The 56,449-nt window shown below is 64.3% G+C and carries 52 protein-coding genes and 8 pseudogenes (2 of these 60 only partly in view); 23 read left to right on the forward strand and 37 right to left on the reverse strand.

Annotated features, from left to right (window positions below):
- Positions 1–1,225, reverse strand: the 5' portion of a protein-coding gene (locus HK436_RS06310) for an extracellular solute-binding protein (RefSeq protein ID WP_173188171.1). 113 nt of this gene lie to the left of the window's left edge; 1,225 of the gene's 1,338 nt are visible here — the first part of the coding sequence; the start codon lies at positions 1,223–1,225; its stop codon lies off the left edge, out of view.
- A gap of 122 nt (positions 1,226–1,347) precedes the next feature.
- On the reverse strand, positions 1,348–1,710 hold the full coding sequence (locus HK436_RS06315) for a hypothetical protein (protein WP_173188173.1): 363 nt from the start codon (positions 1,708–1,710) through the stop codon (positions 1,348–1,350).
- 230 nt (positions 1,711–1,940) lie between these two features.
- Here HK436_RS06315 and HK436_RS06320 point away from each other — a divergent pair, with 230 nt between their 5' ends.
- Positions 1,941–2,870: a sugar phosphate isomerase/epimerase family protein gene (locus HK436_RS06320; protein WP_173188175.1), complete on the forward strand. Its 930-nt coding sequence runs from the start codon at positions 1,941–1,943 to the stop codon at positions 2,868–2,870.
- Here HK436_RS06320 and phnF read toward each other — a convergent pair.
- Positions 2,867–3,631, reverse strand: a complete 765-nt coding sequence (gene phnF / locus HK436_RS06325) for a phosphonate metabolism transcriptional regulator PhnF (protein ID WP_173188176.1) — start codon at positions 3,629–3,631, stop codon at positions 2,867–2,869. The two genes, HK436_RS06320 and phnF, sit on opposite strands and share 4 nt — an antisense overlap.
- Positions 3,632–3,714: 83 nt before the next feature.
- Between phnF and phnG the strand changes: the two genes are divergently transcribed.
- The 14 genes and pseudogenes from phnG to phnN all read left to right on the forward strand — a co-directional run bounded on the left by phnG (position 3,715) and on the right by phnN (position 15,371).
- Positions 3,715–4,182, forward strand: coding sequence for a phosphonate C-P lyase system protein PhnG (phnG, locus tag HK436_RS06330; RefSeq protein ID WP_173188177.1), 468 nt, complete (start codon positions 3,715–3,717; stop codon positions 4,180–4,182).
- Positions 4,182–4,785: pseudogene (phnH, locus tag HK436_RS06335) on the forward strand (phosphonate C-P lyase system protein PhnH). Before phnG ends, phnH begins: the two are co-directional and overlap by 1 nt.
- Positions 4,786–4,789: 4 nt before the next feature.
- Positions 4,790–5,889: pseudogene (locus HK436_RS06340) on the forward strand (carbon-phosphorus lyase complex subunit).
- Positions 5,890–6,135: 246 nt separating this feature from the next.
- Positions 6,136–6,907 (forward strand): annotated as a pseudogene (locus tag HK436_RS06345) (alpha-D-ribose 1-methylphosphonate 5-phosphate C-P-lyase PhnJ).
- Positions 6,897–7,688, forward strand: a complete 792-nt coding sequence (gene phnK, locus HK436_RS06350) for a phosphonate C-P lyase system protein PhnK (protein WP_173188178.1) — start codon at positions 6,897–6,899, stop codon at positions 7,686–7,688. Before HK436_RS06345 ends, phnK begins: the two are co-directional and overlap by 11 nt.
- A gap of 2 nt (positions 7,689–7,690) precedes the next feature.
- Entirely contained in the window at positions 7,691–8,398 is a 708-nt protein-coding gene (gene phnL, locus HK436_RS06355; protein ID WP_173188179.1) for a phosphonate C-P lyase system protein PhnL, read from the forward strand.
- The gene (locus tag HK436_RS06360; RefSeq protein ID WP_173188180.1) at positions 8,395–9,009 is read left to right on the forward strand and encodes a DapH/DapD/GlmU-related protein; all 615 of its coding nucleotides are present in this window, start codon (positions 8,395–8,397) and stop codon (positions 9,007–9,009) included. The genes phnL and HK436_RS06360 overlap by 4 nt, the downstream gene beginning before the upstream one ends.
- Before the next feature lie 174 nt (positions 9,010–9,183).
- Positions 9,184–10,113 carry a phosphonate ABC transporter substrate-binding protein gene (phnD, locus tag HK436_RS06365; RefSeq protein WP_173188181.1) on the forward strand — a complete coding sequence of 310 codons (930 nt, stop codon included), beginning with the start codon at positions 9,184–9,186 and terminating at the stop codon, positions 10,111–10,113.
- A gap of 77 nt (positions 10,114–10,190) precedes the next feature.
- Positions 10,191–11,042 carry a phosphonate ABC transporter ATP-binding protein gene (phnC, locus tag HK436_RS06370; RefSeq protein WP_173188182.1) on the forward strand — a complete coding sequence of 284 codons (852 nt, stop codon included), beginning with the start codon at positions 10,191–10,193 and terminating at the stop codon, positions 11,040–11,042.
- A 210-nt stretch (positions 11,043–11,252) separates the two neighbouring features.
- The gene (gene phnE / locus HK436_RS06375; protein WP_173188184.1) at positions 11,253–11,957 is read left to right on the forward strand and encodes a phosphonate ABC transporter, permease protein PhnE; all 705 of its coding nucleotides are present in this window, start codon (positions 11,253–11,255) and stop codon (positions 11,955–11,957) included.
- Positions 11,954–12,811, forward strand: a complete 858-nt coding sequence (phnE, locus tag HK436_RS06380) for a phosphonate ABC transporter, permease protein PhnE (RefSeq protein ID WP_173188186.1) — start codon at positions 11,954–11,956, stop codon at positions 12,809–12,811. The genes phnE (HK436_RS06375) and phnE (HK436_RS06380) overlap by 4 nt, the downstream gene beginning before the upstream one ends.
- A 77-nt stretch (positions 12,812–12,888) precedes the next feature.
- On the forward strand, positions 12,889–13,608 hold the full coding sequence (locus HK436_RS06385; protein ID WP_173188188.1) for a DUF1045 domain-containing protein: 720 nt from the start codon (positions 12,889–12,891) through the stop codon (positions 13,606–13,608).
- A gap of 2 nt (positions 13,609–13,610) precedes the next feature.
- Positions 13,611–14,751 (forward strand): annotated as a pseudogene (locus HK436_RS06390) (alpha-D-ribose 1-methylphosphonate 5-triphosphate diphosphatase).
- Positions 14,748–15,371, forward strand: coding sequence for a phosphonate metabolism protein/1,5-bisphosphokinase (PRPP-forming) PhnN (gene phnN, locus HK436_RS06395; protein WP_173188190.1), 624 nt, complete (start codon positions 14,748–14,750; stop codon positions 15,369–15,371). Before HK436_RS06390 ends, phnN begins: the two are co-directional and overlap by 4 nt.
- Here the strand turns inward: phnN and HK436_RS06400 are convergent.
- From HK436_RS06400 to HK436_RS06415, 5 genes are all read right to left on the reverse strand, one after another.
- Positions 15,324–16,568, reverse strand: coding sequence for a sensor histidine kinase (locus HK436_RS06400; protein WP_173189987.1), 1,245 nt, complete (start codon positions 16,566–16,568; stop codon positions 15,324–15,326). The genes phnN and HK436_RS06400 overlap by 48 nt on opposite strands.
- 7 nt (positions 16,569–16,575) lie before the next feature.
- On the reverse strand, positions 16,576–16,665 hold the full coding sequence (locus HK436_RS34095) for a hypothetical protein (RefSeq protein WP_512770954.1): 90 nt from the start codon (positions 16,663–16,665) through the stop codon (positions 16,576–16,578).
- Complete coding sequence (locus tag HK436_RS06405; protein ID WP_512770953.1) at positions 16,629–17,273, reverse strand: response regulator transcription factor; 645 nt, start codon at positions 17,271–17,273, stop codon at positions 16,629–16,631. The genes HK436_RS34095 and HK436_RS06405 overlap by 37 nt, the downstream gene beginning before the upstream one ends.
- Before the next feature lie 38 nt (positions 17,274–17,311).
- Positions 17,312–17,842 carry a Spy/CpxP family protein refolding chaperone gene (locus HK436_RS06410; protein ID WP_173188192.1) on the reverse strand — a complete coding sequence of 177 codons (531 nt, stop codon included), beginning with the start codon at positions 17,840–17,842 and terminating at the stop codon, positions 17,312–17,314.
- A 133-nt stretch (positions 17,843–17,975) separates the two neighbouring features.
- The gene (locus HK436_RS06415; RefSeq protein ID WP_173188193.1) at positions 17,976–18,956 is read right to left on the reverse strand and encodes an NAD(P)-dependent oxidoreductase; all 981 of its coding nucleotides are present in this window, start codon (positions 18,954–18,956) and stop codon (positions 17,976–17,978) included.
- Between the two features lie 103 nt (positions 18,957–19,059).
- Between HK436_RS06415 and HK436_RS06420 the strand changes: the two genes are divergently transcribed.
- Both HK436_RS06420 and HK436_RS06425 read left to right on the forward strand, forming a co-directional pair.
- Positions 19,060–19,944 (forward strand): LysR substrate-binding domain-containing protein, encoded by an 885-nt coding sequence (locus HK436_RS06420; protein WP_173188195.1) that lies wholly within the window; start codon positions 19,060–19,062, stop codon positions 19,942–19,944.
- Between the two features lie 76 nt (positions 19,945–20,020).
- Positions 20,021–20,914, forward strand: a complete 894-nt coding sequence (locus HK436_RS06425) for an alpha/beta hydrolase family protein (protein WP_244648573.1) — start codon at positions 20,021–20,023, stop codon at positions 20,912–20,914.
- On the opposite strand, the gene HK436_RS06430 is transcribed toward HK436_RS06425, so the two are convergent.
- The 7 genes and pseudogenes from HK436_RS06430 to bglB form a co-directional block, all read right to left on the reverse strand.
- Positions 20,896–21,981, reverse strand: coding sequence for an ABC transporter ATP-binding protein (locus HK436_RS06430; RefSeq protein ID WP_173188197.1), 1,086 nt, complete (start codon positions 21,979–21,981; stop codon positions 20,896–20,898). The two genes, HK436_RS06425 and HK436_RS06430, sit on opposite strands and share 19 nt — an antisense overlap.
- Before the next feature lie 8 nt (positions 21,982–21,989).
- Complete coding sequence (locus tag HK436_RS06435; RefSeq protein WP_173188199.1) at positions 21,990–23,042, reverse strand: carbohydrate ABC transporter permease; 1,053 nt, start codon at positions 23,040–23,042, stop codon at positions 21,990–21,992.
- Positions 23,042–24,015: pseudogene (locus HK436_RS06440) on the reverse strand (carbohydrate ABC transporter permease). Before HK436_RS06440 ends, HK436_RS06435 begins: the two are co-directional and overlap by 1 nt.
- Before the next feature lie 62 nt (positions 24,016–24,077).
- Positions 24,078–25,343 carry an ABC transporter substrate-binding protein gene (locus tag HK436_RS06445; protein ID WP_173188203.1) on the reverse strand — a complete coding sequence of 422 codons (1,266 nt, stop codon included), beginning with the start codon at positions 25,341–25,343 and terminating at the stop codon, positions 24,078–24,080.
- 37 nt (positions 25,344–25,380) lie between these two features.
- Positions 25,381–27,918: a hypothetical protein gene (locus HK436_RS06450; RefSeq protein WP_173188205.1), complete on the reverse strand. Its 2,538-nt coding sequence runs from the start codon at positions 27,916–27,918 to the stop codon at positions 25,381–25,383.
- The gene (kduI, locus tag HK436_RS06455; RefSeq protein ID WP_312860571.1) at positions 27,915–28,688 is read right to left on the reverse strand and encodes a 5-dehydro-4-deoxy-D-glucuronate isomerase; all 774 of its coding nucleotides are present in this window, start codon (positions 28,686–28,688) and stop codon (positions 27,915–27,917) included. Before kduI ends, HK436_RS06450 begins: the two co-directional genes overlap by 4 nt.
- Positions 28,689–28,748: 60 nt before the next feature.
- Positions 28,749–29,801: a beta-galactosidase BglB gene (gene bglB / locus HK436_RS06460; RefSeq protein ID WP_244648815.1), complete on the reverse strand. Its 1,053-nt coding sequence runs from the start codon at positions 29,799–29,801 to the stop codon at positions 28,749–28,751.
- Between the two features lie 171 nt (positions 29,802–29,972).
- Between bglB and HK436_RS06465 the strand changes: the two genes are divergently transcribed.
- Entirely contained in the window at positions 29,973–31,061 is a 1,089-nt protein-coding gene (locus HK436_RS06465) for a LacI family DNA-binding transcriptional regulator (protein WP_173188209.1), read from the forward strand.
- Here the strand turns inward: HK436_RS06465 and HK436_RS06470 are convergent.
- From HK436_RS06470 to HK436_RS06480, 3 genes are read right to left on the reverse strand one after another with little or no spacing between them, the layout of a single operon-like run.
- Positions 31,034–31,564 carry a flavin reductase family protein gene (locus tag HK436_RS06470; protein ID WP_173188211.1) on the reverse strand — a complete coding sequence of 177 codons (531 nt, stop codon included), beginning with the start codon at positions 31,562–31,564 and terminating at the stop codon, positions 31,034–31,036. The two genes, HK436_RS06465 and HK436_RS06470, sit on opposite strands and share 28 nt — an antisense overlap.
- A complete protein-coding gene (locus tag HK436_RS06475; protein WP_173188213.1) occupies positions 31,564–32,457 on the reverse strand; it encodes an aldo/keto reductase in 894 nt (297 codons plus the stop codon). The genes HK436_RS06470 and HK436_RS06475 overlap by 1 nt, the downstream gene beginning before the upstream one ends.
- The gene (locus HK436_RS06480) at positions 32,457–33,614 is read right to left on the reverse strand and encodes an LLM class flavin-dependent oxidoreductase (protein WP_173188215.1); all 1,158 of its coding nucleotides are present in this window, start codon (positions 33,612–33,614) and stop codon (positions 32,457–32,459) included. The genes HK436_RS06475 and HK436_RS06480 overlap by 1 nt, the downstream gene beginning before the upstream one ends.
- A gap of 102 nt (positions 33,615–33,716) precedes the next feature.
- On the opposite strand from HK436_RS06480, the gene HK436_RS06485 reads away from it, so the two are divergent.
- Both HK436_RS06485 and HK436_RS06490 read left to right on the forward strand, forming a co-directional pair.
- Positions 33,717–34,442, forward strand: coding sequence for a GntR family transcriptional regulator (locus HK436_RS06485; protein ID WP_312860511.1), 726 nt, complete (start codon positions 33,717–33,719; stop codon positions 34,440–34,442).
- Positions 34,443–34,450: 8 nt separating this feature from the next.
- The gene (locus HK436_RS06490) at positions 34,451–35,563 is read left to right on the forward strand and encodes a Gfo/Idh/MocA family protein (protein WP_173188217.1); all 1,113 of its coding nucleotides are present in this window, start codon (positions 34,451–34,453) and stop codon (positions 35,561–35,563) included.
- Positions 35,564–35,584: 21 nt separating this feature from the next.
- On the opposite strand, the gene HK436_RS06495 is transcribed toward HK436_RS06490, so the two are convergent.
- From HK436_RS06495 to HK436_RS06570, 16 genes and pseudogenes are all read right to left on the reverse strand, one after another.
- Positions 35,585–36,274: a fumarylacetoacetate hydrolase family protein gene (locus HK436_RS06495; protein WP_312860512.1), complete on the reverse strand. Its 690-nt coding sequence runs from the start codon at positions 36,272–36,274 to the stop codon at positions 35,585–35,587.
- Positions 36,275–36,498: 224 nt separating this feature from the next.
- Complete coding sequence (locus tag HK436_RS06500; protein WP_173188219.1) at positions 36,499–37,275, reverse strand: glutathione S-transferase family protein; 777 nt, start codon at positions 37,273–37,275, stop codon at positions 36,499–36,501.
- Positions 37,276–37,354: 79 nt separating this feature from the next.
- Positions 37,355–38,281 carry an MBL fold metallo-hydrolase gene (locus tag HK436_RS06505; protein WP_206680491.1) on the reverse strand — a complete coding sequence of 309 codons (927 nt, stop codon included), beginning with the start codon at positions 38,279–38,281 and terminating at the stop codon, positions 37,355–37,357.
- Between the two features lie 21 nt (positions 38,282–38,302).
- Positions 38,303–39,622, reverse strand: a complete 1,320-nt coding sequence (locus tag HK436_RS06510) for a TRAP transporter large permease (protein ID WP_173188221.1) — start codon at positions 39,620–39,622, stop codon at positions 38,303–38,305.
- Positions 39,619–40,191 (reverse strand): TRAP transporter small permease, encoded by a 573-nt coding sequence (locus HK436_RS06515; RefSeq protein ID WP_173188223.1) that lies wholly within the window; start codon positions 40,189–40,191, stop codon positions 39,619–39,621. Before HK436_RS06515 ends, HK436_RS06510 begins: the two co-directional genes overlap by 4 nt.
- An 8-nt stretch (positions 40,192–40,199) precedes the next feature.
- Complete coding sequence (locus HK436_RS06520; protein ID WP_173188225.1) at positions 40,200–41,270, reverse strand: C4-dicarboxylate TRAP transporter substrate-binding protein; 1,071 nt, start codon at positions 41,268–41,270, stop codon at positions 40,200–40,202.
- 30 nt (positions 41,271–41,300) lie between these two features.
- A complete protein-coding gene (locus HK436_RS06525) occupies positions 41,301–42,029 on the reverse strand; it encodes a TetR/AcrR family transcriptional regulator (protein WP_173188227.1) in 729 nt (242 codons plus the stop codon).
- 155 nt (positions 42,030–42,184) lie between these two features.
- A complete protein-coding gene (locus tag HK436_RS06530; RefSeq protein WP_173188229.1) occupies positions 42,185–43,147 on the reverse strand; it encodes a branched-chain amino acid ABC transporter permease in 963 nt (320 codons plus the stop codon).
- Positions 43,147–44,070 carry a branched-chain amino acid ABC transporter permease gene (locus tag HK436_RS06535; RefSeq protein WP_312860572.1) on the reverse strand — a complete coding sequence of 308 codons (924 nt, stop codon included), beginning with the start codon at positions 44,068–44,070 and terminating at the stop codon, positions 43,147–43,149. Before HK436_RS06535 ends, HK436_RS06530 begins: the two co-directional genes overlap by 1 nt.
- Positions 44,071–44,314: 244 nt before the next feature.
- A pseudogene (locus HK436_RS33430) lies at positions 44,315–44,635 on the reverse strand (hypothetical protein); the annotation flags it as partial.
- Positions 44,616–44,684 (reverse strand): annotated as a pseudogene (locus HK436_RS33435) (hypothetical protein); the annotation flags it as partial. The pseudogenes HK436_RS33430 and HK436_RS33435, both read right to left, overlap by 20 nt.
- Positions 44,685–44,755: 71 nt before the next feature.
- On the reverse strand, positions 44,756–45,511 hold the full coding sequence (locus HK436_RS06550) for an ABC transporter ATP-binding protein (RefSeq protein WP_173188233.1): 756 nt from the start codon (positions 45,509–45,511) through the stop codon (positions 44,756–44,758).
- A 70-nt stretch (positions 45,512–45,581) separates the two neighbouring features.
- Positions 45,582–46,817, reverse strand: coding sequence for an ABC transporter substrate-binding protein (locus HK436_RS06555; protein ID WP_173188235.1), 1,236 nt, complete (start codon positions 46,815–46,817; stop codon positions 45,582–45,584).
- A gap of 35 nt (positions 46,818–46,852) precedes the next feature.
- Complete coding sequence (locus HK436_RS06560) at positions 46,853–48,169, reverse strand: M20 family metallopeptidase (protein WP_173188237.1); 1,317 nt, start codon at positions 48,167–48,169, stop codon at positions 46,853–46,855.
- Between the two features lie 64 nt (positions 48,170–48,233).
- Complete coding sequence (locus tag HK436_RS06565; RefSeq protein WP_173188239.1) at positions 48,234–48,878, reverse strand: cysteine hydrolase family protein; 645 nt, start codon at positions 48,876–48,878, stop codon at positions 48,234–48,236.
- Positions 48,868–49,689 (reverse strand): N-formylglutamate amidohydrolase, encoded by an 822-nt coding sequence (locus HK436_RS06570; protein WP_173188241.1) that lies wholly within the window; start codon positions 49,687–49,689, stop codon positions 48,868–48,870. The genes HK436_RS06565 and HK436_RS06570 overlap by 11 nt, the downstream gene beginning before the upstream one ends.
- Before the next feature lie 476 nt (positions 49,690–50,165).
- Here HK436_RS06570 and HK436_RS06575 point away from each other — a divergent pair, with 476 nt between their 5' ends.
- The 3 genes from HK436_RS06575 to ocd are packed head-to-tail and all read left to right on the forward strand — an operon-like array spanning position 50,166 to position 53,192.
- Positions 50,166–50,798 (forward strand): MurR/RpiR family transcriptional regulator, encoded by a 633-nt coding sequence (locus HK436_RS06575; protein ID WP_244648579.1) that lies wholly within the window; start codon positions 50,166–50,168, stop codon positions 50,796–50,798.
- The gene (locus HK436_RS06580; protein ID WP_173188243.1) at positions 50,788–52,101 is read left to right on the forward strand and encodes a glutamine synthetase family protein; all 1,314 of its coding nucleotides are present in this window, start codon (positions 50,788–50,790) and stop codon (positions 52,099–52,101) included. Before HK436_RS06575 ends, HK436_RS06580 begins: the two co-directional genes overlap by 11 nt.
- A gap of 32 nt (positions 52,102–52,133) precedes the next feature.
- Positions 52,134–53,192 (forward strand): ornithine cyclodeaminase, encoded by a 1,059-nt coding sequence (ocd, locus tag HK436_RS06585; RefSeq protein ID WP_173188245.1) that lies wholly within the window; start codon positions 52,134–52,136, stop codon positions 53,190–53,192.
- Here the strand turns inward: ocd and HK436_RS06590 are convergent.
- From HK436_RS06590 to HK436_RS33440, 3 genes and pseudogenes are all read right to left on the reverse strand, one after another.
- A complete protein-coding gene (locus HK436_RS06590) occupies positions 53,189–54,262 on the reverse strand; it encodes a DUF1513 domain-containing protein (RefSeq protein ID WP_244648581.1) in 1,074 nt (357 codons plus the stop codon). The two genes, ocd and HK436_RS06590, sit on opposite strands and share 4 nt — an antisense overlap.
- Before the next feature lie 13 nt (positions 54,263–54,275).
- The gene (locus HK436_RS06595; protein WP_173188249.1) at positions 54,276–55,334 is read right to left on the reverse strand and encodes an imelysin family protein; all 1,059 of its coding nucleotides are present in this window, start codon (positions 55,332–55,334) and stop codon (positions 54,276–54,278) included.
- Positions 55,331–56,449: pseudogene (locus HK436_RS33440) on the reverse strand (di-heme oxidoreductase family protein); it runs 392 nt beyond the window's last position. The gene HK436_RS06595 and the pseudogene HK436_RS33440 overlap by 4 nt, the downstream one beginning before the upstream one ends.

The following is a 56,449-nucleotide window of genomic DNA, read 5'->3' on the forward strand; positions in this document are numbered from 1 at the left end:
CTTCCAGCTCGGCGCGGACTTCGGCACGGATCGAGGTGAAGTTGCCGAGGCGGATGCCACGCGACAGCGGGGTCACGTCCGACGCAGTGAGCGATTCGATCGCGATCTCGCGGCCCGCATAACCTTCCTTGTCGTAGAAGCCTTCCGACTTCAGGAGCTCGAAGCCGGCCGTGGTGACCGGGATGTAGCCGGTGTTCTCGGCGATGTACTTCTCGCCGGTATCGGGAGCGGTGACATACTTCACGAAAGCGGCGGTGGCTTCGTACTCCTCAGGCGTCTTGCCTTCCATGATCCACAGCGACGCGCCGCCGACGATGGAGTTGGTGCGCTTGCCCTCTTCGAGGACCGGCAGCATCGCGACATCCCAGTTCATGCCTTCAGCCTTGGTGGAGCCGACGACGCCGTGGTTGGCGATGGAGCTGGTGGTCGACGCGCAGGTGCCGTCTGCGAAGGACTGGATCAGGTTCTTGCCGACCTGGCTGGTCTGGATCTGGGCATAGCCCGCGTCCATCCAGTCCTTGAAGTTGTTCATGTGATCGGCGAAAGCCGTCTGATGGAACTCGACCTCGGCGCCGAGACCGCCATAGCCGTTGTCGAGCGTGGCGATCGGCAGGCCGTTGATGGCGGAGAACTGTTCGAGGTTCATCCACGTGTCGAAGTCGAAAGCAAAACCGCACTCGACGCCGGCTTCCTTGAGCGCCTTCAGGTCAGCGGCGAATTCGGCCCAGGTCTTGGGCGCCTCGGACTTGCCGATCTTCGCCCACTGGTCCTTGTTCCAGTAGAGGACGGCGGTCGACGAATTATGGGGGAACGACCACATCTCGCCGGTGGAGGTCGCGTAGTAATTGGCGATGCCGGGGAAGTAGGCATCCCAGTCGACATCAATCCTGTAGTCCTCGGCGAACTTGTTGGCCGGATAGATCGCGCCGGAGAGCATGAAGTTCACCGTGCCGGCGTCGTAGATCTGGACGAGGGTGGGGTGCTGCTTGGCGCGATAGGCGGCGATCGTATTCTGTTCGGCCTTGTCATAGCCGCCCTGGCCGACGCATACGGCCTCGTATCTGTCCTGGCTCTCGTTGAAGAGCTGGCACTGCTTGGCCATCACTTCTCCGAGCTGGCCGGTCAGGCCATACCAGAATTCGAACTTGGTGCGCTCCTGAGCGTGAGCGCCCGACGCCATCACGATGACCGATGCGGCCGCGGCGAGAAGGGAATACCGTTTCATTATCAGCCTCCAGAGGAAGATTGGCGCGGGGTCGATCCCGCTGCCGCTTCCCTAGAGGCGGTCAATGACAGTTTTGTATTGGCGCGATTACAGTCCCGCGACCGTTTTATGAACTTTGGACGTCAGACCCCGAGCTCGCGGATTTCGAAGACGTTGCCGCCAGTGGTGACGAAGATTCCATCCTCGCCGCGCCTGATGCGATAGCATTTCTCGAGCCCCGAGCGCGCCTCGCCCCAGCGGGTGCAGACCTGGTCGCCACGCAGCGCCCAGCGCCCGACATCGTGCTGCGTCTGCGGCCGCTCGACGGTCATCTCGGCAGCGCCGTTGGGCAGCAGGAAAAGGTGACCATGGCGCCAGCCTTCCGTTTCCCAGCAGGCGATCTGCCTGCCGACCAGCTCGTCTTCGATTTCGCCATGCGTGAGGTCGGATGCCGATGCCGCGCTTGGCAGCACTATCAGGAGACAAAGCAAGAGATGACGCAACATCGCGAATTCTCCGGGAATCACCGCCGCATGTGACGGCTGGATGACAAGGAAATGACATTCGCCGGCTCAAGTCGAGCCCCTGCCGATCACGGTTGCGACAAATGCCGGACAGGCTGCTGCGAGCGGATTTCCGGGCATGCCGTCAGACGAGCGTCATAAAAGCCGCCGATCATGGTATGGTCACAGGGCATATCGCCCTCACCCAATCCCGCGAACGAGGACCACCAGACATGCTTGCCAACGGCGCTACCGGCACGGGCATTTCGGCCCACAAACGAGCCAACGATCTCAGCGACTTTTCCGACGAACTGGACATGATCGAGGCGCTGGGGGTCGAGACGATCGAGCTGCCCACCTACGACATGGATATCGTCGTCGGCGGCAAGATCCGCCGCCCGCAGATGGACGCGCTCAAGAAGGCCTGCGCCGGACGCGATGTCGCCTATTCCGTACATGGCCCGCTGGCGATCAATTTCATGGATGAGGCCTGGCGGCTGCCCCGGCACATGGAGGTGCTGAAGGCTTCGCTGGACGTGGCGGCCGAGGTTGGCGCAGAGCATTACGTCATCCATTCGGGGCTGGTGCCGCAGCAGCAGGGCGAAGGCGTCGAAGCGGCTTACGACCGCCAGCGCGAATGGCTGTCGCGCGGTGGCGATATCGCGGCCGAGCACGGTCTGATCCTGTGCGTCGAAACGCTGTTTGCGGGCTATGAAGGCAAGGGCATTGCTTCCCCGCCGAAGCGGCTGGCGGCAGAACTGGCAGCAATCAATCATCCCAACGTTCTTGCCACGCTGGATTTCAGCCATGCATGGCTCAAGCTCGACTATGACGGGCGTCGTGACGATTTCGTCGAAGAGGTGAAGGCACTGGCGCCGTGGTCGCGCCACCTGCACATCCATGACAGCTTTGGCAGGCAGGACGACATCTGGATGTTTACCGATGGCGAACGCGTCGCCTACGGCCATGGCGACCTGCACCTGCCGGTCGGCTGGGGCGAGATTCCCTGGGACAGGATCGTCGCCGAATGCACGTTTCCCGAAGGTGTTCTCTTCAACATCGAGCTGAACCAACGCTACTGGTATGCGGCGCAGGAAACCGTCGACGCCACCAAGCGGCTGGCTAGCGCGGCACGTACCGCCGCGCAGGCCGAAGCGGCCTAGAGCCCCTCGGCCACCACCAGCTCCACACGGTCGGCGGCAAACAGGGTCTCGGAGAACTGGATCGCGCGTCCTTCCGGGTCCTCGTTGATCGCCACCGTGACGAGCACGATGGCACCGGCCGACAGGGACAGGTCTGCAAGCACCGTGGCGTCGGCATGGCGTGCCGACACCACAGTCGAACGGCGCATGTAGTCGTCGATGCCGCAGCGGGCGAAGGCGGCAGTGATCGAGCCGGTCTTCGCGTAGGCTTCCTCCATGCCGGCGAAGCGGATCGCGTCGAACCAGCTCGTCGCCCGCGAGACGGGGTGACCATCGGCTTCGCTGACGGTTTCGAGCCGCAGAACGGACGCGCCGGCGTCGAGACCGAGGGCGCCAGCGGTCCGGCTGTCGGCCGGCACGACCGCACTGGCAAGCAGCCGCCCTTTCGTTTCGCGAACCTGGCCTTGCAGGTTGGCTGAAAAGCGCGTGTACCGGCCAAGCGCATAAGAAATCCGAGGAGCGTGCTGGACAAAAGTGCCCCGCCCTTGCTCGGCGCGCAGTACACCCTCCTGCACCAGCGCCGCGATCGCGCCGCGCACCGTATGCCGGTTGACGCCGAAGCGCTCGGCCAGCGCGATCTCGGGCGGCAACCTGCCGCCCTCCTCGAACGTGCCTTCGGCAATGCCCTGCCTTATGCGGTCGGCGATCTGCCGCCACAGGGCCACACCGCTGCCGCGCTCCATCGCCGTCACTGAGCCCGGCGCCTCGATCGTCTCTGTCATCGTCCTGTCATCCTACCCCGCTACGGATGCATGGTAAGTTGTATAGTTGTCTATAACAATAGATGAATTTGGAGATTTCGGCAATGCGGCATGTGAACCGGAGCGGCAACCTCAGCGAAGCGCGACGCGCGGCGATGGCTGTGCTCGCTGCCGTTCCGGCGGTCCAGCTCCATCGCTGCTGGAAAGAAGCGGCGATAGTCGCAGAGGCGGAAACGCTGCGCGGTCCTGAAACCGGCTTGGTGGCGGTACGCGGGCGGATCGGCGGTGGCGGTGCGCCTTTCAACGTCGGCGAAGCGACCGTGACACGAGCCACCGTGCGCCTTGCCACCGGCGAGGTCGGCCATGCCTATCTGCTCGGCCGCGACGGCGAACGCGCGCGGCTTGCAGCGACCGTCGACGCCCTCCTCCAGCGCGTCGACAAGGCCGGCGAGGTGGAAGAGCGGGTTCTGGTTCCGCTGCGGGCACTGCAGACCGCGCAGGAAAACAGGCGCCGCGCCGAAACGGCGGCAACAAAGGTGGACTTATTCACCGTCGCGCGAGGAGAGGATTGATGCACGCATCGCACATCGAAGGTGGTTTTGCAGAACCCGTGCTCGACGCGCAGGCCGCGTTTCGCGCGGTGATGGACGCCATGGCGCGGCCCGGTACGGCCAGCACGCTCGCTGGGACGGCGACGCCGCCCGCACCGCTTTCGGCAACGGCCGCGACGGTGGCGCTGACATTGTGCGACCACGACACGCCGGTGTGGCTCGACCCGGCCCTGAAGGGCTCGGCAGCCGTTGCGGCGTGGCTGGGCTTCCACACGGGCGCACCACTGGCGAACACGCCGGCAGAAGCGCATTTCGCGCTGGTCGCAGACCCGGCGGCGCTGATCGCGTTCGAGAATTTCGCGCAAGGCAGCCAGGACTATCCCGATCGCTCGGCGACCTTGATCCCAGGTCGACAGCCTCGACGGCGGCGCGCCGCTGCGGCTGGAAGGCCCAGGCATCGAAACCGTAGCAACACTGGCGCCGACACCGATGCCACGCCACTTCGTCGAGCAGTGGCGGCAGAACAGCGGCCGTTTCCCGCGTGGGGTCGACCTCGTGCTGGCGACCCCAGGGAAGCTCGCCTGCCTGCCGCGCACCACCCGTATCTCACCGGCGGAGGATTGAGCCCGTGTATGTCGCAGTCAAAGGCGGCGAGACCGCCATCCGCAACGCACACAGGCTGCTGGACGACCGCCGGCGCGGCGACCGTTCGGTGCCGTCGATCGGCCTCGACCAGATCGTCGAGCAGCTCGCGCTGGCCGTCGACCGCGTGATGGCGGAAGGGTCGCTCTACGACCGTGAGCTAGCCGCTCTGGCAGTCAAGCAGGCGCGCGGCGACATGATCGAGGCCATCTTCCTGGTACGCGCCTACCGCACCACGCTACCGCGTTTCGGCTATACACGGCCTGTCGACACTGCCGCGATGCTGGTCGAACGGCGCGTGTCGGCAACCTACAAGGACCTGCCCGGCGGCCAGCTTCTCGGGCCTACCTTCGACTACACCCACCGACTGCTCGACCCCGAGCTCGCGGGGGACGCTTCCGTTCCGGAGCCGGAACAGCGGAGCGAGCCTATGGAAGCCGTCATGCGGGTTTCGGCGATCCTTGCCAATGAAGGGCTTATCGAAGCCGACGGCGAGCTGCCGCAAGACCATCGGCCGGGCGACATCACACGCGAGCCGCTGGAGTTTCCGCTGGAGCGCGACACGAGGCTGCAGGCGCTGGCACGCGGTGACGAAGGGTTCCTGCTGGCGCTCGCCTATTCCACGCAGCGCGGCTACGCGCGCTCGCACCCCTTCGTCGGCGAGGTTCGCATCGGCGAGGTCGAGCTGGAACTGGAGGTGCCCGAGCTGGACTTTGCCGTGCCGCTGGGCTCGATCCGCGTGACCGAATGCCAGATGGTCACCCAGTTCAAGGGATCGTCGAAGGTGCCGCCGCAGTTCACGCGCGGCTACGGCCTCGTCTTCGGACAGTCGGAGCGCAAGGCTATGGCGATGGCGCTATGCGACCGGGCGCTGCGCGCCAGCGAGTTCGGCGAAGACGTCGTAGCACACCAGCGCAGGACGAGGAATTCGTCATCTCGCACTTGGACAACGTACAGGCGACCGGCTTCGTCGAACACCTGAAGCTGCCGCATTACGTCGACTTCCAGGCCGAGCTCGACCTCATACGCCGAATGAGAGCAGAGCAGGCCGACGCTGCGTCCGAACGCAAGGAGGCGGCGGAATGACCGCGCTAGACGTCCTGATCGGGTGTCCGGCGACCGCGCGCCCGCGCCGCATAACCGCGATAGATGAGGTAGGCCGTCAGCAGCAGGGCTGCGATGGCCGGTATCAGCAACAGATCCATAAGAGCCTCCTTTCAGTGAAGGAAACGCCTCATGCCGCCTAGCGTTGCACCGGCTGCCGCCGCCAGTATCGCCGCCTACAACTTCGCCTATCTGGACGAACAGACAAAGCGGATGATCCGGCGTGCGATCCTCAAGGCGATCGCCATTCCCGGCTATCAGGTGCCGTTCGCGTCGCGCGAGATGCCCATGCCTTATGGGTGGGGAACCGGCGGTGTGCAGGTGACCGCCTCGATCATCGGTCCGGACGACGTGCTCAAGGTGATCGACCAGGGCGCGGACGACACAACCAATGCTGTCTCGATCCGCGCCTTCTTCCAGAAGGTCGCGAATGTCGCCGTCACCACGCGCACGGCGGATGCCACGATTATCCAGACGCGGCATCGCATCCCTGAAAAGCCGCTCAAGGCGGGACAGATCCTCGTCTATCAGGTGCCCATTCCCGAGCCGCTGCGCTTCCTCGAGCCGCGCGAGACGGAGACGCGAAAAATGCACGCGCTCGAGGAATACGGGCTGATGCATGTCAAGCTTTACGAGGATATCGCAAGGCATGGCCGCATCGCCACCTCCTATGCCTATCCGGTGAAGGTCGAGGGGCGCTATGTGATGGATCCTTCGCCGACGCCGAAGTTCGACAATCCCAAGATGCACATGTCACCGGCGCTGCAGCTTTTTCGGTGCCGGCCGCGAGAAGCGCATCTACGCGCTGCCGCCGTTCACCGACGTCGTCAGTCTCGACTTCGAGGACCATCCCTTCGAAATCCAGAGCTTCACCGAACCCTGCGCGCTGTGCGGCGCCAAGGGTGTCTATCTCGACGAGGTGATCCTCGACGACCAGGGCGGGCGGATGTTCGTCTGCTCGGATACCGACCATTGCGAGGAGCGGCGCGATGACCAATGAAATCAACGACGACGAACCGCTTCTGCGCGTTTCAGGCCTTTCGAAATTCTATGGCGCGCGGGTGGGTTGCGAGGACATCTCGTTCGAGCTGTGGCCCGGCGAGGTGCTGGCCGTCGTCGGCGAATCCGGCTCGGGCAAGACGACACTGCTCAACTGCCTCGCAACGCGACTGATCCCGTCATCAGGCAATGTCTCCTATCGCATGCGCGACGGCGAGATGCGCGACATCTACCGCCTCAGCGAGGCGGAACGCCGTTTCCTGATGCGAACCGACTGGGGTTTCGTCCACCAGAACCCGGCAGACGGCCTGCGCATGACGGTCTCGGCCGGCGCCAATGTCGGCGAACGGCTGATGGCCGTCGGCGAACGCAACTACGGCAGCATCCGCAGCACCGCCACCGACTGGCTGGGCCGGGTAGAGATCGCCGCCGACCGTGTCGACGACGAGCCGCGCGCCTTCTCCGGCGGCATGCGCCAGCGCCTGCAGATCGCCCGCAACCTCGTCACACATCCGCGCCTGGTCTTCATGGACGAGCCGACCGGCGGCCTCGACGTGTCCGTGCAAGCTCGCCTGCTCGACCTTCTGCGCGGGCTGGTCGCAGACCTCGGCCTGTCAGCGATCGTGGTTACGCACGACCTCGCCGTCGCCCGGCTGCTTTCCCACCGGATGATGGTGATGAAGGACGGCCGCGTCATCGAGCACGGGCTGACCGACCGCGTGTTGGACGATCCGCACGCGCCATACACCCAGCTTCTCGTTTCCTCGATCCTACAGGTGTGACGATGCCGACACCTCTGGTTGTTTCCGAACTCGCCAAGACCTTCACCATGCATCTGCGCGACGGCATTGAGCTGCCGGTCGTGGAAGGCGTTTCCTTCGCGCTGCGAGCCGGCGAATGCGCGGTGCTCGGCGGGCCGTCCGGCGCCGGCAAGAGCTCCATCCTCAAGATGCTCTACGGCAACTACTCGGTCGACACGGGCCAGATCATCGTCCAGCATCAGGGGCGGCTGGTCGACGTCGCCGCTGCCGCGCCCCGCACGGTGCTAGGCGTTCGACGCCATACGATCGGCTATGTCAGCCAGTTCCTGCGGACCCTGCCGCGCCTTGCGGCACTCGACATCGTCGCCGAGCCGTTGACCGCGCGCGGCGTGGCGGCGGCCAAGGCCCGCGACAAGGCGGCCGGCCTGCTGTCGCGCCTGAACCTGCCCGAAAAGCTGTGGTCGCTGCCGCCGGCGACCTTTTCCGGCGGCGAGCAGCAGCGGGTCAACATCGCGCGCGGCTTCATCACAGACCATCCGGTGCTTCTGCTTGACGAGCCCACGGCTTCGCTCGACGCGAAGAATCGCGAGGTGGTCATCGCGCTGATCGCGGAGAAGAAGCAGGGTGGCGTGGCATTGCTCGGCATCTTTCACGATGCAGGCGTGCGTGAAGCGGTTGCGGACCGCATCATCGACGTGACCCAGTTTGCGATGAACAGGCGCGTGTCGTGACCAGACTTTCGGAAACGCCCCTCGTGCACCCAAGCGCAGAGGTGACGCAAAGCATGCTCGGCCGCTACACGGAGATCGCCGACCGCAGCCGCATGCATGAATCGACGCTCGGTGACTACTCCTACGTCATGCAGGATTGCGGCATCTGGTGCGCGACGATCGGCAAGTTTTCCAACATCGCGGCAGCCGTGCGCATCAACGCCACAAACCACCCGACATGGCGTCCAACGCTGCACCACTTCACCTATCGGGCCTCGGACTACTGGCCTGATGCCGCCCATGAGGACGAGTTCTTTGCGTGGCGGCGGGCGAATGCAGTGACGATCGGGCACGACACCTGGCTCGGCCACGGTTCGACCGTCCTGCCGGGAGTGACGGTCGGCGACGGGGCGGTGATCGGTGCCGGCGCGGTCGTCTCGAAAGACGTCGCGCCCTATACCATCGTTGGCGGGGTGCCCGCGCGGCCGATCCGCGCGCGCTTTCCCGACGCCATTGCCGAGCGGTTCCGCGCGCTCGCCTGGTGGGACTGGGATCACGAGCGCCTGCGGGCGACGCTCGAAGATTTCCGCGCGCTGTCAGCAGAAGCCTTCCTGGAAAAGCATGCCGGCTAGGCATTTGCACGCATTGCGGGCACCGGGGCGCGACCAAACTGTGAACCGTCACAAAAGCGCAGAAAAAGCGTAATCGAGCTGTCGCGAAAGACCATTAGGGGACAGGGCCAGCAGGCCGGAAGAAGTCCGGACCGCGCTTGAAAAGTTCACCCTCCAAAGCGTCTGGAGCCCGACATGTTTACCCTTCTCACCCGCACCACGGCAGCCGCTGCTATTCTCGCCTCCGCGCTCGCGACACCGGCGATCGCCCAGGACTGGAAGTCCGACCTTCCCGCTTTCCGCGTCGGCCTTCTCGGTGGCGAAAACGAAGCCGACCGCCTGCGCAAGAACGAATGCATGGTCGAGCAGCTCGGCGAAAAGCTCGGCGTGCCGGTCGAACTCTATCCGGCGTCCGACTATGCCGGCGTCATGCAGGGCCTGCTCGCTGGCCAGCTCGATGCCGCCCAGCTCGGCGCCTCGGGTTATGCCGGCATCTATCTCCAGAACCCGGAAGCCGTCGAGCCGGTCTTCGTGGCGCTCGAGAACGACGGATCCGACGGCTACTATTCGGTGATGTACACGCGCGCCGATTCCGGCATCGAGAGCATCGACGACATGAAGGGCAAGACGCTTGCCTTTGCGGACCCGAACTCGACCTCCGGCTACCTCGTGCCCAAGGCCGAGCTGGAAATGCAGGAAATCAACCTCGAGGATTATTTCGCCTCGACCGGTTTCGGCGGCGGACATGAGCAGGCGGTCGTCGCCGTTCTGAACGGGCAGTACGACGCCGGCGTCACCTGGACCTCGGGCGTCGGCGAAGAGTCCGAAGGCTTCAGCCGCGGTGCGCTGCGTTCGATGGTCGACAAGGACCTGCTCGACATGGCCGACCTGCGCATCATCTGGCAGTCGAACCTGATCCCCAACGGCCCGTGGGTCGTGCGCAAGGACGCGCCGCAGGAAGCCAAGGACATCGCCATCGCCTGGATGGAGACGCTGAACGAGACCGACTACCAGTGCTACGTCGACGTGTCCCAAGGCGAAGGCCAGGGCTTCAAGCGCGTGGATCACGAGTTCTTCACCAACGTCGTCGAGATGCGCCGCCGCGAGCTCGAAGGCTCCCGCTAAATCATCCTGACATCGCCGGCCGCCGCCCATCTGGACGGCGGCCGGCTCGTATTCAGGCCGGACGAACGGAGCCGCCAATGCTGACGACCGAGAAACTCACCAAGAACTTCAAGACCCGCAACGCGGTCTCCGACGTCTCGCTTTCCATCCCGCAGGGCCAGATGGTCGGCGTGATCGGCCGCTCTGGTGCCGGCAAGTCAACGCTGTTGCGCATGGTTAACCGGCTGGCCGAGCCGACCGGCGGCAGCATCACCTTCGAAGGCCGGGACGTGACCGCTCTGCGCGGCCGCGCGCTGCTCGAATGGCGCGCGACCTGCGCCATGGTCTTCCAGCAATTCAATCTCGTCGGCCGCCTCGACGTGCTGACCAACGTCTTGACCGGCCGGCTCTATCACCACGGCTTCGTCGCCTCGATGCTGCAGCTCTTCACCGCTTCGGAGCGCGCCTTCGCGATCCGCGCGCTTGACCGGCTCGGCATGGCGCATACCGCGCTCCAGCAGGCCGACACGCTTTCAGGCGGCCAGATGCAGCGCGTGGCGATCGCCCGCGCGCTGGTGCAGGAGCCGCGCATCCTGCTTGCCGACGAGCCCATCGCCTCACTCGATCCGCTCAACGCCAAGGTGGTGATGGACGCACTGCGCACCATCAACCGCGAGGACGGTATCACCGTCGTCTGCAACCTGCATACGCTCGACACCGCGCGCTCCTATTGCGACCGCATCATTGGCCTGAAGGATGGCGTACTGGTCTTCGACGGCACGCCCGAAATGCTGACGCAGGAGATGGCGCGGGAAATCTACGGTGCCGAAGCCGACGACGCGTTTGCCGAAGGCCTGACCTCGACTTCGCTGGGTGGCGTGCCCGCCAAGCAGCGCCTGACCGAGCGCGACCTGGCGAAGAACGCGCAACTCGGCCTGGCGGCGAGCTGAGCAGATGGCCGCCATGACATATTCCGGCGACGACACGGTTGCCGAATTCGAACGGCACCGTGCCGAACTGCTGCGCAGCAAGCGCGCGATGACCGCGCTGTTCGTGGTGCTGTTTCTCGCCGCACTCGCTGCGTCGATCTATGTTTCGCGCTTCTACCCGGATCGTCTCCGTCCGGTCTGCCGCGCATCTTCGAATATTTCGGCACGATCATGCCGAACCTCGAGCTCGACAAGCTGTTGCTGTCGCGCGGCGACGACGGGCGCGCGATTCCCGGGTCGATCGCCTACTGGTATTCGGATTTCTGGACCTATATCCAGCTCATCGTCGAAACCATCTTCATGGCGCTGACTGCGACGATCATCGGAGCCGCGGCCGCATTCCTGCTGTGCTTCCCGGCTGCGCGCAACCTCGCGCCCAACAGCGTCATCTTCCTGCTTTCGCGGCGCTTCATGGAAATCTGCCGCGGCGTGCCGGAAATCCTCTACGCGCTGGTGCTGGTCTTCGCCATCGGCATCGGCCCGCTGGCCGGCGTGGTCGCCATCGCCATCCACACCGCAGGCGCACTCGGCAAGCTCTTCGCCGAAGTCAACGAGAACGCTTCGCTGCGCCCTGTGGAAGGCATTCGCGGCGTCGGCGGCAACTGGTTCGAGGAGATGCGCTACGGCGTTCCGCAGGTGATGCCGAACTTCGTCTCCTACACGCTGCTGCGTTTCGAGATCAACGTGCGCGCGTCTTCCATCGTCGGTTTCGTCGGCGCGGGCGGCATCGGTACAGAGCTCAATCGTGTCATCAGCCTCTATTCCGATGACCGCGTCGTGGCTGTCCTCCTGCTCATCGTCCTGACCGTCACGCTCATCGACCTCCTGTCGGAGCGCCTGCGCACGCACTTCATCGGCAAGGAACATTTCGCATGACCGCCGCAACTCTGGCCGGCATCGGCCCGGACGAGATCGCCAGCGTCCGACGCATGCACCCGCAGGCTTTCGGCTCGTGGCGAGGAAAGCTGGTCCAATGGGCCGTATGGGTCGGCGTCATCGGCTACGTCATCGGCTCGCTTTGGTACTTCGACGTCTGGAAATTCGCCTATGCGTCGGACCGGGTCTGGCGGTTGATCGCGGCCATGTTCACCTGGAAGGACATGGAGACCTGGCGCTACGCCGACATCTATACCGGCATCGCGCAGACGCTCGCTATGGCGTTTCTCGGCACGATGCTTGCTTCCCTTGCAGCCTTGTTCATCGGCTTCTTCGCAGCCCGCAACACAATGCCCTTCGGCCCGCTTCGCCACCTGGTGCGCCGCATGCTCGATGTGCTGCGCGGCGTCGACCAGCTCATCTGGGGTCTGGTGTTCGTCCGTGCCGTGGGGCTCGGACCGCTGGCCGGTGTGCTCGCCATCTTCGTCTCCGACACCGGCACGCTGTCAAAGCTCTACTCGGAAGCGATCGAGAACATCGACCGCAAGCAGGTCGAGGGCGTTCGCGCCACCGGTGCAGGGCCGATCAAGGTGGTGCGCTACGGCTACCTGCCGCAGGTGCTGCCCGTGTTCATCTCGCAGTCGCTTTATTTCTTCGAATCCAGCACCCGCAGCGCAACGATCCTCGGCCTCGTCGGCGCCGGCGGCATCGGCATGATCATCATCGAGCGTTTCCGCGCCAACCTGTTCGATCAGGTCGCCTTCGTGGTTCTCAACGTGCTCGTCTGCATCTTCGTGATCGACTGGCTGTCGCGGAAGATCCGCGAGCGGTTCATCGGCGAGACATCTCACTGAAGCCGACAGACAGTCGTCAACCTGTCACGTGACTCGCCTAAAGCACGGGTCGATGTGTGACAGGGCAGGAAGCGACCATGCGCTATGCGATCTATTACACGCCGGCCGAGCGTGATCCGCTGACGGTGCTTGCCACGAGCTGGCTCGGGCGCTCCGCTTTCACCGGCGAGAGCACGCCGCCTCGCGCCATCGGCAGGCTGCCGGCGGCCGAGGTCGCCTATCATACGGCGGCAGCGCGGCGTTACGGCTTCCACGGCACGATCCTGGCGCCCTTCACCCTTGCGGATGGCGAGACGGAGCATGGCCTGCGCGCCGCACTGGACGCTTTCTGCGAGGCGCAGGACGCGTTCTGCGTGCCGCGCGTGGTTATCACCCGGCTCGACGGTTTCTTCGCGCTTGTCCCCGAGACGCCCAGTCAGGCGCTGAACGGTCTCGCGCGCGACGTGGTGGTGGCGTTCGACCGTTTCCGCGCTCCGCTGAGCGAAGCCGAACGGACACGGCGCAGTGCGACCCATCTTTCGCCGTCGCAACTGCGGAACCTCATGCAGTGGGGCTATCCCTACGTGTTCGAGGACTTCCGCTTCCACATGACGCTGACCGGCCGCGTCGATGAGGCAGAGGCCGTACGCGTGCATCGCGCCATCGAAGAGCATTTCGGACCGGTGCTGGAAGAGCCGCTGGAAGTAGGCTCGCTCGCGCTCTTCCTGGAGACGGAGCCTGGGGCCCCGTTCGTGGTGCGCTCCCTCCATCAGTTCGACATCGTCGCCGAAAGCGAAACGCAAAGAAAGACCGCCTGAACATGCCTGCCGAAACGAGTTTCCGGAACGCCCGCATCGTCCTTGCCGACGAGATCATCGAAGGAGACCTCAACGTCGCGAATGGCGTTATCGCGGCGTTCGATGCAGGCAACAGCCAGGTTGGCGAAGATTTCGAAGGCGACTTCCTCGTACCCGGCCTCGTGGAACTGCATACCGATCATCTCGAAGGGCACTACGCGCCGCGCCCGGGTGTACGCTGGAACGCCGTTGCGGCGGTGCAGGCACACGATGCCCAGATCGCCGCCTCGGGCATCACCACGGTCTTCGATTGCCTGCGCATGGGGTCTGAGGGCACCGACGGCTTCGCCAAGGGCGAGATGCGGGAGCTTGCAGACGCCATCGACCAGGCGCAGCGGGAAGACCGGTTGCGCGCGGAACACTTCATCCACCTGCGTTGCGAGGTCTCGACGCCGGACGTGCTGAGCGATTTCGAGTCGTTCCGCGCCGAGGGTCGAGTGCGGCTCGCCTCGCTGATGGACCATGCGCCGGGCCAGCGGCAGTTCCAGACGATGGGCCAGTATGAACTCTACTACAAGACGAAACGCGGCCTGAGCGACGAAGCGTTCGCGCGGTACGTGGCGATGCGCCAGGAGCAGTCGGCGCGTTTCTCCGCACCGCACCGCAAGGCAATCGCCGAGCATTGCCGCGCCAACGGCGTCACCCTTGCAAGCCATGACGACGCCACGCTCGACCATGTGGGCGAAGCGCTTGATGACGGCGTCAGGCTCGCGGAGTTCCCGACCTCGCTGGACGCCGCCGCGCGCGTCGCATGAGGCCGGCATGAGCGTGCTGATGGGTGCGCCCAACATCGTTCGCGGCGGATCACATTCCGGCAACATCGCCGCGCGCGACCTCGCCGAGGCGGGGCTGCTCGACGTGCTCTCCTCCGACTACGTTCCGTCAAGCCTACTGCATGGCGCCTTCAAGCTCGCCGAGGATGTCGAAACAATCAGCCTTCCAAAGGCGCTGGCGCTGGTAACGCGGCGGCCGGCTGAAACGGTTGGCTTGAGCGACCGCGGCGAGATCGCGCCGGGCAAGCGCGCCGACCTGCTGCGCGTGCGCTGGCACGGCGGCGTGCCGGTGGTGCGCGGTGTCTGGCGCGAGGGCAGGCGCGTCGCATGAACGAAGAGCCGCTCGGCTCGGGCGTCTTCATTCCGGTGATCGGCCCCAGCGGTGCCGGCAAGGATTCACTCATCGCCCGCGCCCGGCAGCATCTCGACAGTCGACCCGGCTTTCTGTTCGCGCGGCGGATCGTGACGCGCCCCAGCAGCCCCGACGCCGAAGACCACGACACGCTGGACACCGCCTCCTTCGCCGAAGCCGAGGCCGCCGGCGCGTTCGCCCTTGCATGGCGCTCGCATGGCCTGTCGTATGGCATTCCGGTGAGCATCGATGAGACCATCCTCGACGGCGGCGTGGTCGTGGCCAACGTCTCGCGTGGCGTGGTCGCGGCGATCCGCCGGCGTTACCGGAACACGTTGCCGGTGCTGGTCACCGTTTCTAGGGACGTGCTGGCCGCACGCCTGGCGACACGCGGGCGTGAGACAGCCGAGGAAATTGCGAGCCGCATTCGTCGCAACGACGAATACGGAACACTCGACGCGGATTGCCGTGTAATCGACAACAGCGGCGCGCTGGAACACGCCGCCGCGCGGTTCATCCAGATCCTCGAGGCGGCGCGGGAGCGCGACCTGCTAGTCCGCAGCGGGAAACGAGACCGTGAAACGGGTGCCCCCGCCTGACGGCCGTTCATGGCGGACGGTGGCGCCGTGGCGCTCGGCAATCTGCCGCACCAAAGCCAGACCGAGACCCCATCCGCCCGCCGCTTCGGCGCGACCTGTCGGGCGGTAGAATGGCTCGAACACCCGTTCCCCTTCGCCGTCGGCGATGCCTTCGCCATGGTCTCGCACCGAGAGTTCCACCGTTGCGCCTACCTTGCGCACTTGCGCGTCGAACGGCGCAGCGCCGTGGCGCTGGGCATTCTGCATGAGGTTGCGCACCAGCCGTGCGAGAAGCCGGGGATCGCCTTTGACCGTCGCAGCATCCCCGGTCACGCCGATGCCGTTCCGCGCTCCTTCTTCCGCCGCCAGCGCAAGCAGGTCGACGCTTTGCGACAGGTCGACCGGCTGATTGTGATCGAGCCGGCTCGACAGCAGGATTTCCTCGACCAGTTCGTCCAGCTCGGCAAGGTTGCGGACAATCTCTTCCTTGCGCGCTTCTCCCGGCTGCTGCTCGTAGAGATCGATCGCCATCCGAAGCCGCGCCAGCGGCGACCGCAATTCATGGCTGGCATTGGCAAGCAGCGAACGGTGCGCAGCGATCAGCTTTTCGATTCGCTCCGCCGCCCTGTTGAAGGTGGCGGATACCGCCGCGACCTCATCCTTGCCCTTGACCGGCACGCGCAGCGCCAGATCGCCCTGGCCCCACGCCTCGACACCATGGCGCAGGCGCTCCAGACGCCGCGTCAGATGCCGCACGATCGGCCACGCGGCGATGGCCGTGACACCTGCGATCAATGCCAGCCAGACCAGGGCATTGGTACGGGATGGGCCGAACGGGATGCCGACCCGCGCCGCAAGCACTCGACCGTCCGGCAGGCGGGTGACGAAATGACGGAGCTTGCCTTTGCGATAGGACTGCCAGGAGTGCTCACGAGGAAACGCCAACGGTTCTCCAACCGTGGCGATGGTGTCGCCATCACTCTCGAACAGGGCGATGTCGGCCTTGAACGCCTCGCCCAGGCGGCGCACGACGATCCGGGTTTCTGCCGGGTCGGCTTCGGCCGGCAGCAATGCGGCCAACACGGCGTCGCGCCGCCCGCTCCAGCCGCGCTCGTCCTCGTCGTCACTGAAATGCACGAACATGCCGCTTGCCAGAGCCAGGACAACCAGGCTCGCCAGCAAGGTCAGGTACACTTTCAGAAACAGGCTGTGACGCATGACCCGCCTACCCATCGTCATCCTGCCTGCGCGCGAAGACGTAACCGGCGCCACGGACGGTCACGATGCGGCGCGGACTTTTCGGATCGTCCTCGATCGCTGCCCGGATGCGCGAAATGTGGACATCGATCGAGGGTCGAAGACATCGAATGCCTGCCCCTTCAACTGGTCCACGAGCTGCTCGCGGGTGAGCGTGCGCCCGGCATTTTCGGCGAGTACGACGAGAAGGTCGAACTGATGACCGGTCATCACGCAGTCGCGCCCGTCGACGCGCGCCATGCGCGAGGCCGGATCGATCTCCAGCCTGCCGAAGCGCAGGACCTTGCCCGCAGGCACCGCACCGGTCCGGCGGCGCAGGATCGCCCGGATGCGCGCAAGAAGCTCGCGCGGATTGAACGGCTTGGGCAAATAATCGTCGGCCCCAAGTTCCAGCCCGACGATGCGATCCGTCTCGTCGCCCTTCGCGGTGAGCATCAGGATAGGCACGTCGGAAACCGCGCGGATGCGCCGGCATGTCTCGAACCCGTCGAAATCGGGCAGCATCACGTCGAGGATCACCGCGTCCGGCGGGTCGCGCGTGAGCTGAGCGAGACCGGCACCGGCCGTCGGGGCGGAACGCACGGAAAACCCGTTGCCGGTCAGGTAATCGGACAGCATGGCGGAGAGCCGTGTGTCGTCATCGACGATCAGAATCTCGTCCGCCATGCTTGGTGCTGTCTCCGGTTCGGCCTTGCTGGCCGATCCTACCACCGGCGGCCGAACCTGCGCTCCTCAAAATTCGCGATCAGCTTGGCGCGCTGCTCTGGCGTCAGTACTTCCGCGGCCTCGATCAGTGCGGCGGTCATCTTCCGCGACGCGTCGTCGAGCATCGCGATGCGTTCTGCGCGCAGCGTCTCGGCGGCCTCACGATCAAGCGTCGCGGCGCCGATGAGTTCGGCCACGGCTTCGCGCGTGCCGCGGAAATCTCGCATCATCGGGCGCAATTCGGCACGCGCCTCGTCGATGATCGCCCAGATCTTTTCTTCCTGTTCGGGCGTGACGTCGACCGCATCGAGTGCGCGGGCGAAGCCATGACCGGCGAAGCCCATACCATGGTTCATGCCGGCCTTGACGACGTAGTGACCCATTCCATCGGCGACGCCCGTGGCAGTCGCCACGCCGATGCCTCCGGCTGCAACAGCGGCAATGCCGCCCGCGACCATCAGGCCGCGCGCGAAGCGCCTGCCCTTCGATGCCGGTTCGATAATCTCGATCTTGTGCTCGTCACGTTCCATCGTCCGTTCCTTCCGTTGAGTGTCCGCGGCAGCGGCGGCACGGACAACCTAGACCGGGACTGTTTCCGCCGTTGCCGGGGTTCGTGAAGAAATGTAAAGCGCCATGGCGGTTACGCGGCCCGCCTGATCGCTGTCAGCCACAATTGTCGTCGCGCTTGCGCGAGGCGACCACGCGGTAAAGGCCCGCAATATCGTCGCCGCCGAACCCGCAGGCGATGCGATGGGCCATCAATGCCCGCATCGGCACGATCAGGCCCGAGTCCACGCCCTGGGCATGCGACGTCGCGATGATGTTTTCGACCGCCACCGCCTGCATGGCCAGATTGGAACCGTCGGCAGCGACGTAGTTCCGCGCATCGATCTGGCGGGCAATGTCCGGCAGCACCCCCGTCATTGCATTCAGCCACGGCACGAGCATCACGGTGAACCGCCCCGCTTCGACCTTTTCGCTGCCTGCGAGTGCCGTGGCATGGAGGAAGCCTCCGAACAAGCCGTACATGGCCGAAAGCAGCGCCAGATCGTAAAGTGGCGCGAGGCCTGCATCCGGACCAAGAAACTGCGCAGCCCCCAGAATCTCCAGCGTCTGACGATAGTCGTCGAACGCTTCTGCGGTGCCGCTGTAGAGAATGAATGCGTCGCGGCTACCGATCATCGGCGGTACCGCCATGATGCCGCCGTCGATGTAGCTCGCGCCTTGATCTTCGACCCAGGCCGCGATGTCGCGTGCGTCCTGCGGGGTGCCGTTGGTGAGATTGACGATCGTCCGCCCCGCCAGTTGATCCACCGCGCCCGACAGCACATCGCGAACGGCGGCATAGTCGAGAAGGCAGATTACGACCAAAGGTGCTGCGCCAATCGCCTCGGCGGCTGAACCGGCGATACCGGCACCGCGACCGGCCAACGGGGCGGCCTTTTCGGCAGAGCGGTTCCAAACCGTGACTCTTCGCCCGGCCCCGAGGAGGGCTTCTGCGAGCGCCGCGCCCATCGCGCCAAGGCCGAGCACTGAAATCCCGTGCCCTGACCTGCCGTGACCTTGGCCCGGTCCAGTATCAGCAGGCTTCGGATCTGGCCGATTGGGCGTTGCGGTCGAATGGTCGTCATGCGGTTCAAACATCGTCCGGTTCCTGAAAGATTGTCGTAGTCCGCAAGATGCTTTTGTGGACGATAGAGCGCCAGTCCGCTATTCATGGACCAACCGTGCATATTCGTGGACGCCGATGCTCAATCTCAACGATCTCCATCTGTTTGTGCGTGTCGTCGACCACGGCAGCTTCGCCGCGGCGGGGCGTGCGCTGGGCCTGCCGAAATCGACGCTGTCCAAGCGGGTGGGCGAGCTGGAAAGGAGCCTCGGCGTCAGGCTCATTCAGCGCACCTCGCGCTCGTTCACGGTGACCGAACTCGGGCAAGACCTCTATCGGCACGCGGCGGCAATGGTGATCGAGGCGGAAACAGCGGAAGGGCTGGTGCGCGGGCGGATGGCCGAGCCGAGCGGAACCGTGCGCATCACCGCCTCGGTGCCGACGGCGCAGATTTCTCTCGCTCCCGTGCTGCCGGGTCTAGCGCGGGCCTACCCGCGGATCACGGTCCTCGCCTCGGCCACAGACCGGTTTGTCGACATCGTGCAGGAAGGCTTCGACATCGCGTTGCGCTCGCATTTTTCGCCATTACCGGATTCCGGCCTGGTGCAGCGGAAGCTCGGGACCGATCCGGGATGGCTGGTCGCTTCGCCTGCCTATCTCGACGCGCGTGGCAGACCGGGAACTCCGGACGAGATCAGCCGACATGACGGGCTGCTTACAGCCCCTTCCCAACCCTCATGGCAGCTCGAAGGCGATGACGGGGCGGCGGAGGCCGTGCCGCAGGCACGTTTCTTCGCAGACGAATCGATGATCCTCCTGGAAGCCGCAGCGGCCGGTCTCGGCATCGCATGCCTGCCGACCAAGCTTTGCCGGCAGAGCGTCGAGCAAGGTCGGCTGGAACGCGTACTGCCGCGCTGGAGTACGCCGGGCGTCACCACGACACTGCTGATGCCGCACCGGCGCGGCCAGTTGCCTTCCGTGCGTGCCGTCGCGGATTTCCTCATCGAGAAGCTCACAATGTGAGTTCGGCCCTACGTTTTCAGTCGCCCGCAGCGGTCGCGCGTGGTTGAATCGTCAGGACCACGCGGGAGGCATTGGCTTGGCTGATAGAGACACGTTGAGGCGATCGTTCGAGATCGGACGGCATGGATTGCGCGAGGTGTCGCGGGAGACATCAGAGGCGGACGGATATATCGTCGAACGCGTCGGATTCGAGACGCATGCCGGTGAAGCGGTGCGCGGACTTGTGACGCGGCCACTGGACGCTGTGCGCGCGCCAGCCATCCTCTATCTCCACGCCCATGGCGGGCGCTACGGCATCGGCTCGAACGAGTTGCTGGACGGGCGGCCTGCCCTGCAATCACCGCTCGGCCCGGTGCTGGCGGCCATGGGTTTCGTGACGCTGGCCATCGACATGCCGTGCTTCGGCGAGCGCGCGACCGTCACCGAAAGCGCACTATCGAAAGCGCTGCTGTGGCAGGGCAAGTCGCTGGCCGGCCAGATGCTTGGCGAGCAGGCGGCCGCGCTCGACTGGCTGGCCGCCCGCGAAGATGTGGACGCGCGGCGCGTCGGCGCATTCGGCATCTCGATGGGCGCGACCTTCGGCTACTGGCTAGCCGCCGTGGATCCGCGCATCGCCTGCGTGGCGCATCTGTGCTGCTATGCCGATTTCGGCGCGCTGATCGAGAGCGGAGCGCACGACCTGCACGGCATCTACCTGACAATCCCCGGCCTGCTGCGACAGGCGTCCAATGGCGAGATCGCCGGGCTGGTTTCGCCCCGCCCGCAACTAATCTGCATCGGCGACCAGGACCCGCTGACGCCGCCGGCGGCAGTTGACATCGCGCTGGTGCAAACTCGTGCTGCCTATGCCGCCGCCGGTGCTTCCGACAGATTGAGCCTGCACCGCGAACCAGAAACAGGGCATCGCGAGAGCCCGGCTATGCGCGCGGCGGCCCTTGCCTTCTTCGCCGATCAGTTCGCGGCCGGCTGAAGCCTGACGCCATCCTTGTCAAAAAGATGAAGGTCAGCCGAAACGAGGCCGAAACGGGCAGTTTCCCCCGCCGCGACGTCATGCTGGCCCGACAGAACTGCGAGCAGGCTCTGCCCGCCCGCCGTGCGCGTGTGAACCACCGTCTCGGAGCCCAGGGCCTCGACCAGCGACACTTCGGCCGTCATGCCCTCGCCACCGTCCACCAGCCGTAGCTGATGCGGGCGAAGCCCTAGCGTTATTTCGTCGCCAGCCGAAGCCGCAACCGCTTCCACCTCGAGCGAACCGGCGCCTTCGAGGTCTAGCCGCGTGCGACCGTCTTTCGTGCCGCCTATTTTTGCCGGCAAAAAATTCATGCGCGGCGCGCCGATGAAACCAGCGACGAACAGGTTGGCCGGACGGTTATAAAGCTCCAGCGGGGTGCCGACCTGCTCGATGCGGCCTGCGCGCAGGACAACGATGCGGTCGGCAAGCGTCATCGCCTCGGTCTGGTCGTGGGTGACGTAGATCATCGTCGCCGACAAACGCTCATGCAGCGCAGCAAGCTCGGCTCGCGTGGAGATGCGCAGTTCGGCATCGAGGTTGGACAGCGGTTCGTCGAGCAAGAATGCGGTCGGGTTGCGCACGATGGCGCGGCCGATGGCGACACGCTGGCGCTGGCCACCGGAGAGCTGGCCGGGACGGCGGTCGAGATAGGGAGCGATTTCGAGCATGCGGGCTGCTTCCGCGATGCGCTGATCGATCTCCGCGCGCGGCATACGGGCGTTCTCAAGCCCGAAGGCGAGGTTCTGGCGCACGCTCATATGCGGATAAAGCGCGTAGGACTGGAACACCATTGCCAGTCCGCGATCGGCCGCCGCCACACGGGTGACGTCCTCATCGTTGATCGCGATGGTGCCTTTGGTGGGCCGATCGAGCCCGGCGATCAGACGCAAAAGGGTCGACTTTCCACAACCGGACGGACCGACGAAGACGACCAGTTCGCCGTCGCGAATGTCGAGATCGATGTCGTGCAGCACCTGCACCTGCCCGAAGGATCTCGATACGCCGGTTAGGGTGATACGGCTCATGAGCCCTCCTACTTCAGGCCGGCGCCGGCGATGCCGGTGGTGATAAAGCGCTGCAGGAAGATGAACACCAGTACGACCGGGATCATCGTCACCACCGTCATGGCGAGAATGAAGTGCCATTGGACGTTGAGTTCGCCCGCATAGGTGTTGAGGCCGACCTGCAGCGTGTAAAGCTCGCGCCGCGACAGCACGATCAGCGGCCAAAGGAAATCGTTCCAGCGCCAGACCACCGAGAAGATGGCGAGCACCGCCAGCGCCGGTGCGGTCAGCGGCAGCACGATGCGCCAGTAGATCTGCCATTCTGAGGCCTTGTCCATGCGCGCCGCATCGATCAGCTCGTCCGGAATGGTGAGCATGTATTGCCGCAGCATGAACACGCCGGTCGGCGTCGCCACCGTCGGCAAGATGACGCCCCAGAGCGAGTTGAACAGGCCCATCGCCGAGATGACCGAATAGAGCGGCACGATGATGACGGAGAGCGGCACCATCAGCGTGGCCACGATCAGCATCATCACCGTCGAGCGTCCGCGAAACTGATATTTCGACAGGGCAAAGGCCGCCATCGAATTGGTCAACAGCGTGATGATCGTCGCCATCACCGTCACGAACACCGAATTCCAGAGATAGCGGAGGAAGTCGTTTGCCACGAGCGGCTCGACGTAGTTTTCGGTCGCGAAGGAGACCGTGCGCCTGGGTGTCCTGTCCTGGATATTGACCTTGATGATCTCTCCCGGATTGGCGGGATCGACCATCTGCGCGACGATGCCGATGCGCCGCACCTCGGCCAGCACGCGCGCATCGCCGTTCTCGTCCGTCACTTCGTAGAGCGGCAGCGGATTATCGTAACCCTCCACTTGGATAAGCTCGGTGACATAGGGCAGCAGCGTGGGTGGAAATTCCGCCAGCGCGGCCGGTGTCTTGAAGGAGGAGTTCACCAGCCAGGCGGCCGGGCCGAACATCAGGATGAAGCCGCCGATCAGCCAGAACCAGGTGAAGACGTCGGTCCAGTCCCAGCGGGTGCCGCCCCGCCGGCGGAGAAGGAAGCTCGAGACCCTGCTCATCACTTGCCTCCCCGCCTGTCGTTGCGACGCACGATGCCGAGCTGGAACAACGTCAGCACGATCAGCACCAGCCCCATGAGGATCGAGGCGGCGGAAGCCAGGCCGGGATTGCGCAGATGCGAGGCGAAACCGACCTCGTAAATGTATTGGGTAAGAAACAGCGTACTTGTTCCCGGCCCGCCGCCCGTCAGCACGTAGACCTCGTCGAATATCTGCACGGCGCGGATCAATGTCAGCACCAGCACGACAAGCAGGTTCGGCATCAGCAATGGCAGGGTGATGCGCCAGAACACGCGGCCCGGCTTGGTGCCGTCCATCTCGGCGGCTTCATAGAGTTCCTTGGGGATGGCCTGCAGCCCGGCAAGCAGAATGAGCGCATAGAAGCCCACATGCGCCCACACCGATACGCCGACGGCCGCCGCGAAGGCCCAGTTGCGTTCAACCAGCCAGTTGACCGGCTCGAAGCCCAGTTCGTAGAGGCCGAAATTCAGCAGACCCTGCCGCTGCAGGATCCAGCGCCAGATCAGGCCCACCACCACCGGCGACAGCAGCACCGGAAAGAAGAAGACGGCGCGCCAGAAGCTGCGCGCCTTGAGGTCGCGATTGAGCACCAGCGCGGTGACCAGCGCCACGCCGACCATCAGCGAGACCTGCAGGACGACGAAGGCCGAAGTGTTCCAGACCGCAGTCCAGAACAGGTCTTCGCGACAGGTCTGCCGGTCGAGATAGTTGCCGCAGTCGAAAAGGCGCTCATACTGGTCCAGCCCGACGAATTCGCGGTTGGTCAGGAACAGCGCGTTTCCGCCGGTCATGGAATAGGCGATATTGACGGCAAGCGGAAACAGCACGAACACGCCGAAGATCAGCATGTTCGGGGCGAGGAAGAAGGCGGCCATCGCATTGGTGCCGCCAAGCTTTGCAGGCCGCGCAACGGCGGGTCGAAGACACGCGCAAGCAGGGCCACCGGCGCCATAACGATGGCGCCGGCCCTGCGTGCGATGCTCGTGTTGGCTTGCGCCGTCACGCTAGCTCTCGCTATTTCGACGCTTCGGCGACCTGCGCCTTGATGTCTTCGTCGATGCGGGTGAAGGCGTCGTCGATCGACAGTTCGCCCGCCATCGCCTGGCTGATGCGTGTCACCAATGCGCCGTAGACCGGCGTACCCCACTTCCAGGCCGGCAGCGCGTTGGCGTTTTCATGCACCTGGCCAGTTGCCTTCACGAAAGCGTTCAGCGCCGCCTTGACGTTCGGATCGTCGCTCTGGAAGTCGATCTCGCCGGCGATGACGCCCTTGTGAGCCGGCAGGAACAGCGTGCGCTCGGTGAACTCGCGCACGACGTCCTCGCTGGCGAGGTAGTCCATCACCTTTCCGACTTCCTCAGGATTCTTGGTGTATTTGATCCCGACGAGCGCGGCACCACCGGGCAGGCCGGAGCAGGCAACCGTGCCGCAGGGCGAGCCGGTCGCCACCCAATCGAACGCATCGCCGATCTTCGTCGACAGGTTGGCGACCTGCCAGCTACCCGAATAGTAGTAGGCTATCTGGGCGTTGATGAAGTCGTCGGCTGCCGCCCGGTACGTCGTACCGGCAGCGGACACCCAGACGTCCTTGTTCATGCGGCCGCTTTCGGTCCACTCGACCAGCTTGCGCGCAAAAGTCTTGGTGCCTTCATCGACCGGGGCCGGAAGCCGGTCTGGCCCAATATAGTTGGCACCGTAGGACACGTTGGGCGCCGATATGCGGTGGCCGCTTCGGTCGATTGCGAAGGCCGCGTTGAGCTGCTGGCTGTCCTGCACCTTGCCGGCCGCCTCGACCCACTCGTCCCATGTCGCTTCCGCTCCGGGGATCTCGACGCCCGCCTGCTCGAACAGCGTCTTGTTGGCAAAACCGCCGGTCAGGGTTAGCTGAGTCATGAAGCCCGGGATGATCTCGGAGCCATCCGGCCGCATCCAGTCGAACTGAGCGCCGAGGTTGGTGCGCCAGTATTCGGGGTCCGCCAGATAGGGCGTCAGGTCGAGCCAGTGATCGGCCAGCGTCTTGATATTGGTGACACGGGCGATGTCGGGGCCACGACCCGCTTCCAGCTCGATCGGAAGCTGTTCCTGGATCACCTGATAGGCGACGTTGTCCAGGATGACGTTGATGTCGGGGTTTTGCTCCATAAAGCGGTTGAGCAGGTCCTGGATGACCTCGCCTTCCACGCCGTCAGAATACCACATGACGCGCACGTCGCCGGCAAATGCGACCGTCGACGACATAAGGCCTGCCGTCAGGGCCAGCACAATCTTTCTGATCTGCATCGTAGTCTCCTCCTTTGGTGCGGCTCCCTATCCGCGTTTACTTGTCTATCGCTGCGCCCGGCAGCGCGCCGGCCTCATGGAAGGCGGCTTCTCCCTTAACAGTCCATTCTGCCGGGTCGACGATCCGGCCCTCCGCCCCCACCCGTCCATCCCGATGGAATCGGACCTCACCATACTCCGGATCGTCAACCAGCAGCAGGCCGTCGGTTTCACGACGAAGCTGCAAAGTGGAAAAGCGTTTTCCGAAGGTCTCGAGCGCGCCATGCCTGCCTACATCTCCCAGCCGCACGATCCATACTGTCTCGCGGCCGGCCGCGCGCAGTTCGTTGCCGGCAGTCGGTCCGCTCTCGACGATGTGCAGCCCAGTGTCGGTTTTCAATTGGAGCAGGCCGTCGCCGCCGCGCGCAAGCGCGCGCCCGCCATCCACCCACGCCTCGTCGAACGCGGCTTGGGGAAACCAGGCATGGGTGAAATCCGGCTGTTCGGCTGCGCAATCGAAAAGCACCACGGCGAGGCCACGATATTGCTGTACACGCGGCAAGGTTCCCGAACCGCCCCAGTAGGAGGGCCGGCCATAACCGGAATGGATCGTCTCCCCAGGATGGTTGATCCAGACCTGGGCGTCCGGGTTGCCGCCCATCCGCAGATGCAGCACCGTTTCCTGATAGCCCCACTCGTTCCAGCGATAGGCCGCCGCCGTGCCCATGGCCCATGCGCTGGTCTTGTAGTGGTAGAGTTTGGCGATGCGATCCTGACCCTGCGCAAAACACCATTCCTGAGCACCCTCGCGCTCGAAACACGCGATGTTAGAAAGGGCCTCCGGAACGACCAGACCATAATCGCGGATGCAGAGCGCCAGTTGCGGCAACGCATGGAAACGCATGCCGTAATTGCCGTGGCCCCACAGCATGCGCGCGATGCCCGAAAGTTCCAGCGAACGCGCGGCGCGCAACGTGTGCTCGTAAGATCGGCCCTGGGCGCCGGTCAGCACGCCGCGATGCGCCGAGCGCGCGACGATTTCCAGAAGACGCAGGATCGCCGCGCCGGCGCGGCGGCGAACGTCCTCATCTGGCGCGAGCGCGTAGAGGATCGTCAGGCCCTTCAGATCGATGGGGAAATAAGGAGCCGAATTGAACTCGGCCATTTCCCACCGTTCGAAATGGTCGAGCCAGGCACGCACGCGCGAAAGACCGACCGCCGATTGCTCCACCCCCGTGCGCCCTGAACGAACGAAGCGCTCAGACTGCATCATGTGGCCGGCAAGATAGGCTGCCGTGTGGAAGAGAAGCGCGTGGTTTTCGGAAAAATACCACTGAACGTCGTTGCCCGGCTCGTCCATCCAGTAGCGATAGCCAAGGATGGCGCTATCGATGCGGCCGCGAAGGTCGTCCGACATTTGGTCGGCAAATGAATGACGGCACCACAGAAGCGGTACGAGAATGAAATCGGCGCAGTCGTGACAATCCTCGATCGCGGGCAGGGCTGCCGCGATCATCGCTTCGGTTTCGGGCCCGTCTCGTCCCGTCGCAAGGCGCGCGAGCGCCCGAACCGTGTCGGCCTCCGCTCGCTCGGCCACCTCGTCCAGCGCCTCGTCGACCCGATCCGACAGCGCGGCTGGCGCTGCGCCTTGCCGGTCTGCATGGCAAATCTCTACACCGAAAACCCGTGACGCGCTGAACCCGCCGACGGAAAGCGCGACGGTGAAATGGCGGAAATCTGCGGGCAATTCGTCCGTCCCGGCGACGGCCAGCCGTGTCTCGCCTGCCTCCATGCGGCGCGCGAACGACACCGGTTCCTCGATCGACATGAAGTCACCTTCGACGGTGATCGAGACGTCCGCTGCCACCGGCAGAGACGCGGGAGTTATCAACGCCACCTCGCCACCCGTGTAGGTGGGGCGCTCGAAATGCATCGTTGCCAGCGCATGTTCGATGGCCGCGGCGAGCGTACCTTCGACGGCGACAGGCAGGGCCTGTTCGGCCGCCGGACCTTGCAGATAGTCGAGCTGGAAATAATAGCGTGCATCGCGCTCGGCCAGATCGTCGAACCAGATGCGGATCTCGTTGTCGCCGGCAACGAGGTCGGCCTCGAAATCGGCTTCGGCCTCCAGGTTGCGGCCGTAGGGCGCCATCCAGCCGATTTCCGTTCCGTTGACGAAAAGAACCGCCCCACCGCAGGTGCGCAGGCGCAGCCGGGCGCGGCCGGGAGTGGAAGCCGCAAGCGCCGTGCACGCCCATGTGCCGATTACGGTGGGGCGGAACCAGAAACCTGAAAGATCGACACGCGGCGAACCGAACGGAAGCCAGGTGCGCGCCGCGTCGAACGCTCCGACGGGAAGCGGACGTGTGCCACGGCGCTCGGCCGCGAATTGCGTGCGGCAGGGATATTCGTGCGGGATGAAGTTCTTGTGCTTGGTCAGGAAGAAGAAGGGGTCCATCTCCCCCTTCATGGGTTGGTCGGGCACGTCATAGCGCTGCTCGGCCGTATTGCCGAGCTGCCAGTAGACAACAGGGGACCCGGCCTCGAGCGGCCGGCGCAGGGCAAAATCGCCTCTGACTTGCCCCGGTGCGTTCATCGCAGCGTCTCCACGGGGACCGGATTGACGTCGTTGTAGGCCTGGTTCTCTCCGGTCATGCCCCAAACGAACGCATAGGGGCCGGTGCCACTACCCATGTGAATCGACCAGGCCGGCGAAATCACGCAGTCGCCATTGGCAACGATGAGATGGCGCGTGTTGTCGGGCCGGCCCATCAGATGGATGACGCGGTCTTCCGACGCCATGTCGAAATAAAGATAGGCTTCCATACGCCGCTCGTGCAGGTGCGGGGGCATGGTGTTCCAGACGCTGCCGGGCGCGAGGTCGGTGATGCCCATGAGAAGCAGGCAGGAGGGTGCGACCTCCGGATGGATATACATTGCCAGGCACCGCTTGTTGGCGCGCTTCTCGTCGCCCAGTTCCAGTGGCTTGGCCTCTTCCTTGCGGATCAGGCGATGCTCGATGTCGGCGCCAGCGGGAACCGAGTTCATGTAGAACCATGCAGGCTGCGCCGAATCGGCGCTTTCCAGCACCACTTCCTGCGCGCCGCGACCGACATAGACGATGTCGCGGTTGCCGACCTCGAAGCGCTTGCCGTCGATCGTGACGGCGCCGTTGCTGCCGAGATTGGCAATGCCCATTTCGCGGGCGGTGAAGAAGAGCGGCGTGCCGACTTCGGCACCGTCGCCGAAGGAAATCGGCGCATCACGCGGCACGGCGCCGCCGACGATCATGCGGTCCACATGGGTATAGGCGAAGGCGATCTCGCCCGGAACAAACAGATTTTCGATCAGGAATTCGGCACGCAGCCGCTCCGTTCAGCCAGCCATCGATGTCACCGGGACCGGCGCCGTAGAGTACCCGCATGTTCATGCCGCCCTGCCTTCTTTCTCTGCTTCGTAATGGATGACACCCTCCGTCAGACAGAGAATCGCCAGCGCCTGCCCGTAGCCCGTCGGCTGGATCGGGATGTCGCGATAGAACTGAAGATCATGCCCCATGCGCGTGCCATAGGACACGTTGCCGAGCACGCCATCGTCGTCAATGTTGGAGAGGACCGCGCCTAGCGCACGCAGTCCCGCCTCACCGCAGCCGCGCGGGCCGAGACCAAGTCGCGCCGCCTTGAGCAGGCCATAGCCGAAACCCGCTGTTGCCGACATCTCCTCGTAGGACGAGGCGTCGTCCAGCAAGGTGCGCCACGCCCCGGAAGGCGCCTGCACGTTCAGCAGCGCCTCGATCTGGGTGGTCAGGACGCCGAGCAAATAGGAGCGGACGGGCTCGTCGATGCCGCCGAGTTCGATCAAGTCGAGAATGCCGACCGTAATCCAGGCATTACCCCGCGCCCACAACGCGCGGGCGAAATTGTGCCGCCCGGCAAACGTCCAGCCGTGGAACCAGAGTCCGCTATGCGGGTCGGCCAGATAGCGCGCATGGATTAGAAACTGACGCTGCGCCTCGACCACCAGATGGGGCTTGCCGGCCGCATGGCCATAGGAAGCCAGGAAAAGAGCGACCATGAAAAGCGTGTCGTCCCACAGCTCATCATCGTTGATCCTGTCGGAGACGTCGTGCTGGAAACCCGCTTCCGGCGTGCGCGGCAGGCGGCTCACCACCTCGTCCGCCCAGGCGGCCAGCGGCTCTTCCCATCGCGGGTCGCGGGTCTCGCGCCACAGCACGGACAACGCCAGCATAGGCGCGGTCGTATTGACGTTGAGAGGCGGCAGGCCTCGCTCGATCTGCCTTGAATACCAGTCCTCGACGATGGAGCGCAGCGCAGGGTCCTGCGTATGCATCCACAGGCGCACGATGCCGTAGAGCCCTACCCCTTGAGGCCATTCCCACGAATTGAAGGAGATGTAATCGCCGGCGGTACCGTCGAGATTCGGCTCGTCGAAGCGCCCATCGTGGCGCAGCGCCGTCATGCCGCCCACCAGGCGCTCCAGATGCGAACGTATCAATCCTGCCGACGGGGCCACTGCTCCTCCCAAATGCTTGCGGAACCCACAACAGAGGTTCCACATTGCAAAGACTTGCGCAATCTGAAAATTATTTGCACAGTACGCGTCTCTTTGAGCACTGGAGCGCATACCGCGATGGCGTCGGAGGCAAAGCGTGGAACGCCCACCCGGCGGGTGCGTCTCGAGGACGTCGCCGCCCAATGCGGCGTTTCGGTCAGCACCGCATCGCGCGCGCTCGCGAATGCCAAGGGGGTGCGCCCGGACCTGCGCGCGACCATCCTTGAGACAGCGCGCCGGCTCAACTACACGGTTCCGACCTCGATTGCCGGCCGCAAGGTCATTCTCGCGGCCTCCAGTGCGGCCATGCTCGATTATGTGCGCAACCAGTTCACCTTCTATGTGCTGGAGGGACTGGCGGAGCGGGCCAAGTCCCTGGGCGTCGAAGTGGTCTCGCGGGCCATCGCCAACACGGCGGAGGAAGCCGCCCTGCTCGCCGATGCCAGGGCGGATGACGGAGTGGTCGGCTGCCTGTTCCTCACGCTTGACGACGAATCCGTGCTGACGCTCGCCAGCGATTTCGACAAACCCATCGTGCTGGTCAACGGCGACGATCCCGAGATGCGACGCTCGAGCGTCACGCCGTGCAACAGGTCGGCTGCGCGGCTGGCGACGGAACACCTGATTGCCCAGGGGCATGAGCGTATCCTGTTCCTGATGCGGCGCGGCCGTCGCACCATCGAACGGCGATACGAAGGATGGCAGGACGCGCTGCGTGCGCACGGGCTGGAGGGTTCCGCGGATCTCGTCGTCGATGTGCCAGACTGGCTGCCGGAACTCGCGGCCGAGGCGATCACACAACGCATCGCGCGCGGCGGACGCGACTTCACCGCGATCCTTGCCGCCGGCGACAGCCTCGCGGTCGGCGCGATGATGGGGCTTGAAAGTGCGGGCCTTAGCGTGCCGGGCGACGTCTCGGTGATGGGCATGGACGACCTGCCACAGGCCGCGTTCCATAACCCGCCCTTGTCGACGATGCACATTCCCATGCGCGAGATCGGCGCCGCCGCGCTCGACCTGCTGCTTGACGATCTCGGCACCCAGCGCATGCCACCCCGCCGCATCGAATTCGCCTGCCACATCGTCGAGCGTCAATCGACGGGGCCTGCCCCTGCCGACAGTCGGGGCGGCGCGAAGCATCACGCGAACCTGTCGAACCGGCCGTAGCCACCGCCTGCAAACAGAAGCGGTTCGCCCTCCGCAAAGCTGGCGGCAACGACCCGTGCCACGACGATCGCATGGTCGCCTCCGTCATGCGTTGCCAGCCGCGCGCATTCGAAACGGGAGAGGCACCCTTTCAACAGCGGTACACCCGCCTCGCTGCGGTCATGTTCAAGCCCGGCGAACGCCTCGCCGGCACGCGCGAAGCGGCGGCTGAGTTCGAGCTGGTCCGCGCCCAGCACGTGAACGGCGAAGTCGCGGCATTGAGCGAAGGCCGGGAAGCGCCGCGAATGGCGACCGATCGACCACAACACGATCGGCGGGTCGAGCGACACGGAAGAAAAGCTGTTGGCGGTAATGCCGACCGGACCCTCCGGCGTGTTCGTCGTCACCACGGTCACGCCGGTCGCGAAGCGGCCAAGCGCATCCCTGAATTCACGCTGGCGTTCCGGGCCGGGGACAAAGCTTTTCATCGGTCGGCCGTGATCGCTGTCGGCGAAGTGATACATCAGGCAACCTCCCTGCCGAGCGCGGCGGTGTAGAGTTCGAACCAGGTTTCACGGTCCATCGGAACCGTGAAGGCATCGGCAAGCCGCGCGATGCGGGCGGGATCGTTGGTGCCGAGCACCGGAAGGATCCGCGCCGGATGCGCGAGCAGCCACGCAACCGCGACCGCACCCGCATCGACGCCGAATTTTTCCCCGAGCCCGGCCAGCAGCTCTGCAAGCGGACCCTGCGTCTCGCGCACCAGCCGCCCGCCACCGAGAGGCGACCATGCCATCGGCGCGATGGCCCGCTCCTGCAGGAACGCCACGTCGCCGTCGATGAAGGCCTCATGCGCGAGGAGCGACAGTTCGATCTGGTTGGTGAGCAGCGGCGACTTCATGGCCGACTGCAGGAGGTTCCAGTCATGCGGGCGGAAGTTCGACACGCCCACCGCACGAACCTTGCCCGAGCGTACAGCCTCGTCGAGCGCGACCCCCGTCTCGTGATGGTCCATAAACGGGTCCGGCCGGTGGATCAGCAGCAGATCGATGCGCTCTATGCCCATCGCGCGCAGTGATTGATCGATAGAGGCACGAATATGATTAGCCGACGTATCGTAATGCTTCACGCGCCGCTCAGCGTAGCGTCCCATCGGCGCGACGATGCCGCATTTGGTGACGATCTCCAGCCGGTCCCGCAGCGCTGGCTCGGCTTTCAGGCAAGCGCCCAGCAGCGCCTCCGCCCCATAGCCACCATAGATGTCGGCCTGGTCTATGGTGGTGATGCCCTGCTCCAGGCAAGCTTCTATCTTGGCCTGAACGCGCGCGGGCGAGGTATCGCGGTCGTCGCCCAGCCGCCACATGCCGTATACGATGCGCGACAGTTCCAGCCCTTCGCCAAGTTTCACCCGTTCCATCAGCGGCGTTCTCCCGTTCCGAGAGGCGTTGCCGGCACGTCGGCGGGCACGCGGTCGTAGACATGCGGCAGCGAGCAGGTTTCCAGACGCGGCAGAACCAGCCTGCCGAACGCCTCGCATTCTTCGAGATGCGGATAGCCGGAGAAGATGAAGGCGCGGATGCCCATCTTGCGATAGGCCTCGATTTCCGAGAGAACCTGATCAGCCGAGCCCACAAGTGCGGCACCACAGCCCGAGCGGGCCCGACCGACGCCGGTCCAAAGATGCGGCTCGATGAAACCCTCCGCATCTGCCGCATCGCGGTTCTTCGCCTGATGCGCCACGCCCAGCGATGTCGAGTCGAGTGCGCGCGAGCGGATGGCGGTTCCCTGCTCGTCATCCAGTTTCGAGACCAGTTCACGGGCATATTCCCGTGCCTCAGCCTCGGTGTCGCGCACGATCACGTGCACCCGCAAACCGTAATCGAGTGTACGGCCACGCACTGCGGCGCGTTCATTGACCGCGCGCATGCGCCCGGCAAGCTGCTCCTTCGTTTCGGGCCACATCAGATAGACATCGCAGTGCTCGGCGCAGAGTTCGAGGGCGTCGGGTGAATAGCCGCCGAAATAGAGCAGCGGGCCGCCGTTCTGCTGATAGGGCCTGGCGGGATCGGCCGAAACCTTGGCCAGATCGTAGACCTCGCCTTGATGGTCGATCTCGTCGCGCGTCCAGGCCTGCTTGAGGATTTGCACCACCTCGCGCGAACGCTGGTAGCGGAAGCTGCTGTCGGCGGTCTCGCCGGGGAAATCGGACGAGATGACGTTGAGCGTCAGACGGCCTTTCAGCATGTGGTCGAGCGTCGCTACCGTACGCGCCAGCATGATCGGCTGCATCTCGCCGCAGCGGATGGCCGCAAGCAGGTTGATCTTCGAGGTGATGGGCGCGCAGCCGGCGACGAAGGAAAGCGTGTCCTGCCCCACCTGATACGACGAGGGACAGAGGATGTTGCGGAAACCCAGCGCCTCGGCACGGGTGACGATTGCGGAACAATGTTCCCAGCTCGACCGCAGGCTGCCGTCGGGAACGCCCAGATAGCGATAATCGTCCGAGCAGAGCGCCGAGAACCAGGAAACTTCAGAAGCTTCGAGATCGGCGGATGTCACCGGCACGACGGTCATCGTTTCATCCCTTTCCCACAGCGAAGGACCGAGCCCGTCGGGCTGCTTTGCGATCGGCTGCAATTTCCTATTGCGTAACACTCACATTGATGTAGATCAATAGTGTATCAATTTTTGCTGCGCCCCTATGTCCGACCGCTACGCTCTCCCCTTCACCAGCAGATCAGCGAAATGCTGATCCGCGAGATCGCGGCCGGGCGCATGATCGACGGCGAAAAGCTCGCACCCGAGCGCGAAATGGCCGCAAACCTCAACGTCGCCGTCGGAACGCTGCGCAAGGCACTCGCCGACCTGCATGCCAAGGGTCTTCTGGAGCGCGTGCAGGGTTCGGGCAACTATGTCCGCTCGCGGCCAGACGTCGACAGCATCTATGCGATGTTTCGTCTCGAACTGACCGAAGGCGGCGGGCTGCCGACAGCGCGCGTTCTTTCGGTCGAGCGGCTGGCAAAGACCGCCGACATGCCGCGTTTCGGCACAAGCAACCAGGCGCATCGCATCCGCCGGCTACGGAGCCTCGGCGGCAGGCCGGCGGCGGTCGAGGAAATCTGGCTCGATGGCGACTACGTCGAGACGATCGCGGCGGAAGACCTCTCCGATTCACTCTACCTATTCTACCGGCAGGCACTGGGCATCTGGATTTCGCGGGCGGAGGACCGCGTCGGCGTCGATGCCGTGCCGCCATGGGCTCCGGCGGAGTTCGGGCTGGCTGCCGGGGCGCCGGCTGGCTTCATTGAACGCATCGGCTGGACACAGGACGGCGCGAGCGCGGAATTTTCACGAACCTGGTTCGACCACACCAAGGCGCGCTATGTCGCGCGGCTGCGATAGGAACAAGCATGGGCCGGCATATCTCCTACGGCGTCGTCGGATGCGGCATGATGGGGCAGGAGCATCTGCGCAACATCGCGCTGCTGCCGGATGCCGACGTGGTGGCGATCTTTGAGCCGGATCCGGCGATGCGCGCCATCGCCGCCTCGCTCGCACCCAAGGCAGTGCTTGTCAGCTCGCTGCCGGAACTGCTCGCTCGTCCGGAACTCGACTGCGTGCTCATTGCAAGCCCCAACCATTTGCATTCGGCACAGTTGCGCGAGATCGCCGCAACGAGGGCGCTGCCGCTGATGGTCGAAAAGCCGCTCTTTATCGATCAGGACGAGGCCGAAGCCATGCGGGCTTTCGCCACTAGCTATCCGGCGCCCGTGTGGGTCGCGATGGAGTACCGCTACATGCCGCCGGTGGCCAAGTTCATCGCCGAGGCTGAGGCTGCGACCGGCGGCATCCGCATGCTGACGATCCGCGAACACCGCTATCCTTTCCTGAAGAAAGTGGGCGCCTGGAACCGGTTCAATCGGACCTCGGGCGGGACCTTCGTTGAAAAATGCTGTCACTTCTTCGACCTGATGCGCCTCATCCTGCGCTCCGAGCCGGTACGGGTAATGGCGTCCGCCGGGCAGGCGGTGAACCATCTCGACGAGCGCTATGGCGACGACGTGCCGGACATATGGGACAACGGTTATGTGCTGGTCGACTTCGCAAGCGGCGCGCGCGCGATGCTGGAACTGTGCATGTTCGCGGATGGCAGCCGCTATCAGGAGGAGATTTGCGCGGTGGGCGCGGGAGGCAAGATCGAATGCCTGGTACCCGGACCAACCCGCTTCTGGCCGCCGCAGGCCGGCCCCGCCCCCGTGCCGCTGGTGACGGTGAGCCCGCGCCGCCCGGACACGCCCTACACGTTCGAGCTGCCGGTCGACCCTACCCTGCTTGAAGCAGGTGACCACAACGGCTCGACCTTCTACCAGCACCAGCGCTTCTGCGCGGCGCTGCGGGGCGAGGGCCGTGTCGAGGTGACGCTGGATGACGGCTGGCGCGCCGTCACCATGGGCATGGCTGCGCAGCGTTCGGCCCGCGATGGCATCGCTATAGCCGATCCGATGGCCCAGCGGTTGTCCTGATTACCTGGCAGACGTCAGACGTCATACCCCGGCGCTGCGATCAACCACCCTGTTTCTGAGGATGCCCAGCCCCTCGATCTCGAGTTCGACTACGTCGCCATGCTTCAGAAACCGGCCGAGCTCCAGCCCGCAGCCGCTGCCGACGGTTCCCGAACCGATGAATTCGCCGGCATAAAGCGTCTCATCGCTCGATATGTGCGCCAGCACGGCAGGAAACTTGTGGTGCATTTCGCCGGAGTTGCCGCGCGACCACTCCTCGCCGTTAATCCGTGCCGTCATCGTCAGATTGTGCGGGTCGGATACCTCGTCCGCTGTGACGAGCCACGGTCCCATCGCATTGCCGGTATCAAAATCCTTGCCCTTGGCCGGGCCAAGCTGGCCGGTCATTTCGCGGAGCTGTGCCGTCCGCGCCGTGAAGTCATTGAAGATGCAGTAGCCGAAAATGTGGTCGTACGCGTCCTCCGGGCGGATGTCCTTGCCCTTCCGTGACAGGAATACGCCGAGTTCGAGTTCATAGTCGAAACGCGTCTCGCCGCGGGCACGATCACGTCCACGTCCGGCCCCACGACCGAGAAGCGGTTTGCCTTGTAGTAGATCGGCTGCTCGTACCAGACCGCCGGCACGTCGACCTTCGCCGGATCGCGCGGAAACCCTTCGAAACCGAAGAGATGGCGGTTGGCGCGCGCCTGCCGAAGGTGCTTTTCGAAGCACAAGGCGTCGCGCATCTGGCGAGGTTCGGGGACGGGTGCGAGCAGGCGTATTCCCCGGCTTCGTGAACGTTTTCCCGCTTCGAAAGTACCCCACGAGCTTCCTCGAGCCCACGCTCGCCAGCGTCGATGAGCGCAAGCATGGAGCCGAAATGGGGAGCAGCGGACGCGGCAAATTCGCAGACGGCTCCGCTTTCATCGAGCACCGCGCCGATGCGCTGGCCCTCTTCACCACGGAGATTGAAGGTAACCAGCTTCATAGCGCGACTTCCTGCAATTCGGGATAACGGTGCGAGAGGCGGCTTCCCTGATAATAGGTTGCCGCGTTGGCTGGCCGCGCGCGCATGGCGGCGAACCAGCGACCGACGTCGGACGCCTCCGACCACATCGCCGCGGGCCGAGATCGGCCATACGATCGAAGGTCGGATAGACGCAGATGTCGGCGAGCGTCAGCGCGTCGCCGCAAAGCCATACATCGCCGGCAAGCCGCTTCTGCATGCGCGCTATCGTCTGCGCGAGCGCATTGAAGGACGCCTCGACCTCCTGGTCTGAGAAACCTGTGCGGCCCATTTTCTGGTAGAAGTGAGTGCGCAGAGGCCGCGCCTTGGCTTCGGCACCAAACTGCTCGTCCGTCAGGCCGGCGAAGTGGCGCACGAATATCTGGGAGAAGGACGGGACACGGATCGCGGCCGTCGGCACTTCCTCGAAATAGCGCAGCCATGCCCGCATATCGGCGCGGCCGACTGGACCGTCAGGTGAGAGCGGCACCTGCGGGAACACCTCGTCGAGATATTCCATGATGACGGACGAATCGACGATGGGCTGCCCGTCATGGACAAGAGTCGGCACGACCCCATTCGGGTTGAGTGCGAGATAGTCCGGCGCAAGGTGCTCGTTCTTGCGGAAGTCGATCTGCGTATCCGTAAAGGGCAGTCCCTTCTCATGAAGGCACAGGCGCACCTTCTGGCTGCAGGTCGAATAGGCGTTGTTGAGAAGTTCGATCATCGGGACACCTAGTGCTCGTGGCCGCAATTGCAGGCGGGGGCCTCGTTCGGGGACCGATCGCCGGCCCGATACCGTCCCATCAGTTTCTGCAACTCGGATCGCTCGGGGAAATGCTGCCGCCGGAGAGCTCGCGATAGATCTGCGCGACATTGACCACGACACGCTCGCGGTCGAGCCAACTGTCATATGCATCGAAGGCGATGTCCCAGGCCGCGTCGGCATAGTTCATGCCCGCTTCGTAACGCGCCTTGGCCGCGTCGCGGGTGTAGACGAGGTAGTCGCGCATGGCGCGCAGCGCCTGCTTGTCGCCGACGGGCCCGTGTCCTGGCACGACGATGTCAACATCCCAGCCGAGTATCGCCTCGCACGCATCGATCCAGTTGCCGACCGGTCCTGCCCACAGGATGGGATGCCCCTCGGAGAACAGCAGGTCGCCGGTGAACACCGTCTTCGCCGACGGAACATAGGCGACGATATCGCCACGCGTGTGCGCAGGGCCGAATTCGTGTAGTTCGACCTGCGTGTCGCCGACCATCACATCTGTCCGGCCACTGAAGGTCGTGTCCGGCGGCGTGAAGACGATGCCGGAGAAATCGAAATGGGCGCCCATCACCTCGTGCATGAACCGGCCCGCCTCGCCGTTCTCGCGCCACCGCTGCATGGTGTCGCGAAACTGCTCCGGCGGACGCTCCCGCATCTCTTCGAGGCAAGCGGCCGAGGCGACGATGCGCGCGCCCTCGACAAGCTGATTGCCGAAGGTGTGATCGCCATTGGCGTGGGTGTTGACCAACGTGTCGATATGCCTGGCCGCCGGCTTGGCGTCGCGGAAGGCGCCGAGCATCTCCCGCGTGAGATCGAGCGTGAACAGCGTATCCACCAGCAGGCTGCGGTCGCCGTCGGTGATGAGGCCGGCGTTGCTCCAGCCCCAGGAACCATCAGGCTGGACATAGGCGAGGAGACCGTTGCCGAGATCCTCCACACCCTTGCGAAATGCGCGTTGCGACATGCGAATTGCCTTTTCGTATTTTTACAGAAGAGCGGTCGCAAGCTGCGGTATCAGCAGCACCAGACCGATCATGACGAGCATCGCGACGACGAACGGAAACGCGCCGGCGAAGATGACGTTGAGAGGGATATCGAGCTTTTCCAGATTGGCCTTGATGACGAAGCAGGCGATGCCAAGCGGCGGCGTGAGCAGGCCGACCTCGACGGCAACGATGGTCAGGATGCCGAACCAGATGAGGTCGACCTGAAAGCTGGCCATGATCGGCAGGATCAGCGGCAGCACGATCAGCATGATCGACGACGAATCGAGGATGGTGCCAAGCGCTATGATGGCCAACAGGTACAAAGCCATCACCGCGAACAGACCCAGCTCGTAATGCTGGATCAGCGCATTCATCTGGCTGGGCAGGCCGGAAAGCGCCAGCAGCCTGGCATACATGTGAGCCGCGACGATCAGGAAGGTGATTGCCGCCGTTACCCTGCCGGTTTCGACGAGAAGGCCCCAGAACTGCCGCCAGCCCAGGCTGCGACGCGTGACGCTGATGACGAGTGCCGCCAGCGCGCCCACCGCGCCCGCCTCCGTGGGCGTGAAGACCCCGCCATAGATGCCGCCGAGTACGATGATGATCAGAAGCACGACCGGCGCCGATTTGCCGATCATCTGAGATGGCGAAAGATCGTCGGCGACGAGGCTTCTGGCGCCTTCCTCAGGCTTGGCCAGTACGAAGCCCGGCCTGAATTTCGCCAGAAACAGGATCGTCGCCACGAAGAGCAGGGAGAGAACGATGCCCGGCAGGACGCCGGCGGTGAAGAGATCGCCGATCGAGACCTCCGCGATGATGCCGTAGAGGATTAGCAGCAGGCTCGGCGGGATCAGCATGCCAAGCACCGACGACCCGGCTACCACGCCGACGGAGAAGCGGCGCGTATAGCCCGACCGCAGAAGTTCCGGCACGGCGATGCGCGTGAATACGGAAGCCGACGCGATGCTAGTCCCGTTGACCGCGGCGAAGATTGCATTGGCGAAAACGGTGGCGATGCCGAGCCCGCCCGTCAGCCTCCGGAACAATTGCCCGGCGACCTCGAAGACATCGCGGCCCAAACCAGAAATGCCGACCAGAAGTCCCATCAGAACGAAGAGTGGAATGACCCCGAACGAGTAGCGCGCCACACTTTCGAGCGCGGCCAGGGACAAGAAAGTCCCCGCCACGTCGAAATTGCCACGGATAAGCGCGACGCTGAAAAAGGAGACTGCAGCCAGCGCGATCGCCACATGCAGGCCGGATTGGATCAGGATGAGGATGAGGACGATCGACATCAGGCCGATCTGAAGATTGCTCATGCTGCGCCTCCCGAGGCCGGACCGGAGATCAGCCGCCGCATGCAATGGATGGTCTTCACGGCATATTCCACGGTCGCCAGAGCAGCACCAAACAGGACGCCCGCGTAGAATGGCCAGACGGGAGCCAGAAAGACGCCGTAGACGCCGATCGTGTGACCGGCCGTGTAGGCGCGCGCGACCTTGGGATAGACGTAATAGACAAGCAGAGCGAGCATCAGCGTGCCGGCGGCGTTGAAGAGCGTTTCCATCGCAAACGCCACACCGGGCCGCTGGCGGGTCAGCCGCTCGATCCACATATCGGAACGGATCATGCGATCACTGCGGATGCAGTCGGGGAGCTGCAGGAAGATGATGGTGACGATGGAGGCCGAAACGATCTCGGCCACGCCGGGTATCGGCTGGTTGAAGAGATACCGCATCGCCACGTCGGAATTGATGAGGACCATGATGCCCACGATCATCAATGTTCCGACTGCCGAAAACGCCTCGGTTACCCGACCCAGCGGTGAGGTTCGCCGCAACGGCGAACCTGCCGCGGAGGGTTCCCCCGCGAACAGATCCTTGCCCATGTCGATGCCTATTCAGCCAGCCAGTCGCGGGAGAAGCTGACGCCGGCTGCCTCGGAAAGGCGCAGATAGGCTTCCAGCGCCTTGGTGCCGGGAACGCCGCGATCGTCCAGCGACTTCGCCCATTCCAGCGCGATGTTCGGCATGGCATTGGCGAAACCGGCGCGCATCTCGTCGGACGCTTCCTTGATCTCGGCACCGCCCTCGGCGGCGATGTTCAGGCTCTTTTCGGCGCTGTTGGTGTAGTTGTCTGCGGCGTAGTCCTGATACTCGATCGCAACCTGCTGGATAATCTCCTTGAGGTCGTCGGGCAGGCTTTCCCAGACATCGAGATTGACGGTGAGCGCCGATGCCGACTGGGCGCCGAAATTCACCTTGGTGATGTGCGGTGCGACCTCGAAGAACTTGTAGGGCGCCATCGCCGACCCGAACGTCACGGTTCCTTCGGTCAGACCGGTCTGGATGGCGTTGTAGTAATCCGGCAGCGCGCCGGCGACCGGCACAGCGCCCGTACCGCGCAGCCAGTTGGTCTGCAGCCCCGCGGTGGACAGCTTGCGACCGCTGATGTCCTCGACGGAGTCGACCGGAAAGGTCGTGGCCAGATGATAGGTGTCGACGCCGACAGCGGCGAGCATGAGCTGGTTGTTGTCCCGCCAGGCCTGCGCCATCTCGGGAACCTCGTCGTGCAGGTCGCGAACGAGGCGCATCATGGTCTTCAGGTCCGCCGAGCCGAACGGCGTCACATAGGTGATCTGCTCGAGCGGAAGCTTGTCGGCTTCGAACAGGTGCGGAACGTAACCGAAATCACCGACGCCGCCTTCGACAGCTTCAAGAACGCCCTGCACGTCGGCAAGCGCGCCGGCGTAGGCTTCGTTCCAGGTGATCGTGTGGTTGCCGCCGGCTTCCTCGAGACGACGGTTCACCTCGGGGATGAAGAAGTCGCGGATTGCGGCGACGCCGGCCGTAATCGGCGGGTGACCCGCCACGACGGTGAACGAAAAGTCGTCAGCGGCCGCGCCCTGTGGCCACGACGCTGCAGCCGCCATGACAGCGGCTGCCGAAACGGCAGCAATAGTTCTCATGTCTTCCTCCCGTAGAGTTGGTTCTTGATTTCAGTTGCGGTCGGCCTCTCCCACGCGGACCGAACCTGCCTCCTGCAGGTTCGGCGCGCCCGGATCGCCCGGCGGCCCCGACAGCATGTTGATAAGCACCCGACGCAACTGTACGGCCAGAACGTCGGCCTGGGCCGTGTCGCACTCGCCCTGCGAGAGGCTCAGCAAGCGCTTGGAGCGCGGTGCGTCGGACAGTGCGAAGATCACCGTGCCCGGCATGAAATAATAGCGCCAGTAAAGCTCCGACTTGTCGCGGTCCGGCAGCGCCAGATGCAGCGCGTCGACGAATTCGCGCGCGAGCGGATCGAACTGGCTGGCGATGATCTCGCGCGTCCACTGCGTCGGCTCCACCCGATGCAGCATGACCAGGTGAACGAGCAGCATGGATGTCCACGGCTCTTCCCTGCCGACATAGGGCTCCAGGAAAATGTCGACGAGATCGTCGACGCCCGGCAAACTGCCCGCCGCCTCAGCAGCTTCGATACACCTTGCGATTTCCTCGCGCCGCTTGGTGTTGACGCGCTCGGCCAGGTCGCGGAACACCGCGTTGGCAAGCGCTTCCTTGCTGCCGAAATGGTAGTTGACCGCGGCCATGTTGACCTTGGCCGCGCGGGTGATTTCCCGCAGCGTCGTGTTGGCCACGCCGTTCTTGGCGAACATCGAGGCCGCCGCATCGAGGATGCGGGAGCGCGTGTTCTCGGATTTGCCCAACGACTGTTTCAATTCCATGTTTCAAACATATGTTTGAATTTTGATGCGAGTCAACGGCCTTCGTGTCCGCGAAGGCGAGAAAGCGCAGAGCGACGGGGAAACGATTTCACCGCCGGGCGGAAATCGATCCGCCCGGCGGCTCTGTCGTCAGAGGAATTCGGAAATTCCGGTCTTCAGGCGCCCGACTTTCCGGCCCGCTTGCCGAAGACCGAAACGAGCCCCTTCGGGAAGAACAGCAACACCAGCACCATGGCAATGGCGACCAGCATGAAACGGCCTTCCGCGAGGCCATCGACATTGGCGAGCCCTTCGGAAATGAAGGTCAACGCCAGAGCCGCGATGACGGGGCCGTAGATGCTCGACGTGCCGCCGACCAGAACCATGCTCAGGATGAGAGCCATGGTCGAGAAGTTGAAGACCTCCGGCGACGCGACGCGCAGGTAGATGGCGAAGAAGCCGCCCGCGATGCCGGCGAAAAATGCGCTCGCCACCAGCACCTTCAGACGCTGCAATCCGATCGGGATGCCGCGCGCCAGCCCGTAATCCTCATTGTCGCGCAGGGCACGGATCGACAGACCGAAATCCGTCCTGGTGATGAAGCGCAGGCACAGGGTCGAAATCACCAGCAGCGCAAAGGCGACGTAGTAGTAGCCGAACTTGTAGTCGCGCAGGAAATTATAGCCGAACAGCTCGATCGTCGGCACGCGAACCAGACCCTGCGTTCCGCCGGTGATCTGCGACTGGCTGATGACGAACTGGAGCACGAGCTGGCTGAAGGCGAATGTGACGAGCACGACATAAATGCCCTGCAATCGCACGACCGGCAGGGCAACGACAGCGGCAGCCGCCGACGCCACCACTCCGCCGATCAGCATCGCGATCCACGGATCGATGCCGAGCAGCTTGGCGCACAGGCCCGTCGCGTAAACGCCGATGCCGAAGAAGGCGACGTGGCCGAAATTGAAGATGCCGGCATATCCGAGACTCAGATCCCAGCTCGCAGCCACGATCGCGTAAATGAACGCGATGATGAACAGGTGGCGGACATAGGTGTCTTCGACAAATACAGGCACCAGAAGGCCAAGGATCAGGACAGCAGCGATCGCGAGGGTTTTCATGTTGAAGGCGACAGGCATCAGCGCACCGTCTTTCCGAAGAGGCCCTGCGGCCGAAGCATCAGTACCGCGATGAGAAGCGCGAAGAGCATGGAAGGCGCCCAGTAGATGCCGACGAAGAAGATCAAGGCAGCCTCGACGACGCCGATGATATAGGCGGCGGCGATGGTGCCGCTGAGCGAACCGAGCCCGCCGAAGATGACGATGATCAGCGCCTTGACCAGCGGCTCCGCGCCGAAGGTGGGCGTGATGAAACGCACCGAGCCAAGCAATATGCCGGTGAGGCCGGCAAGTGCGGCAGACAGGGCGAAGGTCAGGATGAAAAGCTTCGACACGTCGACGCCGATCAGCTTCGCTGCGGCCGGGTTCTGGCCGACCGCGCGGATGCCTCGACCGGTGTTCGAATAACGCAGGAAGGCCCAGAGCGCACCCAGCAGCAGCGGCGCCAGTACGATAATCAGCGCCTCCTGCGCCGAGATGGTCGTGCCGATCAGGTTGACCTGCCCCGGCACCAGAGGTTCGAGCTGCTTCAGCCGCGCGCCCCACATGAACTGGATGCCCTTCTCCAGGAAGATCATCACCGCAAGCGTGGTCATGACGGTGATGAGGAGGATGTCCTTGTCATCGTAGAAGGGGCGGATGACGGTTCGCTCGATGAGGATGCCGACGCCGACCATGCCGGCGACTGCGATGGCGACCCCAGCGCCGAGCCAAAGATTCAGGCCGGCAGCGTCTGTCATCGTCCAGGCGAAATAAGCGCCCAGCGCCATCAGGCTGCCGTGGGCGAAATTGAAGATGCCGAGCGTCGTCCAAACCAGTGACAGGCCGCTGGCCATGAGGGCGTAGACCGAGCCCAGCACCAGCCCGCTGACAAGAATTGCGCTGATCATATCCATCGTCATGACGACACGTGCCCCCGAAATACATGTCCATGATCTCGTCATGGTCGACGTCGCCGCCGCGCGCGACCTCACGCGTGATCTCGCCGTGGTCGATGAGGTACATCCGGTCGACCAGCGAGAGCACGAACGCGATGTCCTGCTCGATGAGCAGCAGCGGAATCCCGTCCGCCGAGATCTTGCCGATCGCCACCGCCAGCTCGTCCTTGAGCTTGGGTGAGAGGCCAAGCGTCGGCTCGTCGAGCATCAGCATGCGCGGCGCGCACATCAGGCCGACGCCGATCGACAGCATCTGGCGCTCGCCGCCGGAAAGGGTCTTCGCCTCCTGGCGCCGCCGCTCGGCAAGGCGCGGGAAAAGCTCAAGAACATGCTCCAGGTTGGCCTTGCGATCCTTCCGGGCGCGCGGCGTGTAGGCCGCGAGCTCCAGCGTCTCCATGATCTCCATATCCGGAAACATGCGGTTGGCCTGCGACACGTGGACGAGACCCATAGCGACGATCTCCTGTGCGGAGCGCGCCTCCAGCGAGATCGCCCATGAAACGCACCGAACCGGCCCGCGGCTGGATGAGTTTCGAAACGGCATTGAGAAGCGTCGTCTTGCCGTGGCCATTGGGGCCGAACAGCCCGACGCGCTCGCCGACGCCGACATGCAGGCTCATGCCCTGCAGCACGTCGAAGGCATCGTAGCCGGCGCGCAGGTTCTCAACCTCGAGGGCTCTTTGAATGTTCGTCAAAGTGCTGCCTCCCGCTTGCCCAGATAGGCCTCGACGACCTGTGGGTCGCGCACCACCTCGGCCGGTTTGCCCGAGGCGATCACCGATCCGTGGTTGAGGATCATCAGATGCTGCGACACCGAAAGAAGCAGCGGCAGCACATGCTCGATCAGAAGAACTGTGACGCCGCGGCCGTTGACGGTGCGGATCAGCTCGGCCAGCGCACTGACCTCCGGCCGGGTGAGGCCGGCAGCCGGCTCGTCCAGCAGCAGGATGCGCGGCCGCCCGGCGATCGCCGACGCGATCATGAGCTGCTTGCGTTCAAAGACCGTCAGATCCCCGGCTGCCTTGTCGCGCCGTTCCTCGCCCAGGCCGACATCGTCCAGCGCCTTGGCTGCCTCGTCGCGCGCCTGAGCGCCCGAAAGGCCCGCACAATAGACCGCCCCGGCATAGGCGTTCTCGAAAGCGCTCAGCGTCGCGAACTCGGCGTCCTTCTGGAAGGTACGCGCGATGCCCGCCCGGCTGATCTCGTGTGGCCGCAGATGCTGGATCTCGCGGCCTTCGAGCAGCACCTTGCCGCCGCTCGGTCCGAACGGAATGCCCGTCATGACGTTGAAGAGCGTGCTCTTGCCGCTGCCGTTCGGGCCGGCGATGCCGAAGACCTGCCCCGCAGGCACGGTAAAGGACACATCGTTGACGGCCACCAGCGCGCCGAAGCGCCGTTCGACATTGCGCACTTCGAGCAAGGGGGCCTCGTGCGTGGATTGAGCCACCTGTTCCTCCTTCCCGGGGAATACAGAGCCGCGGCCGCGCGGTTTTCCCGCGCGGCCGCATCCGAATGGACTACTTCATCCAGGGCGGGGTCTGGAATTCCTCGGTGGCGTACCGAGCCGGGTAGAAGAGCTCGCGCTTGCCATCCCAGATCTGGAAGAACTGGATCGGGATCGCATCTTCGCCCTGCACGGCCAGATGGGTCTCCGGATCGAAGCGCAGCATGCCGGCAGCGATCTGCTTTTCCGTTTCGCCGATCGCCTGGCCGATCGCCAGCCTGTCGGTCGGATCGCCGACCTTGGCGAGCGCATCGGCGTAAAGGTAGACCTGCTCGTAGAGGGCGGGACCATAGACGCCGGGTGCCGCGCCATACTTGGCCTCGTACTTGCCGACCACCTCGGCGGCGCGCGGGTTCTGCGGCGTATCCAGCACGCCGCCCAGCATGTTGTAGACGACGCCGGTTGCGCGATCTTTCGTCAGCTCAAGGAATTCGGGCACCGACGGCGCATACTGGATGAAGACGAGGCTGTCGGTCGGCTGTTCCAGGAACTGCGTCATGAAGGTCGCCGCATTGCCCGGCAGGTAGTCGGTGTTGATGATGACCGAAGGGGCTGCCTGACGCACGCCCGCGAGGAAAGCGCGCCAGTCGTTGATTTCGCCGAAGGGCAGAAGATCCGCCGAAGTGACTTCCCAGCCGGCTTCCTCGAAGTTCTTCTGCAGCCCTTCCATGATCGTCTTGGAATAGGGGTTGTCGGACGAGATCAGCGCCACCTTCTTGTTCGGCAGTTCCAGTGTGCCGCCATCGAGCAGTTGCTGGATGACCGGCACCATCGCCGTCTCGTAGGCATCGTAGGACGGGGAGATCGACCACACGGTCGGGAAGTCGTCCGGGCTCGGCGCGATGATGTCGCGCGTCTGCGCGGCGTTCGCTGAGATGATGTAGGGCATCTCCTGCTCCGCCATCAGCTCAATCTCGAAATTGCTGCCGCTGGCGTAGCCGGTCATCATCACGTTGACATCGCGGTCGCCCGCAAGGCGCTCGAATGCGCTCGTCACCGTGTCGGCAGCCTGGTCCTGCGTGTCGCCGACGACGACCTCGAAGGTGTAGCCGGCAATGCCGCCGGCCGCGTTGATCTCTTCGACGGCAAGGCGTGCGCCGTTGACCATCTCATTGCCGTCGGCGGCCGCGCCGCCCGTCATAGGCGCGAGTACGCCGATCTTGGCCACTTTGTCCTGCGCCTGGGCCGACGCCACCGAAAGCGCGGAGGCGGCCAGTAATGCCAGTCCCAACTTGCGTATCGTGTTCATGTCCATTTCCCCTGTTTGGTGTTGTCGTTGTGCAATCAGCGGACGTCGCACCAGTCGATGATGGCGGCCGCGATGGTCTTGGTCGCTTCCTGCAGCGAAGCTATTTCCACGTATTCGTCGTAGCCGTGGAAGCCATCACCGCTGGGGCCGAAGATGACGCTCGCGACGCCGGCGCCCGCATAGTGGGCGGCATCCGTAACCGCCTCGAACCCCTTGATGACGGGCGCCTTGCCGAGCATCGTCTTGCGGGTGACGAGCGACTGGATGACCGGATGGTTCGCGTCGGTATCCATCGGCGGGAAGTAGAGGCCCGAATAGTCCCAGTCGACGGTGATCGGGTGCTCGCGCAGCCAGCGGTCCTGCTGGCAGAAATGGTGCACGAAGCTCTCGAACTCCTTCTTGACCTCGGCCGGGTCTTCGTTCGGCAGGAACTTGTAGTCGAGATCGATGACGACCACGTCCGGGATGATGGCCGGGTTGGTCAGGATGATCGGCAGTCCGTCTTCGCCCAGGCCCGCCCCGCCGCGAATGACGCCCGGATTGATGGTGTTGAGGCCGGGCGGCACCAGCGGATGATAGCTGGTGCGGCAGCGGATACTTTCAAACTCGCGCAGTGCGGCGAGGAAGCGCGTCGAGAGCTCCACCGCGTTGACGCCCGGAAGCGTGCGGCCGGGAAGATCGCGCTGCGGCCATACCTCGTTGAAACGCAGGCCCGCGTGACCCTGCCGGCCCTTGATCGTGACGCGGGTCCAGAAAAGCCCGCCCTCTGAAGGGATGACGTCGCCCCAGGTCGGCTCCGCAACGATTGCCGCCTTGGCAAGCTTGCCCTTGGCGACCGCGTCCATTGCGCCGAAGCCGCCAGCCTCTTCGTCCACGACGGTGTGGATCGACAACCGGCCCTGAAGATCGACGCCCGCCTTGTTCAGGGCGCGCGCTGCCGCGATGCAGGCTGCGACACCGCTCTTCATGTCGACGGCGCCACGGCCATAAAGCTTGCCGTCGGCGATCTGCCCGCCGAAGGGCTCGACGGTCCATTCCGACCGCTCGCCGATCGGCACGACATCGACATGGCCGCAAAGGATGAGGCTCTTGTCTTCGTCGCCCGGAAGGTCGGCGACGAGGTTCGGGCGGTCGGGAAACACTTCCCAACGGTCGGACTTGAAGCCGAGTGCTTCGGTTTCCTGCTGGAGCCGATCCTGGACGGCTGCTTCGCGGTTCTGCTCGGCATCCGTCACGAAGCGCGGGTTCACCGAGGGAATGCGAACGATGTCCTGTGTCAGCTTGACGACGTAGTCGGCCTCCTCGTCCAGGAGCTTCCAGACTTTCTCGATTGCGGTTTCCTTGTCGGCCATCCTATTCCCCTTCTTGTTTCGTTCGGCGACGGGTCCGGCACTTCCTCCGGGCATGGTGATTGGTTCAGCCAGCGATCTCCGCGAGCAGTTCGTCGGTGCTGATCTGGCGGCAGTAGCCCTTGATGGCGCGCAGCGAAAAATCGTGCCGTTCCTGCGTATAGGTCCCGCATGCGTCGGGAACGAGCGTGACCAGGTAGCCGAGGTCGCAGGCGTCCCGGACCGCCGATTCAACGCACTGGTCGGTCAAAAGCCCGCAAAGCACGAGCTGGCGGACACCGAGATTGCGCAGGATGTAATCGATGTGCGTGGAGACGAAGACGCTGGACGAGCTCTTGGGCAGCACGATCTCGTCCGCGCCCGGCGCAAGCTCGTCGACCACCTTGCCGTCCCACGATCCGCGCGGAACGTTGAACCCGGTGATCTTGTAGTCGAGGCTGCGGTCGCGACCGTCGAGCGTCAGGCTTTCGATCGTCGTGTACATTACCTCGATGCCGGTGGCGCGAAAGCCCGCCTGAAGCTTGCGCATGTTGGGCATCGCGATCTTGTCCAGCCGGTCGAAATAGTAGCCGTACCGGGCTTCCATCTCTTCGGCGGGCACGTCACTGAATTCGCCGCCGTCGCGGCGCGCGGAAAAATTCTGAACGTCGATGAAGAGGATGGCCGACTGTGCCGGCACAAGTGGCACCTCGCGGGTCAGATTATCCTGCATTTCCAGCCTCTCCCTTGATCGACACGGCAGCGCGAATGGCGACCGCCAGAAATTCCGCCCATCGCGCCTGCCCGGCCGCATCGGCGATCAGATCGTTGCGTATCTCGATCAGAACATGCTCGATGCCGCGCTTCTCGCCATGCACGGGTATGGCGTAGTCGGTCAGGTCGTTTCCGGTGTAAGGCTCGTTGAACGCCGCGTTGACGGTGTCGTCCAGACCGACAATCGCGGTCATCAGCTTGCGGGCCAGACGGTCGTCTCGATTGTAGAGCAGGCCGATCTGCCACGGGCGCTCTATGCCGTCTTTCATCAATCGAGGCGTAAAGCTGTGTACGGACACCAGCGCCGTTCTATGCCGGCGCCCATGCCGATCCAGAAGCCGGCTAACCTCTCTATGGAAAGGAACGTGGATTTCCTCGTACCGGGCCAGCCTCTCAGCCTTCGAAAGAGCCCGATTGCCGGGGATTAGGGTCGTATCGCTCGTGGACGGCATGCAGTCCACTGAGTCGAAGGCTCGATTGCAATCCACGACCAGCCGGCTGTAGCGCTGCAGGACAAGCGGCGCGTCGAGAGCCATCGAAAGACCTCTTGCGACCCCCTCGGCGCCGATGTCGTAGGCGATATGCCGCTCGAACTCGTTCTGGGAAATGCCAAGGTCGCCGAGCTTGCCAGGAACCTGTCGTCCCGCATGCTCGCACAACAACACGACGCGGCTGGCGCCTTCGCCATTGGCGATTTCGAAGGGAGCCGGATCGTCTGGACCCAGCAATTTCCCATCCGCCCTGGCATCCGTATTTCCTGTCTGCAGCATGCGCTTCCGTTCAATCCCGTCACTTCGACCAAGGCTTCGCCCTCGGCCGGGACGACAAATTCCCGGCCGCCGCCACGCATGGGTCGGGGCATCACATGACCGGGATTGGAACGAAAATAGTTCGTCAAAGTCAATCATAATTTTCGGATTGATAAATTATTTTCGAGATGCCTATAGTCGGCGACAGAGGGGCCATGAGGAGGGCCGATGACCGAGGGCACCGGAACAGGCAGCCTGAAGGACAGGATCAACGCGGAGATGGAGCAGCTCACGGCAAGTGAGCGCAAGATCGCCAACGTCGTCCTGGCCGACTACCCGTATGGGGGCTCGAAACCATTCAGGAGCTTGCGCGGCGAACCCGCGTCAGCGCACCGTCGATTACCCGCTTCATCGCAAAGATCGGCTGTGCCGGCTACCAGGATTTCCAGCGCCAGCTCATCAGCGAGCTCAAGCAGCGCGAACTTTCGCCCATCGAATTGAAGATCACGGAGGCCCCGCCCGAAGGCGCGCACCTCCTGACCGACTATACCCGCCGCCTGATACGGCAGATGACCTACATGGCGGAGAATATGCCCCAGCGGCAGTTCGACGAGGTCTGCGAGCTCATCGCCGACCCGAGCCGCAACGTTTTCATTATCGGTGGCCGCGTCACAGACAGCATTGCCCAGCTCCTGTCGATCCATCTGCGCCAGATGCGCAGCCGCATCTACCATATGCCAGGAAACCCCGAGCTCTGGCCTGAATATGTGCTGCGCATGCGAAAGCAGGACATCGTCATCGTCTTCGACGTACGCCGCTACCAGCCGCAACTCGCGCAACTCGCCCATCTCATTTCGGAGCAGCGGCAATCCACCATCGTCGCCATCACCGACAAGTGGATGTCGCCGGTTGCGAGCTATGCGCGGCACGTCTTCGCCGTGCCGATCGAACTTGAAACAGCATGGGACACGCAGGTGTGCCTCGTCACTCTCGTCGAGGCGATCATCGTTCGCGTCTCCGAGATGGACTGGACGGCAACCCGCAAGCGCATCGAATCCTGGGACCGCATCCGCTTCTCGCTGCAGGATGCACTGAAAGAAGGGGGAGGTACGGAACCCGATGCAGAATGAGCATGTGATCTACGCCTGCGCGACCGATATCGCGGGCAAGGTGCGCGGCAAGGGGTTTCCCGCCGCGGAATTCGAGAAACGGCTGAAGCGCGGCATCGGCTGGGCGCCGACCAACGTTCAGATAACCTGCTTCGACGCCATCGCGGAAAGCCCCTTCGGCTCGCTCGGCGACATGGTGCTCATCCCTGATGCCGCCACGCGCGTCAGTGTGCGGTCGGAAGAAAGCGGTCTTTCGGAAGACTTCGTGTTCGGCGACATCCGCCATACCGACGGCACGCCATGGGACTGCTGCACGCGCTCCATCCTCAAGGCCGCTCTGGCGAGACTGGAAAAGGCTGCCGGGCTGACGCTGGTCAGCGCCTTCGAGCACGAATTCCAGTTCAAGGGCAAGGCGATGCCAATGGGTACCGCCTATACGATGTCTGGCTTCCGCCAGCGGCGCGCCTTCGCGGAAAAGCTGATTGCCGCCATGCGCGCGGCAGGCCTCGACCCCGACACGATCATGAAGGAATACGGCGCGGACCAATATGAGGTCACGATGGGCCCGCAGCGCGGCGTCACCAGTGCGGACCATTCGGCAACGCTCCGCGAGCTGATCCAGGCGGTGGCAGCCGAGGCCGGCGAGGAGGTGACGTTCACGCCGCTGCGCGATCCGGCCGGTGTTGGCAATGGCGTTCACATCCACATGAGCTTCCTCGACGCCGAGGGGAAGCCCGCCACCTACGATCCGTCGGGGCGCCACAGGCTGAGCAAGCCGGCCGGCCAGTTCGTCGCGGGCCTGCTGAAATATCTCGACAGCTATCTGGCGCTGGTCGCGCCGAGCGTGATCTCCTACGGCCGTCTCACGCCGCATCGCTGGAGTGCGGCCTACAACAATCTCGGCCTTCAGGACCGCGAGGCATCGGTGCGCATCTGCCCGGTCTCGGCGATGAGCGATATCGACAAGGCGCGCCAGTTCAACTTCGAGTTCCGTGCCGCCGACGCCACGGCAAGCCCGCATCTGCAACTCGCAGCGATCGTAAATGCCGGCGTCCAGGGCATCGAGGAAGGGCTCGACGTGCCGGATGCAACGGAGGAAGACCTGTCCCTCCTGCCGGCAAGCGAGCTCGCGGCGCGCGGACTGAGCCGGCTGCCGACCACGCTGCAGGAGGCACTCGATCGCTTTGCGGCAAACGATGTGGTCAAGAGCTGGTTCACGCCGCGCTTCGTCGACGTCTACACCAAGCACAAGCGCAGCGAGATGGCCTTTCTGGACGACAAGAGCGAGGCGGAGATCTGCGCCGCCTACGAGACGGTCTACTGAGCCTTGAACTGCATTCGAAACTGAGGTGAAGCATGAGCGGGCTTGTCGCCAGAAACCTGAACATGGTGCCCTTCGTCAGTGTCGAGGACATGATGAAGCTGGTTCTGAAAACCGGGACGGAGCGTTTCATCCAGGAGCTCGCCGGTTATATCCGGGATGATTTCGGGCGCTGGGAGAGGTTCGACAAGACGCCGCGTGTCGGGTCCTACGGCCATGAAGGCGTCATCGAGCTGATGCCCACGAGCGACGGCGAGCTCTACGGCTTCAAATATGTCAACGGCCATCCGAAGAACACGCGTGACGGTCGCCAGACCGTGACGGCGTTCGGGGTGCTTGCCGATCTCGGCAATGGCTATCCCATGCTGATTACCGAGATGACGCTGCTGACGGCGCTGCGCACCGCCGCAACGTCGGCGCTGGTCGCGAGTCACCTAGCACCAAAGGGATCGCACACGATGGCGCTGATCGGCAACGGCGCCCAGTCGGAATTCCAGGCGCTGGCCTTCCGGTCCCTGCTCGGCATTGAGCGGTTGCGGCTCTACGACACCGATCCGGCGGCAAGCGAGAAGTGCAAGGCCAATCTTTACCCGCTCGGTTTCGAGATCGAAATATTCCGGACTGGCGAAGAGGCGGTGGAAGGAGCCGACATCATCACCACCGCAACGGCCGACAAGCGCAATGCCACGATCCTGACCGACAACATGGTCGGGCCGGGCGTGCACATCAACGCCGTGGGTGGCGACTGCCCCGGCAAGACCGAGCTGCACCGCGACATTCTTCTCCGGTCCAGCATCTTCACCGAGTTCACACCGCAGACGCGGATCGAGGGCGAGATACAGCAGCTCGACGCGGACTATCCGGTCACCGAGTTCTGGCAGGTCCTTGCCGGCACCGCCGACGGCCGGCGCGGCGAACGCGACATCACGCTGTTCGATTCCGTCGGCTTTGCCATCGAGGATTTCTCGAGCTTGCGTTACGTGCGCGACCTCGTTGGGCCGACCGGGCTCTACGAGGAACTCGACATGCTCGCCGACCCCGACGATCCGCGCGACCTTTTCGGCATGCTTCAGCGAGCTGCTGCGCGCCTCTAGCCGATGCGGCGCAGGTGATTGTCCCAGCCGACGGCAGGCTGTTCCGCGACGGATCGAAGCCGGCTTCTCGCAATGTCGACGGCTGCAATCGTGCCGCGCCCGCTGGTCGCAAGGATGCCGCCGTCTTGCAGCGGTGCGATACCGCAGCCGTCGGCAAGCGACGTCTGCCCGAGATTGCGGCCGGTGGCGGCGTCCCAATAGGTGATTAGTCCGCCTAGCGGCGACGACGTCGCGACGATCTCGCCTGACAGGTCCACCGCCACAGAGCCGACATAGTTGTCGAGCGCGCGCAGGGTTTCGGCCGGGCCTGCAAACAGCACAGGCTCCTCGCCGCGCCGATGACGTCCGACCAAAGGCGGCCTGTCGGCGGCTTCGCCCTCATACTGGCAGCCGAACCAGACGACGCCGTACGCGTCCACAACAAGATGGCGGATCGAAAGACGATGGAGTTCGGGCGCCAGCCGAACCTCTTCGACCAATTCGCCACTGTGCAGGTCGACATAGGTGAGGCTCGGCGTCATCTCGTCCAGATTGAGCTTGATGCCGTCATAATCGGGATGGGTAAGGATGCCGCCATTGGCGACGCACAGTGTGCGCCCGTCCGGCATCAGCACCACGTCATGAGGACCGACCCCGCCGCTCGCGAACTCGCCGATGCGGCGGCACCCCGCCGCAACGTCGTAGACGCCCAACACCCCGCGACCTTCATCATAGTCGTTCTCCGAGGCGAGCAGCAGCTTGCCGTCGCTGGAGAAGATGCCGTGTCCGAAGAAATGGCGCCCGGGCGCCGCCACCAACGGCAGCGGGTCCTTGCGATTGTCGACGTCGAAAAGCACTGCATGGGTGCCGGGCGCGCGGTCGAACGCGACCGCCATCCGGTTGCGGGCATCGATCGCAAAGGAATGACCGCGCGCGTCGACGGGGATGGAGAAAAGCTCCGAACCGCGGCTGTCGAACACCGCGATGGCGTGGCGGCCGGCTTCGGTGCGGGCCGCGAGGAAAAGCGGCTCGCTGTCGGGTGCCGCAAGAACGTTTGCCGGCGCAACCAGAAGGCCGCCGAACAGCGCCATCAATCGTCTGCGGTCAATCTCCATCGAGCGCATTGAACCCCATGGTCAGGCCGAGTGCGGCCGAGAGGTCCTCGGAGACAATGTCCCGCGCGTGATCGAGCGCCAGCAGCGCGACAGCCAGGTGGCCGCGCGCCGCCTCGTCGGCGAAGGCCGCTTCCGCCGGCAACCCGATCTCGCCAAGCTGCGTCGAAGCCGTGTTCAGCTCGAAGCGCAGCGAGTCGATTGCATAGGCCTGGTCCGACGGAACGGTTTCGGCATAGCCGCTCGCGTCGAGCAGCGCCTGCACCCCGCCAACGCGTGCCCGTGCCAGCGCGAAGGTCAGGTCACTACGCCACAGCGGGGCGCGGCGGCCATTGGCCTTTTCCGGCGTTTCGCCAAGCGGCGGACGCAGTTCCGCCGCGCCGAGAAACTGCAACGCCGTCGACATCGCCTTCACGATTTCGCCGTCCACTTCCCTTGGTGATCGATAGATTTCCGCGTCGGCGGACGGAGCGGTGAAAGACCGGGCGAAGGCGGTATCCGCCGACCAGCCGTTCAGGGTTTCGGCAGCGATTAGGCCGATATTGCGGGAAATAGCGGCGGCATAGGCACACCGGAACGCTCCGTCGCTGCTCGCAAGCTGCTCTGAGCCACTGCCGAACAGCACGAACTCGAGCGCCGGAATACCCTGCAAGGCAGCGCTCTTTTCGGCAAGCGTTTCCTGACGGGCAGCGGTGTCATCCGCCTTGGCCAGAACGCCCTGCACCTGCCTGAGCGCGATGCCGCGCGGGTCGGGCCAGAAGAACAGGCGCTCGATCCGGCTTTCGGCCGCCGACGGTCCAAAGCGCAGAACGCTCGCACGTCCGAAATCGGTGACGAGCGTGCCGAAAGTCTTCCGTGCAGCCTCCAGCCTTTCCGCGCCGGGTTCGACGCACAGGGCATCGACAACAATGCTGTTGCGTTCGGCCGCATCCACCAGCGCCTTCAAGGCCGGTCGCGCGAACTGGTCGGCGATCCGCGTCCCTGCGCCATCGGCAGCCTGCGCGGCGAAACCGGGCAACAGCAGGAACATCAGGATAATAACGCGTTTCATAGCGACTCCAGAAAAGCGATCAGAGCGTCGCGGTCGGCCTTTTCCATTGTTGCAAAGGCGTCGCGCGAGGCCTGGGCCTCGCCACCATGCCACAAGATTGCCTCCACCAGCGATCGGGCGCGCCCATCGTGGAGAAAGCTCGCTTCGGCGCTCACCTGATGCGCGAGCCCGATGCCCCAAAGCGGTGGCGTGCGCCATTCGCGCCCGTCCGCCAAACCTTCCTCGCGGTTGTCGGCCAGCCCTTCACCCATGTCGTGCAGCAAAAGATCCGTATAGGGCCATATGAGCTGGAAGCGGTGCGCCTCGTGCTCCGCATTCCGGGTGGTGACGAATTTCGGCACATGGCAGGCCACGCAGCCTGCGCCATAAAAGGCCTTCTTGCCGGCAAGCACCTGCGGCGCATCGATCTGGCGTCTAACGGGCACGGCCAGATTGCGGGAATAGAACACGACGAGATCGAGCAGGTCCCGAGGCACCTCCTCGTCGCCGAATTGCGATTGCGCCCCGTGTGGCAGCGCCCGGCACTCGGGCTGACGTTCGGTGCAGTCGCCCCAATGGTCGGGCGCGACCGGCGTCGAAAGCCCCATGTCGCCGGCAAAGGCATGCGCGGTCTGGCGCTCCACGGTCGGCTCGACCGCCTTCCACCCGAACCGGCCAAGCACCAGCCCGCCCTTGCCGTCGCCGACCATGTTGGGACGGCCGGAGATACCATCGCCGTCGCTGTCGTCCGGATCGGCAAGAGCCAGAATATCGGCGTGGTGGATCGCCTCCAGCAGTCCCATGCCGCTCATCGGCGGCGATACGCGCGCCGACATCCTCAATCCGTCCAGATCGGCGTCGGGAGACGTGTCCACTATCGAAAGCCGGGGCGGCGGCGCAGCGCGACGATCTCGCCGCCTGCGAGCTCTACGAGTTCCTCGCTGTAGTCGATGCGAATCCTGCCCTCCGGGTTCAGCCCGGCGGCGGCGTTGTCCTGAAGCTGGAAACCCAGCACCGGATGCGGCGCGGCCGGCTGCAGTCCCTTTTCTATCCGCTCTCGCTGTCCGGCGTCAGGCTCCACCGATAGGCGAACGAGCAGCGATGTTGCATTGCCTTCCGGCTCCAACGGTGCGTGG

This window comes from Neoaquamicrobium sediminum (assembly GCF_013240295.1).
GTDB classification, from domain to species: Bacteria; Pseudomonadota; Alphaproteobacteria; order Rhizobiales; family Rhizobiaceae; genus Aerobium; species Aerobium sediminum.

Coding starts and splice junctions, on each gene's coding strand:
- HK436_RS06480 (WP_173188215.1), bottom strand. CDS start 33,614: ATGACCGTCGTGCCGGTGACATCCGCCGATCTCGAAGCTTCTGAAGTT.
- HK436_RS06565 (WP_173188239.1), bottom strand. CDS start 48,878: ATGCAGGATAATCTGACCCGCGAGGTGCCACTTGTGCCGGCACAGTCG.
- HK436_RS06445 (WP_173188203.1), bottom strand. CDS start 25,343: ATGCAGATCAGAAAGATTGTGCTGGCCCTGACGGCAGGCCTTATGTCG.
- phnF (WP_173188176.1), bottom strand. CDS start 3,631: ATGACAGAGACGATCGAGGCGCCGGGCTCAGTGACGGCGATGGAGCGC.
- HK436_RS06430 (WP_173188197.1), bottom strand. CDS start 21,981: ATGAGCCGTATCACCCTAACCGGCGTATCGAGATCCTTCGGGCAGGTG.
- HK436_RS06405 (WP_512770953.1), bottom strand. CDS start 17,273: ATGGCGGACGAGATTCTGATCGTCGATGACGACACACGGCTCTCCGCC.
- HK436_RS06560 (WP_173188237.1), bottom strand. CDS start 48,169: ATGGCCGACAAGGAAACCGCAATCGAGAAAGTCTGGAAGCTCCTGGAC.
- HK436_RS06570 (WP_173188241.1), bottom strand. CDS start 49,689: ATGCTGCAGACAGGAAATACGGATGCCAGGGCGGATGGGAAATTGCTG.
- HK436_RS06490 (WP_173188217.1), top strand. CDS start 34,451: ATGGGCCGGCATATCTCCTACGGCGTCGTCGGATGCGGCATGATGGGG.
- HK436_RS06525 (WP_173188227.1), bottom strand. CDS start 42,029: ATGGAATTGAAACAGTCGTTGGGCAAATCCGAGAACACGCGCTCCCGC.
- phnG (WP_173188177.1), top strand. CDS start 3,715: ATGCGGCATGTGAACCGGAGCGGCAACCTCAGCGAAGCGCGACGCGCG.
- phnN (WP_173188190.1), top strand. CDS start 14,748: ATGAACGAAGAGCCGCTCGGCTCGGGCGTCTTCATTCCGGTGATCGGC.
- HK436_RS06320 (WP_173188175.1), top strand. CDS start 1,941: ATGCTTGCCAACGGCGCTACCGGCACGGGCATTTCGGCCCACAAACGA.
- HK436_RS06520 (WP_173188225.1), bottom strand. CDS start 41,270: ATGAGAACTATTGCTGCCGTTTCGGCAGCCGCTGTCATGGCGGCTGCA.
- HK436_RS06555 (WP_173188235.1), bottom strand. CDS start 46,817: ATGAACACGATACGCAAGTTGGGACTGGCATTACTGGCCGCCTCCGCG.
- HK436_RS06535 (WP_312860572.1), bottom strand. CDS start 44,070: ATGACGAGATCATGGACATGTATTTCGGGGGCACGTGTCGTCATGACG.
- HK436_RS06475 (WP_173188213.1), bottom strand. CDS start 32,457: ATGGAACGGGTGAAACTTGGCGAAGGGCTGGAACTGTCGCGCATCGTA.
- HK436_RS06450 (WP_173188205.1), bottom strand. CDS start 27,918: ATGAACGCACCGGGGCAAGTCAGAGGCGATTTTGCCCTGCGCCGGCCG.
- HK436_RS06590 (WP_244648581.1), bottom strand. CDS start 54,262: ATGGCGCTGTTCGGCGGCCTTCTGGTTGCGCCGGCAAACGTTCTTGCG.
- HK436_RS06510 (WP_173188221.1), bottom strand. CDS start 39,622: ATGAGCAATCTTCAGATCGGCCTGATGTCGATCGTCCTCATCCTCATC.
- HK436_RS06435 (WP_173188199.1), bottom strand. CDS start 23,042: ATGAGCAGGGTCTCGAGCTTCCTTCTCCGCCGGCGGGGCGGCACCCGC.
- HK436_RS06515 (WP_173188223.1), bottom strand. CDS start 40,191: ATGGGCAAGGATCTGTTCGCGGGGGAACCCTCCGCGGCAGGTTCGCCG.
- HK436_RS06420 (WP_173188195.1), top strand. CDS start 19,060: ATGCTCAATCTCAACGATCTCCATCTGTTTGTGCGTGTCGTCGACCAC.
- HK436_RS06530 (WP_173188229.1), bottom strand. CDS start 43,147: ATGCCTGTCGCCTTCAACATGAAAACCCTCGCGATCGCTGCTGTCCTG.
- phnE (WP_173188184.1), top strand. CDS start 11,253: ATGCCGAACCTCGAGCTCGACAAGCTGTTGCTGTCGCGCGGCGACGAC.
- HK436_RS06500 (WP_173188219.1), bottom strand. CDS start 37,275: ATGATCGAACTTCTCAACAACGCCTATTCGACCTGCAGCCAGAAGGTG.
- bglB (WP_244648815.1), bottom strand. CDS start 29,801: ATGACGGCGCTGCGCCACGATGGGCGCTTCGACGAGCCGAATCTCGAC.
- HK436_RS06415 (WP_173188193.1), bottom strand. CDS start 18,956: ATGTTTGAACCGCATGACGACCATTCGACCGCAACGCCCAATCGGCCA.
- HK436_RS06410 (WP_173188192.1), bottom strand. CDS start 17,842: ATGGAACGTGACGAGCACAAGATCGAGATTATCGAACCGGCATCGAAG.
- phnD (WP_173188181.1), top strand. CDS start 9,184: ATGTTTACCCTTCTCACCCGCACCACGGCAGCCGCTGCTATTCTCGCC.
- HK436_RS06595 (WP_173188249.1), bottom strand. CDS start 55,334: ATGAAACGCGTTATTATCCTGATGTTCCTGCTGTTGCCCGGTTTCGCC.
- phnK (WP_173188178.1), top strand. CDS start 6,897: ATGACCAATGAAATCAACGACGACGAACCGCTTCTGCGCGTTTCAGGC.
- phnL (WP_173188179.1), top strand. CDS start 7,691: ATGCCGACACCTCTGGTTGTTTCCGAACTCGCCAAGACCTTCACCATG.
- HK436_RS06505 (WP_206680491.1), bottom strand. CDS start 38,281: ATGTCGCAACGCGCATTTCGCAAGGGTGTGGAGGATCTCGGCAACGGT.
- phnE (WP_173188186.1), top strand. CDS start 11,954: ATGACCGCCGCAACTCTGGCCGGCATCGGCCCGGACGAGATCGCCAGC.
- HK436_RS06315 (WP_173188173.1), bottom strand. CDS start 1,710: ATGTTGCGTCATCTCTTGCTTTGTCTCCTGATAGTGCTGCCAAGCGCG.
- phnC (WP_173188182.1), top strand. CDS start 10,191: ATGCTGACGACCGAGAAACTCACCAAGAACTTCAAGACCCGCAACGCG.
- HK436_RS06470 (WP_173188211.1), bottom strand. CDS start 31,564: ATGTATCACTTCGCCGACAGCGATCACGGCCGACCGATGAAAAGCTTT.
- ocd (WP_173188245.1), top strand. CDS start 52,134: ATGAGCGGGCTTGTCGCCAGAAACCTGAACATGGTGCCCTTCGTCAGT.
- HK436_RS06465 (WP_173188209.1), top strand. CDS start 29,973: ATGGCGTCGGAGGCAAAGCGTGGAACGCCCACCCGGCGGGTGCGTCTC.
- HK436_RS06580 (WP_173188243.1), top strand. CDS start 50,788: ATGCAGAATGAGCATGTGATCTACGCCTGCGCGACCGATATCGCGGGC.
- HK436_RS06400 (WP_173189987.1), bottom strand. CDS start 16,568: ATGCGTCACAGCCTGTTTCTGAAAGTGTACCTGACCTTGCTGGCGAGC.
- HK436_RS06385 (WP_173188188.1), top strand. CDS start 12,889: ATGCGCTATGCGATCTATTACACGCCGGCCGAGCGTGATCCGCTGACG.